This window comes from Fibrivirga algicola, assembly GCF_011742925.1.
Lineage (GTDB): Bacteria > Bacteroidota > Bacteroidia > Cytophagales > Spirosomataceae > Fibrella > Fibrella algicola.
This window is the reverse complement of record NZ_WAEL01000011.1, coordinates 1-57,671: the sequence shown is the minus strand read 5'-3', so window position 1 is coordinate 57,671 and position 57,671 is coordinate 1. Positions and strand designations below refer to the sequence as shown.

Annotated in this window: 43 protein-coding genes and 1 other RNA gene (1 of these 44 running past the window's edge); 13 read left to right on the top strand and 31 right to left on the bottom strand. The window is 53.3% G+C overall.

The genetic code is table 11. The annotated features are described in order from the left end of the window. From F7231_RS24045 to F7231_RS24020, 6 genes are all read right to left on the bottom strand, one after another. Positions 1-773 carry the 5' portion of an amidohydrolase family protein gene (locus F7231_RS24045; protein WP_085413225.1) on the bottom strand. The gene continues 352 nt to the left of window position 1, outside the view, so 773 of the gene's 1,125 nt are visible here — the first part of the coding sequence; its start codon is at positions 771-773; the stop codon falls past the left edge of the window. An 83-nt stretch (positions 774-856) separates the two neighbouring features. Next, the gene (locus F7231_RS24040; protein WP_166693848.1) at positions 857-1,924 is read right to left on the bottom strand and encodes an asparaginase; all 1,068 of its coding nucleotides are present in this window, start codon (positions 1,922-1,924) and stop codon (positions 857-859) included. A gap of 79 nt (positions 1,925-2,003) precedes the next feature. Beyond that, positions 2,004-2,837 carry a TatD family hydrolase gene (locus F7231_RS24035; protein WP_208295678.1) on the bottom strand — a complete coding sequence of 278 codons (834 nt, stop codon included), beginning with the start codon at positions 2,835-2,837 and terminating at the stop codon, positions 2,004-2,006. 161 nt (positions 2,838-2,998) lie between these two features. Continuing rightward, the gene (locus F7231_RS24030) at positions 2,999-4,024 is read right to left on the bottom strand and encodes a glycosyltransferase (RefSeq protein ID WP_166693847.1); all 1,026 of its coding nucleotides are present in this window, start codon (positions 4,022-4,024) and stop codon (positions 2,999-3,001) included. After that, the gene (locus F7231_RS24025; protein WP_085413229.1) at positions 4,017-4,664 is read right to left on the bottom strand and encodes a polysaccharide deacetylase family protein; all 648 of its coding nucleotides are present in this window, start codon (positions 4,662-4,664) and stop codon (positions 4,017-4,019) included. Before F7231_RS24025 ends, F7231_RS24030 begins: the two co-directional genes overlap by 8 nt. 97 nt (positions 4,665-4,761) lie before the next feature. After that, complete coding sequence (locus tag F7231_RS24020; RefSeq protein WP_166693846.1) at positions 4,762-5,889, bottom strand: glycosyltransferase; 1,128 nt, start codon at positions 5,887-5,889, stop codon at positions 4,762-4,764. 103 nt (positions 5,890-5,992) lie between these two features. Between F7231_RS24020 and F7231_RS24015 the strand changes: the two genes are divergently transcribed. Continuing rightward, positions 5,993-6,511 (top strand): pyridoxamine 5'-phosphate oxidase family protein, encoded by a 519-nt coding sequence (locus tag F7231_RS24015; RefSeq protein WP_166693845.1) that lies wholly within the window; start codon positions 5,993-5,995, stop codon positions 6,509-6,511. Positions 6,512-6,654: 143 nt separating this feature from the next. On the opposite strand, the gene F7231_RS24010 is transcribed toward F7231_RS24015, so the two are convergent. The 4 genes from F7231_RS24010 to F7231_RS23995 form a co-directional block, all read right to left on the bottom strand. After that, the gene (locus tag F7231_RS24010; protein ID WP_166693844.1) at positions 6,655-7,188 is read right to left on the bottom strand and encodes a DinB family protein; all 534 of its coding nucleotides are present in this window, start codon (positions 7,186-7,188) and stop codon (positions 6,655-6,657) included. Positions 7,189-7,204: 16 nt separating this feature from the next. Next, positions 7,205-8,743 (bottom strand): serine hydrolase, encoded by a 1,539-nt coding sequence (locus tag F7231_RS24005; protein WP_166693843.1) that lies wholly within the window; start codon positions 8,741-8,743, stop codon positions 7,205-7,207. Between the two features lie 168 nt (positions 8,744-8,911). Next, a complete protein-coding gene (locus tag F7231_RS24000; RefSeq protein WP_166693842.1) occupies positions 8,912-10,162 on the bottom strand; it encodes a lytic transglycosylase domain-containing protein in 1,251 nt (416 codons plus the stop codon). A 107-nt stretch (positions 10,163-10,269) separates the two neighbouring features. Continuing rightward, a complete protein-coding gene (locus F7231_RS23995) occupies positions 10,270-10,875 on the bottom strand; it encodes a DUF6134 family protein (RefSeq protein ID WP_166693841.1) in 606 nt (201 codons plus the stop codon). A 215-nt stretch (positions 10,876-11,090) separates the two neighbouring features. Here F7231_RS23995 and F7231_RS23990 point away from each other — a divergent pair, with 215 nt between their 5' ends. Both F7231_RS23990 and F7231_RS23985 read left to right on the top strand, forming a co-directional pair. Beyond that, positions 11,091-12,569, top strand: coding sequence for an APC family permease (locus F7231_RS23990; protein WP_166693840.1), 1,479 nt, complete (start codon positions 11,091-11,093; stop codon positions 12,567-12,569). A gap of 182 nt (positions 12,570-12,751) precedes the next feature. Continuing rightward, on the top strand, positions 12,752-14,092 hold the full coding sequence (locus F7231_RS23985) for a M23 family metallopeptidase (protein WP_166693839.1): 1,341 nt from the start codon (positions 12,752-12,754) through the stop codon (positions 14,090-14,092). A gap of 399 nt (positions 14,093-14,491) precedes the next feature. Here F7231_RS23985 and F7231_RS23980 read toward each other — a convergent pair whose 3' ends face one another. The 11 genes from F7231_RS23980 to uxuA form a co-directional block, all read right to left on the bottom strand. Beyond that, the gene (locus tag F7231_RS23980; protein WP_085413238.1) at positions 14,492-15,070 is read right to left on the bottom strand and encodes a DUF4136 domain-containing protein; all 579 of its coding nucleotides are present in this window, start codon (positions 15,068-15,070) and stop codon (positions 14,492-14,494) included. 517 nt (positions 15,071-15,587) lie between these two features. Further along, positions 15,588-16,472, bottom strand: coding sequence for an ATP synthase F1 subunit gamma (gene atpG, locus F7231_RS23975; RefSeq protein WP_166693838.1), 885 nt, complete (start codon positions 16,470-16,472; stop codon positions 15,588-15,590). Between the two features lie 119 nt (positions 16,473-16,591). Beyond that, entirely contained in the window at positions 16,592-18,166 is a 1,575-nt protein-coding gene (gene atpA, locus F7231_RS23970) for a F0F1 ATP synthase subunit alpha (RefSeq protein WP_166693837.1), read from the bottom strand. A 551-nt stretch (positions 18,167-18,717) separates the two neighbouring features. After that, positions 18,718-19,548, bottom strand: coding sequence for a ThuA domain-containing protein (locus F7231_RS23965; protein WP_166693836.1), 831 nt, complete (start codon positions 19,546-19,548; stop codon positions 18,718-18,720). Between the two features lie 273 nt (positions 19,549-19,821). Next, the gene (locus tag F7231_RS23960; RefSeq protein ID WP_166693835.1) at positions 19,822-20,622 is read right to left on the bottom strand and encodes an alpha/beta fold hydrolase; all 801 of its coding nucleotides are present in this window, start codon (positions 20,620-20,622) and stop codon (positions 19,822-19,824) included. 25 nt (positions 20,623-20,647) lie between these two features. Further along, entirely contained in the window at positions 20,648-21,769 is a 1,122-nt protein-coding gene (locus tag F7231_RS23955; RefSeq protein WP_085413243.1) for a Gfo/Idh/MocA family protein, read from the bottom strand. Positions 21,770-21,839: 70 nt separating this feature from the next. Beyond that, positions 21,840-23,213, bottom strand: coding sequence for a putative oxidoreductase C-terminal domain-containing protein (locus tag F7231_RS23950; protein WP_166693834.1), 1,374 nt, complete (start codon positions 23,211-23,213; stop codon positions 21,840-21,842). A gap of 115 nt (positions 23,214-23,328) precedes the next feature. Then, complete coding sequence (locus F7231_RS23945) at positions 23,329-24,738, bottom strand: Gfo/Idh/MocA family protein (protein ID WP_166693833.1); 1,410 nt, start codon at positions 24,736-24,738, stop codon at positions 23,329-23,331. 56 nt (positions 24,739-24,794) lie between these two features. Further along, on the bottom strand, positions 24,795-26,150 hold the full coding sequence (locus F7231_RS23940) for an MFS transporter (RefSeq protein WP_085413246.1): 1,356 nt from the start codon (positions 26,148-26,150) through the stop codon (positions 24,795-24,797). A 17-nt stretch (positions 26,151-26,167) separates the two neighbouring features. After that, positions 26,168-27,595 (bottom strand): glucuronate isomerase, encoded by a 1,428-nt coding sequence (gene uxaC, locus F7231_RS23935; RefSeq protein WP_166693832.1) that lies wholly within the window; start codon positions 27,593-27,595, stop codon positions 26,168-26,170. Between the two features lie 55 nt (positions 27,596-27,650). Next, a complete protein-coding gene (uxuA, locus tag F7231_RS23930) occupies positions 27,651-28,835 on the bottom strand; it encodes a mannonate dehydratase (RefSeq protein WP_166693831.1) in 1,185 nt (394 codons plus the stop codon). Between the two features lie 352 nt (positions 28,836-29,187). Here uxuA and F7231_RS23925 point away from each other — a divergent pair, with 352 nt between their 5' ends. Continuing rightward, complete coding sequence (locus F7231_RS23925; RefSeq protein WP_085413249.1) at positions 29,188-30,189, top strand: LacI family DNA-binding transcriptional regulator; 1,002 nt, start codon at positions 29,188-29,190, stop codon at positions 30,187-30,189. A gap of 13 nt (positions 30,190-30,202) precedes the next feature. Here F7231_RS23925 and F7231_RS23920 read toward each other — a convergent pair whose 3' ends face one another. The 5 genes from F7231_RS23920 to F7231_RS23900 all read right to left on the bottom strand — a co-directional run bounded on the left by F7231_RS23920 (position 30,203) and on the right by F7231_RS23900 (position 40,517). Beyond that, positions 30,203-31,201 carry a LacI family DNA-binding transcriptional regulator gene (locus F7231_RS23920; RefSeq protein ID WP_166693830.1) on the bottom strand — a complete coding sequence of 333 codons (999 nt, stop codon included), beginning with the start codon at positions 31,199-31,201 and terminating at the stop codon, positions 30,203-30,205. A 96-nt stretch (positions 31,202-31,297) separates the two neighbouring features. Further along, positions 31,298-33,010 carry a RagB/SusD family nutrient uptake outer membrane protein gene (locus tag F7231_RS23915; protein ID WP_166693829.1) on the bottom strand — a complete coding sequence of 571 codons (1,713 nt, stop codon included), beginning with the start codon at positions 33,008-33,010 and terminating at the stop codon, positions 31,298-31,300. Between the two features lie 57 nt (positions 33,011-33,067). Next, entirely contained in the window at positions 33,068-36,133 is a 3,066-nt protein-coding gene (locus F7231_RS23910) for a SusC/RagA family TonB-linked outer membrane protein (RefSeq protein WP_166693828.1), read from the bottom strand. Positions 36,134-36,662: 529 nt separating this feature from the next. Further along, the gene (locus tag F7231_RS23905) at positions 36,663-37,688 is read right to left on the bottom strand and encodes a hypothetical protein (RefSeq protein WP_166693827.1); all 1,026 of its coding nucleotides are present in this window, start codon (positions 37,686-37,688) and stop codon (positions 36,663-36,665) included. 312 nt (positions 37,689-38,000) lie between these two features. Then, entirely contained in the window at positions 38,001-40,517 is a 2,517-nt protein-coding gene (locus tag F7231_RS23900; protein WP_166693826.1) for a TonB-dependent receptor, read from the bottom strand. 208 nt (positions 40,518-40,725) lie between these two features. Here F7231_RS23900 and F7231_RS23895 point away from each other — a divergent pair, with 208 nt between their 5' ends. The 4 genes from F7231_RS23895 to F7231_RS23880 all read left to right on the top strand — a co-directional run bounded on the left by F7231_RS23895 (position 40,726) and on the right by F7231_RS23880 (position 46,743). Continuing rightward, positions 40,726-42,804, top strand: a complete 2,079-nt coding sequence (locus F7231_RS23895) for a CehA/McbA family metallohydrolase domain-containing protein (protein WP_166693825.1) — start codon at positions 40,726-40,728, stop codon at positions 42,802-42,804. 112 nt (positions 42,805-42,916) lie between these two features. Then, the gene (locus F7231_RS23890; protein WP_085413254.1) at positions 42,917-44,029 is read left to right on the top strand and encodes a Gfo/Idh/MocA family protein; all 1,113 of its coding nucleotides are present in this window, start codon (positions 42,917-42,919) and stop codon (positions 44,027-44,029) included. Positions 44,030-44,274: 245 nt separating this feature from the next. Continuing rightward, complete coding sequence (locus F7231_RS23885) at positions 44,275-44,892, top strand: HAD family hydrolase (RefSeq protein ID WP_085413255.1); 618 nt, start codon at positions 44,275-44,277, stop codon at positions 44,890-44,892. A gap of 282 nt (positions 44,893-45,174) precedes the next feature. Further along, positions 45,175-46,743: a malate:quinone oxidoreductase gene (locus tag F7231_RS23880; RefSeq protein ID WP_310589393.1), complete on the top strand. Its 1,569-nt coding sequence runs from the start codon at positions 45,175-45,177 to the stop codon at positions 46,741-46,743. 117 nt (positions 46,744-46,860) lie between these two features. Here the strand turns inward: F7231_RS23880 and ileS are convergent, their stop codons facing one another. Next, positions 46,861-50,316, bottom strand: coding sequence for an isoleucine--tRNA ligase (gene ileS, locus F7231_RS23875; RefSeq protein ID WP_166693823.1), 3,456 nt, complete (start codon positions 50,314-50,316; stop codon positions 46,861-46,863). Between the two features lie 172 nt (positions 50,317-50,488). Between ileS and F7231_RS23870 the strand changes: the two genes are divergently transcribed. Together F7231_RS23870 and F7231_RS23865 are read left to right on the top strand one after the other, a co-directional pair. Then, positions 50,489-51,184: a DUF4136 domain-containing protein gene (locus tag F7231_RS23870; RefSeq protein ID WP_166693822.1), complete on the top strand. Its 696-nt coding sequence runs from the start codon at positions 50,489-50,491 to the stop codon at positions 51,182-51,184. Positions 51,185-51,193: 9 nt separating this feature from the next. Further along, complete coding sequence (locus F7231_RS23865; RefSeq protein ID WP_166693821.1) at positions 51,194-51,892, top strand: hypothetical protein; 699 nt, start codon at positions 51,194-51,196, stop codon at positions 51,890-51,892. Between the two features lie 77 nt (positions 51,893-51,969). On the opposite strand, the gene F7231_RS23860 is transcribed toward F7231_RS23865, so the two are convergent. Together F7231_RS23860 and rpsU are read right to left on the bottom strand one after the other, a co-directional pair. After that, positions 51,970-52,893: a tyrosine-type recombinase/integrase gene (locus F7231_RS23860; RefSeq protein ID WP_166693820.1), complete on the bottom strand. Its 924-nt coding sequence runs from the start codon at positions 52,891-52,893 to the stop codon at positions 51,970-51,972. Positions 52,894-52,993: 100 nt separating this feature from the next. After that, positions 52,994-53,191 (bottom strand): 30S ribosomal protein S21, encoded by a 198-nt coding sequence (gene rpsU, locus F7231_RS23855; protein WP_085413261.1) that lies wholly within the window; start codon positions 53,189-53,191, stop codon positions 52,994-52,996. Between the two features lie 58 nt (positions 53,192-53,249). Here rpsU and F7231_RS23850 point away from each other — a divergent pair, with 58 nt between their 5' ends. After that, positions 53,250-54,200, top strand: a complete 951-nt coding sequence (locus tag F7231_RS23850; protein WP_166693819.1) for a Ppx/GppA phosphatase family protein — start codon at positions 53,250-53,252, stop codon at positions 54,198-54,200. A gap of 20 nt (positions 54,201-54,220) precedes the next feature. Here the strand turns inward: F7231_RS23850 and F7231_RS23845 are convergent, their stop codons facing one another. Then, on the bottom strand, positions 54,221-54,862 hold the full coding sequence (locus tag F7231_RS23845; RefSeq protein ID WP_085413263.1) for a hypothetical protein: 642 nt from the start codon (positions 54,860-54,862) through the stop codon (positions 54,221-54,223). A 372-nt stretch (positions 54,863-55,234) separates the two neighbouring features. Continuing rightward, entirely contained in the window at positions 55,235-55,990 is a 756-nt protein-coding gene (locus tag F7231_RS23840; protein ID WP_166693818.1) for an SDR family NAD(P)-dependent oxidoreductase, read from the bottom strand. Positions 55,991-56,329: 339 nt separating this feature from the next. On the opposite strand from F7231_RS23840, the gene F7231_RS23835 reads away from it, so the two are divergent. Continuing rightward, positions 56,330-57,205 (top strand): hypothetical protein, encoded by an 876-nt coding sequence (locus F7231_RS23835; RefSeq protein WP_166693817.1) that lies wholly within the window; start codon positions 56,330-56,332, stop codon positions 57,203-57,205. Between the two features lie 95 nt (positions 57,206-57,300). Beyond that, positions 57,301-57,671: a transfer-messenger RNA gene (gene ssrA / locus F7231_RS23830) on the top strand; the annotation flags it as partial.

The following is a 57,671-nucleotide window of genomic DNA, read 5'->3' as shown; positions in this document are numbered from 1 at the left end:
TACCAGCCCATGTGCGCGTTGATGAACGTCGTTTTCGGGTTTTTGCGGAATACATTATGCTGCTCGGCCAGCAGTTTTTCCCACGAAACGGGTTTGTTATCCGCCCGTTTGCGACCCGGGTGCAGTTTCAGTTCCAGCCAGCGTTCGTTGTACCGGTCCATTGGGTCCCAGAACGGCTTGGGATCGGCCGTATGGATGATAACCGGAATGCCTAACTGGCCGCATTTCGCCCAAATTGGGTCGAGGCGCGGATCATCAACGGCAACGCGCTGTCCTTTATCGTCTCTGGTGTCCATGCCCAGACTTTTGTAGATCTTCAGGCCACAGGCACCGGCTTTTACGTCAGCTTCGAGGCGTTTAACCGCTTCGTCGGTCCAACCGGGTTTGCCAATACCATCAAACAGAATGTTGGTAAACAGCACCAGGCGGGGCGTCTTCGTTTCTTTGATGTTGGCGAGCGAACTGGCGAAAAACTTGTCGCTTTCGGCCGCTTTTCCCCAGCCACGGCCACTCAGGTTAACCATAATGCCCATGTTCAGGCTGTCCATCTGTGCCAGCAAGGGCTGCAGATTGGCGTTGTCCATGTTCCATTGGTGGTTGTGCACGTCGATAAACGGAAATTTGGCCCGCGTTACCTTGTGTTCCGGCACCTTCAGGGTCGAAACGGGATCGTATTCTTCAAAGCCGAGTGGAAGTTCGGGCGCGGTTTGCTGAGCAAACAGAGGCGTGGCAAAGGGGGTAAGGCAAAGGGCGAACAGGTAAATGAGCCGCATAGTTGTGAATAGCATGAACGAAGACTTCACCAGGCCTGTCCCAGTGAGGATTGGGTCGTATAAATATACAGCCGACCAGCCGTTTAACTACTCATTTCGCCCCGCATCGACTGCGCCAGTTGCCGGGCAATGGCCGTCGTGTCCAATTCCTGCCCCAGCAGCACCATGAGTTTGGTAATGGCGGCTTCGGTAGTCATGTCGGCTCCGCTAACCACGCCAATCTGCTGTAGCCGGGTACTGGTCTGGTATTGCCCCTGCGTGACGCGTCCGCCCTCGCATTGTGACACGTTGATGATCACGATGCCTGAGGCGATCGCCGTTCGTAGGGCGTCGGCCAGCCAGGTGTCGGTAGGTACGTTGCCCGCGCCGAACGTTTCGAGCACCACGCCCCGTAAGCCCGGAATAGCCAGCACCGCGTTGACTACGGCGGGCGTGATGCCGGGAAACAGCTTCAGGATCGTCACGTTGTCGTCTACGGCCGTGCTGATGCTGAACGGCAAAGCCATATCCTGACGGGCAATAAACGGGCGGTTGTATTCGATGCGCACGCCGGCCATCGCCAGGTGCGGATAGTTCTCGGAGTGGAACGCGTTGAAATGAACGCTTTCCCGCTTTTTGGCCCGGTTTCCGCGCAGCAGCAGTGAGTTGAAATAGATGCACACTTCCGGTACGGCAGGTCGGCCATCCTGCCGGTCAGCGGCAATTTCGAGGGCCGTCAGCAGGTTTTCACGGGCATCCGTCCGCGCCACCCCAATGGGTAACTGCGCTCCAGTCAGGATCACCGGTTTGCCCAGGTTCGTCAGCATAAAGCTCAGCGCCGATGCCGTGTAGGCCATGGTGTCGGTGCCGTGTAAAATAACAAAGCTGTCGAATTGATCGTAGTGGACTTCGATGACCTGCGCCAGCCGCGCCCATACTGCCGGCTTCACGTCCGACGAGTCAATAATGTGCTCCAGGGTGATCAGCGAGACATCGAAGTCGAGGCGGCCGATTTCGGGCACTTTTTCAATAACCTGACTAAAATCGAACGGCAGCAATTGCCCCGTTTTGGCTGGATCGGCCGACCGGTCGTAGACCATGCCGAGCGTACCGCCCGTGTAAATGACAAGGATAGACCCGGCTGGGTTTGACGTTATGTTTAGATGAAGCATAATCGGGGAGGTGTCAGTAACGTGTCGTGAAATAAGCGGCGCTCTGCTCCAGGCGTAGTTGACAGGAGCCGAGCTACGTTTACTTCCTGACGTTTACGTCTTGACTCTTTACTCGTAACGCGTTTTGTGTGGTGATGCGGGCAACTTCGTCGACCGAGGTGTCTGTCAGTTCGGCAAGGCGGCCGGCAATGTACCTGAGGTAGGCGGGTTCGTTGCGCTTCCCCCGAAATGGAACAGGGGCGAGGTAAGGCGCATCAGTTTCGAGCACCAGATGATCGAGCCCGATATGCGGAATTACCTTGTCGAGCCCACCATTTTTATAAGTTGCCACGCCGCCAATGCCCAGCAAAAAGCCCATATCGATGGCCCGGCGGGCTTCATCCAGCGTACCGACGAAGCAATGGAAAATGCCCCTTAGATTGGGTAAAGCGAGTTTTTCCATCAGGTCGGCGGCTTCCATCATGGCGTTGCGGTCGTTGCCAGAGCGGGTGTGCAACGAAACGAACAGGTTGCGGGCCGAAGCCCAGCGCAACTGGGTGTCGAACGCCATAAATTGCTGGGGTACGTGGGTCATATCCCAGTAAAAATCGAGGCCAATCTCGCCGATGGCCATAAAATCATGCGCAGACAATTGTTGTTCAACCGTCGCCAATTCTGTGTCGACTGTCTCGTTGACGTAGGTGGGGTGCAGGCCCATCATTGGCCGGCAACGATCGGGGTACTGCGTGGCAAGGTCCATCATACCGGCAATGGTTTCTGTGGCGCAGTTGGGCATCCAGATCTCGGAAATGCCTTCTGAAAAAGCCCGATGCAGCATATCGTCGCGGGTACCAACGGGTTGCCCGTCGGTGATGCGGTCTGCTTCGTACTTTTCGTCGTAAATGTGTGCGTGGGTGTCAATGAAGGTCAACATGCCGCAAAGAAACGGCCAAAATGCCAGTTACGTAGCCGTTTGTTTTTTGGTTTGCATAACTCCCAACTACCTGGCGCAGCAGTAGCCCCCTTCAGGGAGGTGGTGGTTAGGCCGACACAAACGTAAGCGTTTAGCCACGCGCGGTGGAGCGCAGCAGTTGCTTAATAGGTACGTCCTTTCCAGCGGATAGGTATCGGAAGGAAGTAATAAACCATTGATACTGCACCAAATACAATCTGGTACGGTTCGTACAGCAGCGCGTCGAGCCAGCGGTGTCCTTGCCTGGTACGGTGTAGCACCCAGGCGAAGATCAGGTTCTGAAACAGCCATTTTGCCAGATAGATCAGACAGGCAGCGAGCGGTGAAAAAAGACAGACGATCAACAGGATTGGAACGAGCAGGTATTGACAAAGCACACCACCCAACAGGGGCAGGGGTAGCGAAAAAGCCCCGCGCATCCAGCGTTTTCGTTGTTGCAGGTACGTGGCTACCGTTGGTGCCGGGGCCGTTTCGGCCAGCACGTCGGTAGTCAGGCAATGAGCATAGCCATACCCTTTGGTTACAATGGCCTGAAACAGCGTGTAATCTTCAACCACCGAGAAAGGGAGGCCCGCAAAGCCGCCCACTGCCTCATACGCCTGTCGACGAACAGCCATGTTGTTGCCCGAACCCGTCAGTGGGAGTCCGAGGCGCGTTCCCAACTGAATTAGTCCGAACGCCAGTAACCAGTCACTCGCCTGTAAGCGGGCCCATATTCCTGAACCAGCCACCAGTGTGGTGCCGGTAACGACACCAGTGGCAGACCCAAACCCGGCCAGCATACCCGTGAGCCAGGTAGCCGGAACGCGTACGTCGGCATCGGTAATGAAGAGGAAATCGCCCTGGGCTACCTGCGCCAGTTGAGCCAGCACGTTTGCTTTGCCGTTGAGGGGCGTAGCTACGCCGGATGCTGGCGTGGCAGCAGTACTAGGGCCATCAATGATATCGATCAACCTGAACAGCGGTTTGTTGACGATAAACTCCTGCACAATGCGCGCCGTGTTGTCCGTAGAGCCGTCATTGCCGACGAGCACTTCGTAACGATTGGCCGGATACACAACATCGGCTAGAGCCGTCAGGCACTCCCTGATCGTGGCTTCTTCGTTGCGGGCGGCCACCAGCACCGATATGTAAGGCAACTCAGGCATATGCCGGTTGCGGTACGGCCCTGAATTGGTAACCTAGTGCCGTGAAATGAGCCAGGTAGCGGGGAAGGGCGTAGCGAAGGTTGGGCCACGCTTTCAGGCTGTCGTGGAAAACGACGATAGAGCCGGGCTCAGTGTAGTGAATGCTTTTTTGCAGTACCGTTTCGGGCGTCAGCGACTGGTCGAAGTCGCCGGTCAGCACATCCCACATCACCACCGAAAAGTCGGGTTCCAGACCGATCGCCTGGCTTTTTTTGATCCGACCGTAAGGCGGGCGGAACAAGTTAGTCGGAATGCTCATCTGGCGCTGGCATTTACGAATATTGGCCCAGTACACCTCATCGTGGGTTTTCCAGCCGTTTAGGTGATTAAATGTGTGATTGCCAATTGCGTGGCCCGCTTCAATCACCTTGTAAAACATGTCCCGGTGCTTGCTTACGTTGTCGCCAATGCAGAAAAACGTGGCCTGCGCCTCGTATTGGTCCAGTTGGTCGAGCACAAACTCGGTTACGCCGGGAATGGGACCGTCGTCGAAGGTCAGGTAGATGGTTGGTTCATCGGTCTGCTCGTCGCTCAGCCGCCACAGAAAATTGGGATAGACGGTTCGGAACAGGAAGTTCGATTTATGCAGGAAAAACGACAAGGGAATGGTCTGTTATCGGTTTTTAATGGTCACTTGGTTGCTGGAATCCACCAACACCGTGTGCCGCGCGTAGTGGCTGGCTCGGAACGGTTGGCAATCAGGTTAACTTTCTCCCTTTCCAGACAATGCCGGGCTTCTGGGCGGCCAGTCCAAAAAAGAGCACGTAGAATGGGTAGATGAGTTGCGTCAGCGGAATCCAGCGGATTGCGTTTCGTTTGCGCAAAAAGGTAAGTACAGTTTGCAAATAAAGGAATTCGGGTAACAATTTCAGTAACACAATTCCCAACGTCGCATGGCCCGGGAGTGTACCAGCCAGCCAAAAACCAACGGCCAAAACGGGTGTCATGTTGCTCAGAAACACGAATACGGCCAGCAGACTGGGAAAAATCGACGAGTAAGCCCGCCATTTTCCGGCCCACCGTTTGCGTTGGTGGTAGAACGTACCCAGCGAACTGTGCGCAGCAGTTTCTACAATGGCATCCTGATTTTTGAGAAAATAAACGCCCGAAGGATACAGTTCGGCGATCTTATGCATCAGTAGCTCATCGTCGCCCGACGCCACGTGATCGACCCCTGCAAAGCCGTTGACCGCCTCGAAGGCCGCCTTTTGGTAGCACAGGTTTGCTCCGTTACACATCGTTGGTTTTCCCATAGCCAGGGTAGCCGCTCCCGCTCCAATGAGGGAGGCAAATTCTACCGTTTGTAAGGAGCCAAAAACGGTGGTATTGGTTGTAAACGTAACCGGACCGCTAATGAGCCGCGCTCCGGTTTGAGCATAACAGGCGGCCAACGAACTAAGCCAGTGCGGCCCTACCCGACAATCGCCATCGGTGGTCACAATCAGTTCACTGGTGGTGCGGGCAATGCTCTGTGCAATGGCCCGTTTCTTGGGCGAGGCTACCGTAGGGTCATCGGCCAGCGTGAACACCGATAGTGGGTAGCCGGCCTGTTCGATATAGGCCTGGGCCAGTGCTGCCGTTGAGTCGGTAGAGGCATCGTCGGCAATAATAACCGAGAAGCTACGGTACGATTGCTTAGTAAGGTCGGCTAATAACCGGGGTAGGTTGGCCGCTTCGTTTCGGACCGGAATGATGACAGTTATGCCCGGCCCGGTCTGCAATGGCGGCTTGTGCCCGGTTGAATCAGGTAGGCTTCGCCAGGCGCGCAACAGCATACCTGTCAATAGAGCATAGGCGATAGCCAGCAACCAGAGAACCCAAATCATGCCGACAAGATAAGGCTGTATTGGTAGTTGACCCATTAGATAGATGAATGAAGCCTGATTTATATGTCTACTGTTTTGGTAGTGTAAACGAACAATCAACCAGATGACAACCCAAACCAGCCCCAATCTACAGGCCCGCGAACTGGATCTGCTCCGCGAAAAAATCAAGGATATTCGCATTACCATGATGACTACGCAAGAGGCCGACGGTGATTTTCACACCCGCCCCATGTCGACCCATGAGATGGACCCCGACGGAACGATGTGGTTCTTTTCGTACGACGATACGAACAAAGTGCGCGAGATACAGCAAAACGATCGCGTAGCACTTGGCTTCGCTGATCCTGGTCCTGAAACGTACGTTTCGCTATCGGGTCGGGCTTCGGTAGTAAAAGACAAAGCCCAGATTGACCGCCTGTGGGACGATTTTCTGAAGACGTGGTTCCCAAACGGGAAGGATGACCCGCGCATTTGCCTCATCAAGGTTACAGCACATGCCGGTGAATACTGGGACCGGCCCGGTGGTAAAATGATGACGCTTTTTGAAATGGCTAAAGGAGCAATTACCGGTCAGCCAGATTCGTCGGGTCGCAACGAAAAACTCGGCGACGAGCCAAGGTAGGCCGCTACCCAACAGGTAATGAGCGCACTTTTTGCCAGGAATCATCACGTACCACGGACTGTATGCCATTCGATGAGCATTCGCTTATGGGCTAGGCGTTCCCGACTAAAGTTCGTAGTGCGTGATGACTTTTGATTCAGCCTTTAGGTGGTAGTTAAACTAGGCAGGTAGCGCTCGCGGAAAAGGCGTATATGATGTGCTTCATGGCCGGGAATGATATGCGCCAGTGCCCGAACACTAAGGGCATGGCCGCTGGCTACGCCAGTACGCTCGTAGGTAGCGGCGGTGAATGAATCCAGCAGGCTCAGAGTAGCGGCTCGTACGGTGTCATACTCGTGCAGCAAGTCGGCCAGCGTGCGGGCGTCAGCATATGAGTTGGGTACGTAATCGTCCTGCTCGAAACCGGGCAGGGGTGTCTGATCGCCGCGGCTGATGCGTAAGGCCCGGTACGCAAAAATCCGCTCGGTATCGATCATGTGCAGCAGAGATTCCTTGATACTCCATTTCCCGATGGCATACCGAAACAGGGCCTGCTCATCGGTGAGCCCTGCCAGCAATAACTTTACTTCGGCAGACTGTGCGCGAAGCTGCTCAATCGGGTCCTGCCCGTCCGGAACAAGTTGCACGTAGGTATTGGCATAGGGCGAATATTCGGTGGCGGTTGGGCGACTAATCATGGTCTGGTTGTTGGCATTACCTGATTTTGGTAAACGGATAGGCGTCGTACTCAACGAAGTCACTGGCTTTCAGGTTGAGGCCGGTTGCTTTGCCATTAGCAACGGCGAAGGTAAGTGGAAACACGCCGAACGATCGATTTGAGTAGGCCAACCGAAACGTGTTGCCGTCCATATAATCGAGCTGAGCCGTCAGGTCAGGATGGTGCTGGAAGGTCATCTGCATCCCTGTCTCACTGGGCATGATCGTGATGGTACCGTAAAGCTCGTTCTGGTACGTACCTGCGTAGGCGGCTAGTGGGAGCGCGGGTTTGTTGCGCTTCAACACACGGGCCTGCATCTCGGCAAGCTCTTTTTGCTGCGTTGCGGTTTCTGCTCGTGCCTGTTTCAGGTAAAATTGGCTGCGGTTGGTATAGGGTACGCCCAGATAAGCGTCGAGCAGTTGATAGCGCAGGGCTTCAAAGAAGTTCTGATTATCGTTGTTGGTCAAAATTGTAATCGCCAGCTTTTCTTCGGGGACAAAGCAGGTATTGGTTACGAAACCAAACGCACCGCCGGTATGCCAGTACAGCTGCCGACCGGCATAGTCGGCCATAAATACACCCAGTCCGTACGCTTGAAAGTGAATCGGTAGTGTACTTGACTTGCGGCTGCTGATCAGGGTATTTGCCCCGCGCGTTTGCCGCACCACTGCCCACGGTAAAATCTGTTTGCCCCCCAACCGGCCGCTGTCGAGCTGCATCATTAGCCAGCGGCTCAGGTCTTTTACGCACGAAATCATACTTCCGGCCGGCGCCAGATTATCAACCCGGTCGTAGGGAATACGAAGGGGTTTCGACTGATCTGCCGTAGCAAAATTGGTTGTATGTGGACGGGCAATATTGGGGCGGTTGGCAGCGTCGGCCGTAAGCATATACGTATTGGTCATGCCCAACGGCCGTACAATAGCCTGTTCTACATACTGTTCCCAGCTTTGCCCGGTTACTTTCGGAATAAGCTCACCGGCCGTCAGAAAACCTGAATTACAGTAACCGAAGTCCTGCCTGAACTGCCCCGGTGGCTTCAGCAGCCGCATCCGGCGGATAATCTCGGCCCTGGGTACGTTGGTGTCCCAAAACGAAAAGTCGCCCTGAAATGTCTTTGTTCCCAACCGATGCGACAGCAGATCGCGCACCGTAACCAGCTGGGTCGACGAGGGGTCGTACAAGGCAAAGTCGGGCATGTATTTCGTCACTTTATCATCGAGCGAGAGTTTCTTTTGCGCATCGAGATTGGCGATGGCGGTACCCGTAAACAGCTTGGAGTTCGAGGCAATCAGAAATAACGTGTTCTCGTCGACGGGTTCGGGACGACCAAACTCACGCACACCGTAGCCTTTCGAGACAATTACTTTCCCGTCCTTGACGATCGAGATGGCCAGTCCCGGAATTTGCCAGTCGGCCATACCGCGGCGGATGTAGCTGTCGAGGCTATCGGTTACGAAAGAAGGTTGTGCCGGTTGAGCGAAGGCTACGCCCAATGGAAGTAGCAGGAGGGAGGCAAGCCAACGTTTGGTCATTGATTGGGCCGATTTTGGTTGGGTAAATGTAGTCGCTTCGGCGAATATCTACGCCTATATCCGCCCGAAAACACGCTTGACCAGGCAACTGATTAGGTATATGATGTTGCAACCAACGTACCCAGTCAGTGGTATGGTCAGGCGTTTCTCTTTACGTATCAGCACTGATCAGAGCTTCTCCCATGCCAGTTGCCAACCAGAGGCTAGGGCGTCGCGCACGGGCATCGGAACTCCGGGTACATGGCCTTTTTCAACAGCTACCAGCCTCAGAGGGCGTGTTTCGCGGGTTTGCGACGACATCACCCGGTCGGCCCGCAGGTAAACCCGCCTTGCCCCCTGATCAATCACTTCCACGTGAGCATACACCATGTCGCCCACGGCCAGCGTTACGTCGTCGACGGTTTGCGGGCTGGTGACTTCAAACACGAAAAGCTGTCCTTCGCTGAGGGTATTGTTCGTCAGGCTGCGGGTCTGTACCACTGGCCAAAAGCGTGATACTGCCTGTGACACGGGCGTTGCTTTGGTTTCGGTCAACGTTACTGGACGTACCTCGGTAATGCGCACGGTTTCTGACGTGCCAGTACCGGCAATGACCACGGCGGCATCTGCCAGCGAACTGGCCGACATCGCTTCGGGTACATTCTCGCTGTCCGTTTCAGGATGAGGCGTTTCAATCACGGCCAGCAGTTCCTTCCGTTCTGCCGGTGATACAACGCCTGTTCGCCGGGTTAAGGCCAGAATAGACTTGCTGCTGAGCAAATCGCTGTAGTTTCCGGGACGGGTCAGTAGCTCTTTGTAGGCGATTGCCTGATAAACATACAGTTGTGTTTCTGCTTTGGCGAACGGCAGCATCAGCGGATGATCTACTGCCTTGCGCTTCTGTAGTTGAGCAATGTAGGTCGGTCCGGAGTTGTAAGCCGAGGCGGCCAGCATCCAGGAACCGGTTTGCCGGTACAATTCCCACAGATAGCGACAGGCTGCCTGCGTCGATTTTCGTACGTCGTAGCGTTCGTCATGACGTCGGCGTACAGACAGGCCAAGCTTCCGGGCTGTTTGTGGCATCAACTGCCACAGGCCAGCGGCTCCCTTACGGGATAGTGCCCGGTTCTTCAACTCGCTTTCAACCAGTGCGAGGTATTTTAGGTCTTTCGGAATAGCATTTTGTTCCAGAATTGGCTCAATGATGGGGAACAAAACGGCTGCTTTTCGTTGAATTTCCAGTAAATCATCGGTGTAGCGGGCCCGGCGGACGACTGTTTTTTGCCAGCGTTGCGCGACGAGAGGCAGGTAGCCGGGCAGGGTTTCGCCACAGAAACGAAGGTCGTCAGTTGCGGGTATGGTACCGGTTGGGGCTGGTTGCGCGTGTATTAGAAAATGAGCGGCTAAGCTGAGGCTAAGCGAGAGGAAGAGAATTTTCATGTATGGAACGCCCAGAGGCTGTTTGGGTTGCCAATCAACGTACCTGCATTAGGCGGGTACGGGTACTGCTGGTGGCTAACTCTCCTCTATCGCGCTCCTCGTTCGGCTCAATCCAGCAGCCGAATGTTAAAATTCTTCAGTGCATTCTTTTTGATCACCTGCACTAATCGACCTTTTTCGTAGACATACTCGTCTTCACGGTCGGCTAGTCTTGCCCGGTAGCCTGGGCGTGGGCTGGGCGTCAGGGTAAAGTAGTCGCCGAAGTATTCGGCATAGACCCGCTGACGGCCAGTTGGTTCGCTAAAGTACAGCATCGAGACGGTAAAGTCAATTTTCCGCGATTCCGTTGATTTATGATCATATTTGTATTGATTGGCAACAATGTCGTAGTGGTTCCCCATCCATTCGGTACGTGAGCTGTAATTGCCTTTATTGGTATGTGCTTCCACCGTAGCCAGCATCAGCTGTCCGTTTTTCAGGCGGCTAATCACTTTGTAATAGATTGTCAGTTTATAGACTAGAAAGTTGACCTTCACGTCGCTGATCTGGGTGTACACCACTTCGTTGTTGGTCAATTGCTGGCGCGTGGCAGTCATCGTGCCAATGCGGGCCCCGGCTATCTCGATGGCGTAGTGATGCGTTTCGGTCGGTTGCTGGGCATTGGAGCGAGTAGAAAAGCCAAATAGGCTTAGTAGAAGTAGAAGATGACGCATAAACTAGTAAGGGGCCTGTCGGGCAATTTGTTTACACCATACAGTACGCAATACGATCGGGACTGGTTTGGGGCTGACCTGCCTGGCGATTCGGTGAGGCCGATTCGTCCGGTCCCAGTTTATTCCCTGTCTATGCTGTTTTGTAATCTGTTTTGTTTGGTCGTTCTTGCCACAGAGAAACGAATACTACCCTTTTTCGACCGTTTGGCCTATTTATGACACCATCAACAACGACAGATTCTACCGCGTCATCTGCTCACTTCAATCGATCTCTCGGCCTGCTCGACTCTACCCTGATTGTGTCGGGGTCTATGATCGGGTCAGGTATTTTTATTGTGACGGCTTCCATGGCCCGCAACCTGGGGTCGCCCGGCTGGCTGATGATGCTCTGGATCATGACGGGTATCCTGACCGTTGCTGCTGCCCTGAGCTACGGTGAACTGGCTGGCATGATGCCCAAGGCCGGCGGGCAGTACGTGTACATTCAGCGCGCTTACAATCCGCTACTGGGTTTCGTGTATGGCTGGACAGTCTTCACCGTCATTCAAACTGGTACCATCGCCGCAGTCGCCGTGGCCTTTACCAAATTTACTGCGGTGTTTGTGCCCGCTCTCAACCCCGAAATCACCTGGTTTGCCATCGGTCCGGTGACGTTTTCGCTGGGGAAATTTTTTGCCATAGGCAGCATTGTGCTGCTGACCTGGCTAAACAGCCGGGGGGTACAAAGTGGTAAGTTGATCCAGAATGTCTTCACCTCGGCTAAACTCGTCGCCCTGTTTGGATTGATCTTACTGGGCATCGGATTTGGTATGGCAAACGGCTCGCTGTCGGCCAATTTTCAGGACGCCTGGACGGCTACTAAAACGGTCGTTGATCCTGTCACCAACGCCGTTAGCATCACGCCACTGGTTGGTACAGCTCTGTTGCTGGCCTTTGGCGTATCCATGATTGGTTCTCTGTTCTCAGCTGATGCCTGGAACAACGTCACCTTCATTGCGGGCGAAATCAAGAATCCGAGCCGTAACATTCCGCTGAGCCTCTTCTTTGGCACCTTGCTGGTAACCACGATATATGCGCTGGCTAACATTGCGTACTTGGCGGTTTTGCCGCTTAAAGGTATACCTGATGCCGCTACTGTGGTGGGCCGGGGTATGCAGTTTGCTGAATTTGACCGTATTGGTACCGCTGCCGCTTCAATGGTGTTTGGCGATGTAGCCGTGGGTATCATGGCTGTACTGATCATGGTCTCAACGTTTGGCTGCAATAACGGCCTGATACTGTCGGGAGCTCGCTTATATTACGCCATGGCGACCGATGGTCTGTTCCTGAAATCGGCCAGTAAGCTAAATAAGAATTCGGTGCCTGGGGCCGCGCTCTGGCTACAGTGTGGCTGGGCGTCGCTGCTCTGCCTGTCGGGCAAATACGGCGACCTGCTCGATTACTGCACCTTCGCTTCGCTGGTGTTCTACATTGTCACGATTGGTGGGTTGTTTTTACTCCGGGTCAAAGAACCCAACACCGATCGGCCTTATCGTGCGTTTGGCTACCCATTTGTACCCGCCCTGTATATGATTGCCGGCATCGGTATCTGCCTGATCCTGCTGATCGACCCGCAAACCCGGTTCAATACAGGCATGGGTTTGGTAATCGCTGGTATTGGGGTGCCGGTTTATTACTGGACCAAACGTTCATGAGTGGCCAGAAACACACGTTAATTTATCGTAGCCCAGCACAGCGATTCAACAGATTGAGTCTGCTGAGGCAGGATGCTTAAGTGCGATCCTGTCACCATTCAGGTGAAACATAGCCGTTCGCTGGTCGTTAAGAGAACATAGTCAGTTGCCACGTGAAAAGTGGAGGGCTATGTTCTCACATTATGAAAGTATTAGTCATTCTGATTGGGTTAGTGGCCTATACGGCCGCCTGTACAAGTAGTGGGCCCGGGAGTAGCGTTTTTCGCGCCAACACACCACACGAACAATATGAGCGGTCGCTGAAAACGGCTCAACTCGATAAAACCGCGCTGGGTCTCGACTGGGCTACCGCTGCGCAGCAGGCGCTTGGTGATTCGCTCCGTATTTCGGTACCTTACCGCGAAAGTGGCTATTTTGCCGCTGCCAAACCTGTAGCCATCGGCTATCGTATCAACGGAAGCCGGGGCGATAAATTCACTATTCGCGTAGCGGTGCAGGGGCGGCAGGCTGGACGTGTGTTCATCGACGTGTTCGCGTTAGGAAATGGCGAGCCTGATCTGGTAGCCTTTGCCAAAGCCAACGCTGATAGTAGTGCCGATGCCGAGCTGGTCTGGGAGCCACGACGTACCCAGACGCACCTGATCCGGATTCAACCGGAATTACTTCGGTCAGGCAACTACACCTTTACTGTCACCCGCGATCCGGTGCTAAGCTTTCCGGTAAAGGGGCGCACTAGCCGCCAGATAAGCAGCTATTTTGGCGTAGATCGTGACGGCGGCCGCCGTCGGCACGAAGGCATCGATATTTTCGCTCCTAGGGGTACACCAGCCCTCGCATCGGTCAATGGTACTATCTCGCGAGTAGGCGTAAACGAGTTGGGCGGAAACGTGGTGTTTCTGACCGACAATGAGCGGCAGCAGCGCCTCTATTACGCCCACCTTGATAGCTTCAACGTGACCGATGGCCAGCGTGTCAGCGTGGGCGATACGGTCGGGTTCGTTGGCAATACCGGAAACGCCCGAACAACCGGCCCTCATCTCCATTTTGGGATCTATTCCTTCGATTCGGGGGCTGTCGATCCGTTACCGTATGTTCGGCTTGGGCCTGGTCCAGCCCGTCAGGAATTACCGGCGGCTTCGTTGCTTGGCGACTCCGTGCGTATCACAATAGCCCGCACGCAATTACGGCTGGCTCCGGGCAGTGATTCGCCTGTTTTGCGGGAGCTAACCCGTCAGCAGTTTCTGACTGTGCAGGGTGGGACCGCTAAATGGCTTCGGGTTGCCTTACCGAATGGAAGCACAGGGTATGTGCTGCGGGAGAGCTTTGAGCCGATAGGCAAGCCAATCAGAACCGAGCTGGTTGGCGTACCAACGCCTCTTTTAGACGAGGCCCATCCCAGGGCAGCGGTAATTACAACCCTAACAGCAGGCGTAACAGTACGTGTGTTGGCGCAACTACCTAACTTTCTGCTTGTACAGGGTACCGCTGGACAAATTGGTTGGTTACTTAAACCGGGAAGCTGAAGAAGCCGCTAGTGACTCCATCCATCAGTGATGGCGACTTTGCGTCGGTTAGCAAGCTGCCTATGTTTCACCGACAGCGAACTATCCGGACAACAGGCGCGTAGCTGCTTCCGAAGCAGCTCGACATCATGATCGCGGCCACTTAAGTGAAGGCGTAAATCGTTTAATTCGTCCGTATGACGTTCTATACGCTGAGTATCGACCCACAACAGTGCCGCTGTGCCGAGAAGAAACAACCCGAACCCGATGAAGAGTGCGTAAACTATTCGTTTTGATGAAGTTGACATTACCGATGTCGCCGGTAGTACTGGTTTACTGTGCATAATAAACCAAAAGGCCCCGATTCTTAGACGAGAATCAGGGCCTTAGGTTACTATTTTTTTCGTTAAATCTCACAAATTACCGCGCTGCACCGTAATCCTGCCCTGCGCTCTGTGGGAAGTTTTTCATGATACTTACCACTGTTTCACGGAAGGCGAGGTCGCGGTTGCGTTCATTTTTCTTCGTGTTCAGCTGGCCGGTTGCCCATCCTTGCCAAACAATATTGTTTGTCCGACTATCATAGACATTCACAACGACCCGGTTCTCTTCGTACTGACGCGAATAAACCTGGTTGTTCATGCCGCCCCAGCCCCAGCCGCCCCAACCGTAAGGGCTACCCATACCAGTCGACTGCACTTGCTGGCGATCTTTCGAGTCGGTAAAGAACCGAACGACCAGATCAGCGCCGAGGTCTTCGGTTGGTTTGTAGCCTAAGCCCTGTAGCGATTGGTCGAGCGCCTCAGCAATACGGCGTTGATTCAGGTTACTGCCCACAATAGGGTCAGCGTTACGTTGCCGGTCAGCTTCGATGCGGTACGTGCTGAACTGGCGTACATTCACTTTAGGGTCGTAGTCGTATTTAACGGCAATCGACGGTGCACAGGAAGCGAGTAGACCCGCTACAAATAAACCCGCTACTAAGCCTTTGATATGCATGGTTATGTGTTGTTAGAAAATCAATCGTCTGCCCGACGCAGGGTAAGGTCCCACAGGAAAAACAATCGTCGTAGACTACCAATAAACGGTACGCAAACGGCTGCTATTGTGTGGCATAGTAATAACGAGATCTTATTAGCAAAGGTTCATCTTTTATGGGTTCTTAAGAGGTGAGATGTACTAGCTAATGTACTGTATATCAGGAATATAAAGAAGTATGGGCGTGGGTATATAGCAGTGTGCCTGTCTGCCTTTCTAATCAAACTCTAATCTGAAATTGGCGCTGCCTTGTACAACGTCAACCTCTATAAATGATCCCAATTCAGGACCACTAGTTGCAGTGTGAGCTAGCTATTTTTTTGCTATACAATAGACAGAAGCTCAGTGATAGCTCATGCCTCATATCAGTACAGTAGTCTCTGATGTCTACTTACATCTTGTTTCTACTCTTTAAAACAACAAAAACCCGCAGCCATTGCTGGCTACGGGTTCGATAGCATAGTGGTGTCGTCTTGTATTACTCGCCTGATAGTGCTTCTGCGCCACCGACAATTTCAAGAATCTCTTTGGTGATTGCCGCCTGACGAGTCCGGTTGTAGATCAAGCGGAGTTCTTTCAGCAATTCGCCGGCATTCTCAGTAGCCTTGTCCATCGCCGTCATCCGGGCACCGTGTTCCGAAGCGTTCGATTCCAGCACTGCTTTATACAGTTGAATCTTGAGCGTCTTTGGAATCAACTCCGTGATGATTTCGTCTTCGCTGGGTTCAAAGCTGTAGTTTACGCTCGTTGTTACACCGGCTGGCGCAGGTGTCGCCACGATTGGCAGCATCTGTTCGGCACGGATGATCTGCGTAGCTACGTTTCTGAATTCGTTATAAATCACGTCAACCACATCGAATTCGCCATTAACGAACTGTTCCATGGCTTCTTCGGCCGCTTCGCGAACTGTAGAGAAGCTGAGCGAACTGAAGGCATTAACGTGGTTTGTGTTGACTTTAAAGCCCCGACGCTGCATGGCTTCGGCTCCTTTCTTGCCAATGGCCATTACCTGTACTGTTCCACGACGGGCCTGCTCAGCGTATTTCTCACTGATGCGGACCATAGCCGCTTTCACCACGTTGGTGTTGAAAGCACCGCACAGACCACGATCAGACGTAACCAGAATCAGCAGTACGTTTTGTACGGGCCGGGCCTGCTTGTACGGGCTGTCGGCGGCGGCTTCGGCACCCGCTGAAACGGTTCCGAGCATTTCGCTCAATTTCTGGGCAAATGGACGCATCTGCGTGATCGCATCCTGAGCCCGCCGCAACTTGGCCGCCGCCACCATTTTCATGGCTTTGGTGATCTGCTGCGTTGAGTTCACCGACGTAATCCGGCTGCGTACTTCCTTTAAACTGGCCATTTTTGTAGTTTAAAGTTCGCAGTCCACTGGTTGAAGTTTGATGGTACGCTGCAAAGACAACCGGTAGTTGATTCGGCAAGGCAGCATCAAACGACAAACAGTAAACCTCAAACTTCTTTTTAATATTTCGCGGTCAAATCAGCAACTACTTTACGAATGGCTGACGTAGCCGTATCGCTCAGGTTACCTTTCCGAAGATCGGTCAGGGCATCGGCATACTGCGTCTGAAGCAGCATGTTGAATTCTGACTCGAACTCTTTCACTTTGTCAACTGGTACTTTGTCCAGCAAACCATTAGTCGACGCGTAGATAATGGCGACCTGCTGCTCAACCGGTACAGGTGAGTATTGAGGCTGCTTCAGCATCTCCTGGTTCCGGCGACCGCGGTCGATGGTCAGCTTTGTAGAGGCGTCAAGGTCAGAGCCGAATTTGGCGAAGGCTTCCAGTTCGCGGAACTGGGCCTGATCCAGTTTCAACGTACCTGCTACTTTCTTCATCGACTTGATCTGGGCGTTACCACCCACGCGTGATACCGAGATACCTACGTTAATGGCAGGACGGATACCGGCGTTGAACAGGTTAGACTCCAGGAAGATCTGACCGTCTGTGATCGAGATCACGTTTGTCGGTATGTACGCTGATACGTCACCGGCCTGCGTTTCAATGATTGGCAGGGCTGTCAGTGATCCACCACCTTTTACCTTGCCTTTCAGGCTTGGTGGCAGGTCGTTCATTTCACTGGCAATGTCGTCGTTCTGGTTGATTTTAGCGGCCCGCTCGAGCAGACGGCTGTGCAGGTAGAATACGTCACCTGGGTAGGCTTCGCGTCCTGGTGGGCGACGCAGCAGCAGTGATACCTCACGGTATGATACGGCTTGCTTCGACAGGTCATCATAAACTACCAGTGCAGGGCGACCCGTGTCACGGAAGTACTCACCAATGGCGGCACCCGTAAATGGCGCAAAGAATTGCATGGGTGATGGGTCAGAAGCAGCAGCGGCAACGATTACCGTGTAATCCATAGCACCCGCTTTGCGCAATGTAGCTTCGATCTGCTTGATCGTTGATGCTTTCTGTCCGCAGGCAACGTAGATACAATAAACAGGCTCGCCTTTTTCGAAGAACTCGCGCTGGTTGATGATCGTATCGATCGCCACGGCAGTTTTACCTGTCTGACGGTCACCAATGATCAATTCACGCTGACCACGACCGATGGGGATCATGGCGTCGATAGCTTTGATACCCGTCTGGAGAGGCTCAGTTACCGGCTGACGGTAGATAACGCCAGGGGCTTTACGCTCCAGGGGCATCTCAAAGGTCTCGCCCTGAATGGGTCCGTTACCGTCGATGGGTTGACCAAGTGTGTTTACAACACGGCCGAGGATGCCTTCACCTACGTTGACGTAAGCAATCTGGCTGGTGCGCTTAACAGTATCACCCTCCTTTACCTCTGAGTAGTCGCCGAGCAATACTGCGCCGACGTTGTCTTCTTCAAGGTTAAGAGCGAGTGCCTGCAAGCCATTGTTGAAGGCGAGCAGTTCACCGGCCTGTACTTTAGACAAACCGTAGATACGCGCCACACCGTCGCCGATTTGTAGCACCGTACCCACTTCTTCGAGTTCAGCTTCGGTCTGCGCTCCAGCAAGCTGGGCACGAAGGATAGCTGATACCTCATCGGGTCTTACGGACACCATATAGTCTGAGAAATCGTTAGTTAGAGATTAATTTTCGGGCGCAAAGGTACGGTTAAAATTCGATAAAACACCGATTAAGGCCCGACAAAGCTGTGATTTCTTAGACTATTCTAAGAATGACGGGACAGTAAAACGCTTGTGTACTCTTCTGGTTGCACACTTTTAATATCCCATAAGATGGCCAACTTAATGTAGTTAGTTCGATAGCAGTAAAAAGGACTAGCTTGGGAAACCAATGTAGAACGATCTATGGCAAATGACTTGATTTGCAGAATGTGACAGGTACTTGCTTGTCAACAAATAGTGGTATGATAACAACGCATAGGATGTGGCTAGTCAACGGAGTACCAAAACGCCTGTTTTTCTCGTCAACGGTAATGGGAACGAGTGCCCTATCAATAGAACACGTAAACACATCACCATCTTGTAGAATGCAGAGTTGTAACCGAACTAGCGGTTTGCCATAAGCTGTGGTTCAGCAATCCGGAATTGAGTGCTAAGCGATACGGAGGATTTACCGAGGAAAATACGTGAAGTGTGGATAATTCCCGTCAGCGAATTGCTTCGGTTGCCGTTTGAGCGTATGCTTTGCTGATATCAATCGTTTTTACTTGGCTAACAACGTACCTGAGTCCCTGAAAGAGGTGGTTGACAAATGTTGGATCGGCGTAGTCTTTTTTGTCATGACCGAGCGCCGTGCACCAGGTATACCCTCCGTCGAAGTCGTAGTACCAGGCCGCCGGATATAACTCATTGAATGGACCCGCTGATGTTTTGACTTTCTCGGCCTCCTCCGTGCTTAACGATGTAAGGTCGTGTGCCAGCACCACAGTTGGACCGGGCGACAATTCTTTCATAAAGTAGCATTCGTCTGATTTAGACCAGACCGTAGGTACGTTCGTCATTGACGAATGTTTCGTTGCCAGCACGCGCAGTTTATAAGGCTGAAACTTGGGATGCCACAAAAATGTCCCGCCCATCATACGCTTGAACCACGGCCAGTTGCGCTCAGTGCCCAACACCGAATGAATGCCAACAAACCCGCCACCTGCCTCGATGTATCGTCGGAAAGCCAGTCGCTGGTTGTCTGTGTCAAATACGTCGTTGTTGGTACTGGCAAAGATCAGAGCCGTGTATTGGCCCAGTTTAGCCTCGCTAAACGCATCGGGTTTCGACGTTGTATCTACCTTGAAGCCATGTTTCAGCCCGAGTTTCTGGATGCACGCCACCGCAAAGGGGATGTTGTCGTGGACGTACCCCTTCCCGTTTCTGGTATACACTAGCACCTTTACCCGCTTCCAGTTGACACGATCTGACTGGGCGTTGACTGCAGAACAGGTCGTTACGAAAAAAAGCAGTGCGGACAGGCTGAATCTGTACATGGTGGCGAAATGATCTTGATGATTTATGGCGTAAGGATTTAGTTAACAGTTGATTAATGCGAATTATAGGCTTTGAATTTGTAACCCATGGGTAATACGTTACTTGCGATAATTGGTCCAAAAACGGCTTAGCCCCGGCAGGGGTGATATGTATTTTTGCTCGCATTTTTACATGTCGCTCCTGCCGGGACCTGGTATGCGCTAAGGCATCTTTCTTCTATTCACATATCACCCCTACGGGTTACAAAATGGATGTTTACTACACGATTCAGGTTATTTGAACCGAAAGAACTCACTGACTTTATTGTTGAATTCGGCCGCACGATCGATCAGGGTGGCGTGGCCGCAGTTGGGCACGATCCAAAGCCAGGAGTTGGGTACGTTCTGTGCAATGGCTACGGTATGTTCCGTTGCGATCACATCGCGGTCGCCGGCTATAATCAGGGAGGGCGACTTAATAGCCTGCAATGCTTGAAGCGGAATGTTGGGGTGCAGCACGTCGAGCACGAATACTTTCCAGTCGTTTTTCTCTTTCGGGCCGGTGCGCGGTTTGTCTTTATTCTCCAAATAACCTTTGTGCATCTGATTCCAGAGCGAAGGCACCAGCGCCGTAGAATCGGGCCATAGATTGGCACCGGTAGACACCAGTTTCTTTACTTTTTCGGGATGCCGCATGGCCAACAGCAACGCATTGATGCCGCCATCGCTCCATCCGATCACGTAGGCCGAGTCAATCTTGAGGGACGTTAGCAGGGCGGCAAAATCATCGGCCATCAGCTCGAAAGAAAGCGAATCGCCAGGGTCTACCGATTTACCATGAGCCCGGCTATCAACCGCAATGACCCGGTAGTTTCGGGCAAAATAGGGGATGGTCTTGCTGAATGAGCTGATGCTACCCCCGTTGCCGTGAATCAACAGTAGCGGTTTTCCTTTGCCATATGTTTCATAATACAGCCGAATACCATTGACCGACTGGTACCTGCCAGCGGCGACATTGTTTCCATATGGAATAGATTGCCCGCGCATCGACAGGCTACTCACAAGCAGCACAAAGAAGATCCAGCTCGATTTCATAGTGCAGGGTCAACAAGAGAAGGTATTAGGCGATAGTGAGCTTTTGGGCATTCTTCTGTGCTTTCAGCGCAAGTTCTGTTGCTAGGAAACAATGCGCCTGAGGCATGGCGGTCTCTGTCCGGTTCAGAATGTCGTCAACCAGTTGCGTACCGTAGGGGAGTTCCTGCTTGCTGCAATCAACGTAGCGCGTCTCCTTTTTATCAACCAGAAACAGGTGGCTGCCGCCTGTTCGTCCGGCGATGTCCACGTTCTTCCGGATCTCAATGTAGCCTTCGGTGCCCAGGATCGTCAGTCGGCCGTCGCCCCAGGTGTTCAGGCCGTCGGGAGTAAACCAGTCGACCCGGATGTATCCCGCGCCTTTGTCGCCGCGAAGCGTGAGGTCGCCAAAGTCCTCAAAATTCGGGTATTGCGGGTAGTGCACATTACCCGTCTGCGAAGACAGAACTTCGCCTTTGGTTGACCCGGTAAAGAACAGAAATTGATCGACCTGGTGCGAGGCAATGTCACAGATAATACCGCCAAACCGTTTTTTGTCGAAAAACCACTCTGGCCGCGATGTCAGGCTAATCCGATGGGGGCCGAGGCCAATTGTCTGAATAACCTGCCCGATTGCACCGGCTTTTACCAGTTCACCCGCCTTCACGGTCGCTCTATTTTCAAACCGTTCACTGAACATGATCGAGTAAATGCGCTTCGTCTCCTGTTGCACCTTACGCACCTGCGCCAATTGCTCAAGGGTAGTGAGCCCAGGCTTATCGGCCATGTAATCTTTGCCTGCCTTCATTACGCGGATACCAAGCGGCCCCCGTTCATCTGGAATACCGGCGCTAACAACGAGTTGAATGCTTTTGTCGCCCAGGATTTCGGCTTCAGATTTAGCGGCTTTTGCCTGCGGAAAGCGTTTGGTGAAGGCAGCCAGCAGTTCTGGCTCTTTTGCGTACACAGCCACCAGTTCACCCCCGCCCCGAATAACCGCCTCCACCTGACCGTTGATATGGCCGTGGTTGAGACCAATAGCCGCGAATTTGATGCGCGAGGCAGCGGCGTTTGGCCTAGCCTGGAGATCAGGAGCCAGCGCCGACAGGGCGGCTAAACCGGTAGTTTGCTTTAAAAAAGTACGACGATTGGCAGATGATAAGGCGCTCATAAAAATAATAGTCAAGGAGTAGGATAAATCAGGTTTTGCTCAGCCAGACAATGGGCCGATGGCGTAAAAATTAACGGGTCTGGGCTTTCTTGGCAAGCGCCAGTGCCTGAGTTGTTGTATAGTATTTGGTAATCATATTGGGCACTTCCCAGGCGGGTAGTTTGCCAGCTTTCAGGTACGTCAGATAATTCTGCATCACCCGGCCGAAGTGAGCTTCATGGCCTTCGTTGTATTTTTCGGGCACCACTACCACAAAACCTGCTCTGTTGGGTTTGATATCAACTCCCGGGAACTCGCGCTGAATGGCTGGTAGAACATTTTTCAGCGACGTGCTCAGTGAAGAATTCGCCGCCGTGGGCTCGATGTACAGGGTTGGTTTATACTGCTGCTCAGCGCCCTGCCGAATGATCAGGTTGGCCTTAGTGCCGCGCATGATTGAGTAATGGGTATCGCCACCACCTGCCGGAGCCGCATAGGCCCAGACTACTGATACTTTGGCATGAACACCCTTCAACTGGTAATTGATTTCACCGTTGCTGTATACTTTCAGCACACTGTCCTGAACTACGTCTTTCTTCAGGTAGTCGGGAAAGGCGGGTAGTTTGGTAATGGCTTTAAACTGGCTCAGTCGCATATCCGTTGTCCAGCGGCGAGCCGATGTCAGACGCACATCTTTTGTGTAATCGAGGGTTTGTCCGGGAAAGCATTCCCATTGCACCAGATCAACCAGGTGGGTCGTCACGTCAACTATGCCTTCGCCTTGCTGGGCTACGTCCATAAACCAGGCTGGCCGGGTGAGGATGCTGCCCGATACGTTTTTATAGAAGTGGTGCACACTTTCTTTTGTCACGGCCGGGTTCTCAGGTGTCCCTTTTTCGAGCGTTCCAAACAGAGCGGCCTGGCGCGAGAACGCCCGTTGCAGCATGGTCGTGATCTCGTACCGTTCGGTCATGATGTCGTACAGCAGTACGTTCTTCCTGGCGGCCGTTGCAAACGATTCCTGCAGCTTACCAAACTCCGATCCGTTAATGACCATTGGTTTGTCGGCCAGTACGTTGAATCCTGCGCCAACCGCCTGGTGAATGTAGTCGGTTTTCAGCCGGTTATTTCCCGCCATAACGACCACGTTGCCCGCTCGCTCGGCCATCATTTTTGCCATGAAATCAGCACCACGGTAAACCTCTTCCTGCCAGTTTGTTGGGTTGTCGGCGCGGGTATTGTAGGTACGTATCCGGTCGAGGTGCATCTGCACGTCGGGGCCGTCTGGCGCATACACATGCACCTTGGGGTCAACGCCATCATACATCGACTTCTGTACCAGTGCCGCGTGGAAATGGCCGGGGTCAAGTGTAATTAGTTTAATTGGGCCGATAGCGGTTGGCCCACGAAAAGCAACTAACAAAGCAGCACCGATTGCAAGCGAAACGGGAAAAGCAATTTTCATAGTTCTGTGACACCGAAGCTCCAGCTTCGGCAGTGTATAATTAGCCCTGACTACCGAAGCTGGAGCGTCGGTGCTACTACGTACGGTACGGAGGTACGTTGCCTGTTCATGCGTTTTAGGCTTTCTTCGCCGTCTTCTTTGCGTTAGACGCGACAATGGCGTACTCTTTCCGTTGTGGTCGCGAGAGAAGCTTGTTCGCCTCCGGATCATTGATGAACTGCTCCTTGTCCGGATTCCAGTACAGCTTCCGATTCAGTTTCATGGCAGCATGATGCAACAGGCAGGCTGAGCACGAGCGGTGGCCGATTTCGACCGGAGCAATAGGCTCCTTACGGCTCACGATGCTTTCCAGCCAGTTGCCGTGGTGCTCTTTACTGACGGGCAGATTTATTTCATTCGGTCCAATGACGGACGTGATGATCTTCGGATCGCTGGCGTCGAGGGCTTTAGCCGCATTTTGCTTGGCAATCGGGTCGCTGGCCGTGACCGAGGCGTCGCCCCGCGAAACAAAGATCCAGCCTTTGGTGCCTTCGAATTTGATGCCGTTCGGAATCTCATTGCTGACCACCATCTTCACCCCGTTTTTGTAGAGGGCCTCGGTTTGGAAAATGCCGTGCACATTCCATAAACCGCTTTTTGGGAAATCGGCTTTCCCCCAAATCTCCACAGGGCCAGTATGCTCCGTGTCCATAGCCCAATGAGCGCAATCGATATGGTGTGCGCCCCAGCCGGTAATCATACCCGCCCCAAACTGCTCGCAACGTAACCAGCCTGGTCGGTCGTAGCCAACCTGTGGGTGCACCCGCTTTTCGGTATAGTACACCTCGGGCGTGGTACCGAGCCACATGTCGTAATTCAGGTTTTTCGGAACGGGCATCTGTGGTTCTTCGTCGCCACCAGGGTCGCCGGGCAGGCCAACATACACCGTTTTCAGGTCGCCAATCCGACCGTTGCGCACCAGTTCGGCAGCGTACCTAAACTGCTTCGACGACCGCTGCTGACTACCCACCTGCACGATCCGTCCCGACCGTTTGACAGCGTCGGCCATCATACGTCCTTCGGCAATGGTAAGCGAGGCGGGCTTCTGCATATAAACATCCTTTCCTGCGCCAACAGCGTGAACCACAATCGGTGCGTGCCAGTGGTCGGGGGTACTGACGAGTACGGCGTCGATATCTTTATTCTGCAATAGCTCGCGGTAGTCAGTGTACACCCGAACGCCATCGTAGTCTTTTCCGGTCTTCTTGCTATAGAAGTCGTTCACCAACTTTTTGGCATCATTGGCCCGGTTGAGATCCAGGTCACAAACGGCCATGATGTTAGCATTGTCGTACTGCCAGACACCCGGCATATCATGCCCGCGCGAAATGCGCCCCGTACCAATTGCACCGATATTGATTCGGTTGCTGGGAGCGTTTTTGCCAAATACCGACGACGGTACGATAGTGGGGAAGCCAACCGCAACGGCCGTTGCTTTGGTCGATAGGTCAAGAAACGACCGACGGGAAAGAGATTTAGGTGTCATGATCGGTTTAGGAAACTAGTGACTGATTCGGTTGACAGGCTGTCCGGTTGGGGCAGTTAGGCGGCCGTTTGTCCGGAGAGGTTGATCGTTTTGAACTTAGGCACAAGCAGGTGCATCACCCCCCAGGCTGTCAGGTACGCAAACCCACAGATGATGAACATAATGTAGTAGCCGGTTTCAATATGGCCCAGGGCTTTGTAGTGATCGAAAAGACGACCAGCCAAACGGGCAATCAAAATACCGCCAACTGCGCCAGCCATACCACCAATGCCGGTGACTGAAGCCACTGCCCGGCGGGGAAACATATCAGATACCGTCGTGAAAATGTTGGCGCTCCAGGCTTGGTGAGCTGAAGCGGCAAAGCCAATGATGAACACCGCGAGCCAGATATTCATGCTGCCGAGCCACTGCGCAAAAACTACCGGCAACGCGCAAAGGGCGTAGATGAGCATGGCTGTTTTTCTGGCCCGGAAAATAGACATGCCTTTGCGGGTGAGGTTCAGGGGTAACCAGCCGCCAAACACACTGCCGACGCTGGCAATCGTGTATACGGAAGCCACCGGTACCGCCAGGTCGGTTCCCTGAAGGCCGTACTGGGCTTTCAAAAAGGCGGGTAACCAGAACAGGTAGAACCACCAGATCGGGTCGGTCAGGAGCTTGCCACAGAAAAAAGCCCAGGTCTGGCGGTAGGTTAGCAACTTGAACCAGGACACCTTCAGGGCACCGGAAGCGGTTGTTTCTTCGGTCCGTTCGTCTACATCGCTGTTGATGTAGGCCAGTTCACCCGCAGATACTTTCTTATGATCGGCCGGTTTTTTGTACATCGTCAGCCAGAGTACCAGCCAGATGAACCCCGTTAAACCGGTAAGGATGAATGCCCACTCCCAGCCGTAATTGGCGGTAATAAATGGAACCGTGAGGGGAGCGATAATCGCGCCTATGTTGGTACCCGAATTGAAAATGCCTGTTGCCAGTGCCCGTTCTTTTTTAGGAAACCACTCCGCTACGGTCTTGATCGCTGCCGGGAAATTACCGGCTTCGCTCAGGCCAAGGCCCGCGCGAGCCACGCCGAAGCCGAACGTTGTTTTGGCAAAGGCAGTAGCGATACCTACTACACTCCAGGCCGTGATCGACAGGGCGTAGCCAATCCGTGTGCCCACCTTGTCAATAATGCTGCCGATTCCCAGCATCCCCAGGGCGTAAGCGGCCTGAAAAACAACCACCAGGTTGGAGTAGTCTGTTTCTGTCCAGTTGAAGTCTTTTTCAAGCGTGGGCTTCAGCAGGCTAATGACCACCCGGTCGAGGTAATTGATGGTGGTGGCAAAGAAAAGCAATGCAGCAATTACCCATCGGTAATTGGTTTGGCCCTGGTTTGTTTCCAGCACAGGGGGGGTAGGTGAGGTGTTTAGCATGAGCGCGTAAGTAATGACTACTGAATGGTCCAGCCGAAATAATCTACTGTATTATGATAGGATATGTTGGCGGCCATCTGGCCCAGCCAGGGGAGGTCGTTTGGCAGGAGGCCACGCTGAATGTCTTGCCCGATGAGGTTGCAGAGAATTCGACGGAAGTAATCGTGGCGCGAGAACGACAGGAAGCTCCGAGAATCGGTTACCATGCCAATGAATCGGCTGATCAGTCCCATGTTCGACAGCGTGTTCAGCTGTTTTTCCATGCCGTCTTTCTGGTCGAGGAACCACCAGCCCGATCCCCACTGAATTTTGCCGGGCGTTGTCCCATCCTGGAAGTTGCCGATCATGGTGGCGAACGTTTCGTTGTCGGCTGGATTCAGGTTATACAGTACGGTCTTCGTTAGTTGACCATCACGGTCAAGCATGTTCAGAAATTGGGCCAGCCGCTGCGTCTGGCTCCAGTCGCCCATCGAGTCGCCACCAACGTTTACGCCCAGGCTGTTGAAGAGGCGGGTACTCACATTACGCAGTGCACCCAGGTGAAACTGCTGCACCCAGCCGCGTTTGGCGTACTCACGACATAGTTCGAGCAACACGTACCCCTGCAACAGATCGATCGTGTCGGAATCGGGCGCCGTCTGACCCGTGAGTAGTTGTTTGCAGGCAGTTTCCAGCGCGGAGGTACGTTCAGAAACGAGAGGCATACGCTCCAGTCCGTGATCTGACGCCAGGCAGCCTAAAGCATGAAAAGCGTCGATGCGGCTGGTCAGGGCGGCCAGCAGTGAGTCGAGGTCGGTAACGGCAATGCCCGACACGTCCGTTAGCCTGGCTACCTGCTGGCGCCATGCTTCGGTGTTGGCGGGCAGCAGCGTATCGGGCCGGAAAGTGGGAAACATCTTCAGCGCCTGACCTTCGGCTGCATACTGACTGTGGTACCGCAGGTCATCAGTCGGGTCGTCGGTCGTGCAAACTACCTGCACGTTATGGACATCCATAAGCGTGCGGGCTGTCAGTCGGGTGTGTAGCTGCTCGTTGCAGGCGTCATACACGTACCTGGCATTCTGACCGGTCAATAGGTCGTCGATCCCGAAGGGGTGCTTCAATTCCATCTGCGTCCAGTGCTGCAATGGGTTGCGCATGGTGTAGGGCACTGTTTTGGCCCAGGCCAGAAATTTGTCCCAGTCGTCGCGATTACCGGTGATCAACTCTTCGGGTACGCCGTTCGCCCGCATGGCCCGCCATTTGTAATGGTCGCCTTTCAGCCAGATCTCGGTCAGGTTAGCGTACCGCTTATTGTCCGCGATTTCATTGGGGGGCAAGTGATTATGGTAATCAACAATTGGTAGGTCGCGTACGTAATCGAAATAAAGCGCACGGGCGGGTTCACTTTCCAGCACAAAATTGTCCGATATGAACGGGTCGATGGTCGTAGGGGTAAGCGTCATGCTATTACTGGAGAAATAAGGTCAGTTAGTTGAAATGTCGAAGGTGGTCAATGGATTAGTGCCACCCTTCGGCGCGGGTGATACCCAATTCGAGTCCTCTTAACTCCGCCAATCCGCGGAGGCGGCCAATACACGAGTAGCCGGGGTTGGTGGTTTTATGCAGGTCGTCGAGCATCTGATGACCGTGGTCGGGTCGGAACGGGATCGGCTCCGCAACGCGCTGCTGAATGGCCAGTACTTCGCGCATCACGGCGTACATATCCACGTCGCCGTCGAGGTGGTCGGCTTCGTAGAAATTACCGTGCTCGTCTTTACGCACATTGCGCAGGTGTACGAAGTGAATTTTCTCGCCAATACGGCGTACCAGCGCAGGCAGATCATTGGCCGGATTAGCGCCCAGCGAACCCGTGCAGAAACAAACGCCGTTGCTCTTGTTGGGGACTTTGGTCAGCATGTAGTCGTAATCTTCGGCCCGCGACATGATGCGGGGTAACCCCAAAATCGGGAATGGCGGGTCGTCGGGGTGAATCGCCAGTTTAATGCCCAGTTCGTCGGCTAGCGGGGCCACGTCGGCCAGGAAATCGGTTAGGTTCGCCCGCAGTGCATCAGCGTCAATGTCGGCGTAGGTTGCCAGTCGGGCGCGCATTCCATCAATGGTCTGCTTGGCTTCACCTGGAATACCAAACATGATAATGTCGGCCAACTGTTCGCATTCCTGCGCGGTATACAGGCCGAATCGCCGTTCGGCCTCTGCCACTACGCCGGGCGCGTAATCATCGGCTGCGTTAGGACGTTTCAACAGGTGGATATCAAACACCGCCAGATCGAACCAATTGAAATATAGGGCTTTAGACCCGTCGGTCATAGGGTAGTTCAGGTTGGTCCGGGTCCAGTCATTGACCGGCATAAAATTATAGGTAACTACCTTGAGCCCACACTCGGACAGGTTACGCAGGCTTTGTTTGTAGTCATCGATATGCTGCTTATAGGTACCTGTGCGGGTTTTGATGCTTTCTGATACGGTCAGGCTCTCTACAACGGCCCAGTGCAGCGGGGTTTCGCCCTGGGGTGTGGCTGCTATTTCGGCCTGCCGGGCCCGGATAGCCTCTACCGGCCATACAGCCCCGTGGGGAATCTGGTGAAGGGCTGTAACAATGCCACTAGCGCCCGTTTGGCGTACATCTGCTAACGATACCGGGTCGTTGGGGCCAAACCAACGCCATGATTGACGTAAATTCATTCAGGTTGTATTTATAATGACTAGTTTGAGCAAAGAATTGACTCGTTATACAATGGGAAATAGGGGGGAATCATACTCAATCTGTTGAGGTGAATTGCCTAATTTCGTTATTCATTCCAGCTAATTCACGGTTCACTACTACTCGCTGGCCCTGGAGGTTGGTGTGTTTATGCTCCCTTTCTACAGGATCAGAGGCTGGTAAGCAACGAACTGTTTACCGACTACGTACCTGCTTTTGCAGTCAGGACGTATAGCTAGTTGTGTTGTTCACGGGTTAAATTGCGGCCCGCTCACCGCCATCAGTTGGTTGCTGCTGCGGGTAGACTTTCTTTTTAGAACCAAACGGCCGTGTATGAGACGAGGCGTTACCCTCAAAGACCTGGCAAAAGAACTGGGCCTGTCTGTGTCGGCTATTTCCAAAGCCCTTCGTGATGACCCTGGTATTGGGCCTGCTACTACCGCACGGATCAAGCAACTGGCTGAGGACTGGAACTATGTCCCAAATCAGGCGGCCATCCGGTTGAAACAAAGCCGTAATTTCAGGATCGGCGTCATTATTCCTGATTTGTTCGATCAGTTTTATGGGTTGGCACTCCAGGGAATTGAAGATACCGCTGCCAGTCACCAGTATGCCGTTGTATTTACCCAAACCCATGAAGATCCCGATCGAGAACGTGCCCTGATCGACACCATGGTTCGTAACCGGGTTGATGGGCTGCTTATCTCCATCACCACCAAAACCGACCGTATCGATTTTGTCGACCGGTTGGAAGCTATCGGTATTCCTGTTGTATTCTTTGTCCGTTCGCCTCATGTCGCCGTTACTCACAGTGTTGTTGCCGATTCATTTGACGGGTGCCGACAGGCTGTAACGTACCTGGTTGGCAAGGGTCACCGGCGCATTGCCCACCTGCGGGGACCAGCTTCGTCGACCATGAGTCAGGTACGTTATGAAGGATACCGGCAGGCTCTTCTCGATCATCAACTTCCGTTCGACCCCTGTCTGACTCAGTGGGCCGATACTACGTCTGGTCAACTCAACAAGGCCATGCATGAACTAATGCAACTGGCCGATCCGCCAACTGCCGTGCTGGCGTACAAAAATTACGTTACGCTGGAGGCAATTTCATTCCTTCAACGTGAATACCCGGACCGTCAGCAGCAACTGGACTTTGTTGGCTTCGGTAATTTGCCCTTGTTACAGCATATTGGTTATCGCCCGTTAGCCGCCATTGATGCCGATCCGTTTGTGCTGGGAACAGAGGCCTTCCGATTGTTGTACCAGCGCATGACTCAGTCTGAGCCTATTCCTGATCAACAGCTTAAAATTCCCTGTCAGCTAACGGTCTATTAGCGCAACGTACCCATCAATGCACGATCAACGTACCCGGAATCTCGATATGGGTCGAAGTGACCGGCGTATCGCTCATCAGCTGCATTAGTAACCGCATGGACTCTGCGCCCATCAAGCCGGGGTTTTCTTCAACGGAGGCAACCGGTTTGTGCGCCAGGTGTTTCAGCAACGGGAGGTTACTGAAACCCACAAACTCCACGGTATTGAGGCGTTCCGGGTAAATGCGTTTCAGGTAGGCAATAGCATCCAAGGCCATATACGTCTTAAACGTCAGAATGCCCGTTGGATGCTCCGGAAGAGCCATCAGCGCTTCAATGGCCTGCTCAGTGTCAGTGGGAGTGAGCCCTGCCGGCTGATAAACCAATCCGTCGTTAGCTCGGTGCTGTTCGATCAATGCGCGTTCAAAACCGATGCGCCTCTGCTGGCTGGCGGCAACACACGGCGGCCCGTTCAGATACGCCAGCCGTTGATGGCCGCGCTCCATTAAAAAAGTCGTCGCGTTACAGGCTGCATCGTCGTTCAAGAGGGTAACCTGAGCACATGCTGGGTCGTTGGGGCTGCGCGACATGAACACCACCGGAATGCCGGCTTTTTCCAGTCGTCGGTAGGGGGTGAGATCTGTCGTGGTAGGCGTGATCGTTGAAATCAGCCCATCGACACCGTCGAGGCGCATCTGGTCGAGAATGGCATTGGCCCGGCGTTCATCATCGAGCGTTTGGCTCATCAGCACGGTGTATTGCCTGGCGCTGGCTACCTCATCGACCCCATTGATGGCCTGCACAAAGAACTGATCCAGCACATTCGGAACAATCAAGCCGATGGTCAGGCTGCGTTGCTGCTGAAAATTACGGGCTACCTCGTTTGGAACATAGTGGCGGTCGCGGGCCAGGCGTTCAACCCGTTCACGGGTGTAATGGCCAATGGTCGAGTCATTGTTCAGGGCCTTTGATACCGTGGAGACCGAAACGCCCAACTCCTTCGATAACTCTTTCAGGGTGACAAGCTTTTTCATAGTCAGGCGGCAAGGTGGATTAAAAAATGGTCAGGCATTGGCACGAATTGACAACGCCTGACCATTCCAATATAGCGGTAATGAACTAGCTAGGCTTTAATACCCTGGATTTTGCTTAAAACCCGGGGTACCATCGGCGGCTTTCTCTGTGCGGTCAATTTGAGTCTGCGGAATTGGGCGCAGGTTATGAATCTCCTTCACGTTGGCGGCGGCCTGTGGGTTGTATTTCTGCACCCGCTCAACCAGCTTACCCCAGCGCTTCAGATCCAGCCAGCGAATTTGCTCACCCATCAGTTCACGGCCCCGCTCTTCGTAAACCATGTCCATGTTCATCTGGGCAGGTGTAATCGTCATCGCCGCTTCTTTACCCGGCCATGCCGCCCGGCGACGAACCATGTTAATAGCGGCGGCTGCCTCGGTGGTTTTACCCTGCAGCAGTTGCGCCTCGGCCAGAATCAGGTACGTTTCGGCCAGTCGGAACACCAGGAAGTCACGGCTGCCAGGCTCGTAGGTACGGTCGGGACGCAGGGGATCAAAGAACTTTTGCAGTGTTGGGAAGAGCGCCTCATCGTAGCGGCTCGGCACCAGCACCTGGTATTTCTTTTTGGCGCGTTCGGCAAGCGGCATTTCGTAGCCCGGAATGAAGATCGTTGTATCACCGGCCTTAAATGTCAGCGTCGGTTTCGACGGATCGAACGACGAGTTGAACGTACCCGGGTTGTTGCAGAGCCAGGTGTCCTTAAACGTCTTCTTGTAGCGCGAATCGTTATCGCGGTTCTGGAAAACGGTTTCCATAGCATACGTTGTAGGACGCAACCGCTTGAAGGGGCGACCGTTAGCGATGTCGCGCACCATACCAGGCTGTACGTCATACTGCATCCCAAAGAACAGGTGCAGGTTGTTACCGCCCGTGTTGCCGCCCGAGCTGGCCACTGGTGCAGAGCCGGCGTTGGTTAGTGGGTCAGACGTATACTGTACGGCAAAAATCACTTCGTCGTTGATCTCACCCGCGCCCTGGGCAAACACACTTGCAAAATCAGGCAGAAGTTTGAAACCGTAATTGTTGATTACATTCTGCGCCAGCGTAGCTGCTTTTGCGTAATCGTCGGCTGCTTTCGAGGACGATGTAGCCCGGGTCAGGTACACGCGAGCCAGCAGGTGCTCGGCGGCAGCTTTGGTTGCACGGCCATAGTCGGCGGCCCGGATTTTGGGGTCCAGATCAGGAATGGCTGCATCCAGGTCAGCAATGATAGCTTTGTAGATGTCAGCCTCCGACGCCCGGGACGTCTTTTTGGTTGGCGCCAGCGTTTCCGTCAGGCGAAGGTCTACACCGCCCCACTGCTGTAGCAAGAGGTAGTAGTAGTGCGCCCGTAAGAACTTGGCCTCGGCCACGCGCTGCTTTTTCAGGGCATCGGTGATACCGGTAGCTGCTGGTGCCCGTTCGATTACCGCATTGCAGGTATTGATACCCCGGTAGAGTTCGTCCCAGACATTGGCCAGAAAGTCGACAAAGCTATTGAGTTGGGTGTCGTAGAAGTGAAACCCCTTGTAGCCGCCGTCGGCACCGGTTGCATACAGGTCGGTGCCATATTCGCTCATCGTGAGGCCCTGCTGTGTGCCGTAATAGGCCCGCAGGGGTACGTATGACGCTCTTACGGCATCTTCAAACCCTTTGGGTGTGGTGATGTAATCATTGCCAATGGCCGAGATTACTTTCTCTTCCAGTACATCCTTACAACCCTGACTGCTAAGCAGCAGGCTTGCAACGCCCAGTACGCGGAAGGTTTTTATGACGATGTTCGATTTCATTGATCGGTACATGATGAAAGATGACAAATTCGCTTGGCTGATTGTCAAGGTCTTTGGTTAAAATTTCACGTTTAAGCCAAACGTGGTGATGCGGGTAGCGGGCGTGATGCCATTGTCAACGGTTCCGTTCGTCGTCTCAGGGTCAACACCATTGTACTTCGACCGGTAGGTTGAGAAGATGAATGGCTGCTGGATGCTGGTGAACAACCGCAACGACTGGATGCGCAGCTTCGAGGTGATGCTCGATGGGAATGTGTACCCGAAGTTGATGTTCCGAACTTTCACGAATGAACCGTCGAAGTAAATGATCGCCGTGTTGTAGACCGGGAATTCCTGGCTCGAGTTCGGGCGGGGGAATTCGTTGGTTGGGTTCAGGGGCGTCCAGTAATCAACCTTGATCTGCTGGTAGCGACCAGCCAGGGCATTGTTGTTCTGGTGGAAACCGCTCAGGATTGTTTGACCGATCCGGGCGTAGATAAAGAACGACAGGTCAAATCCTTTGTAGTTGAATCGGTTGGTGATACCGCCACTCCAGGTCGGAATGTCCGAGCCAATGAACGTACGGTCTTCTGACGTGATCTTACCATCGCCGTTGGTATCCTGCACCTTAATCTGGCCAACGGCACTCTGGTACGACTTAGCCGCATCGGCCTCGTTTGTCTGCCAGATACCCGCTTTCCGGTAATCGAAGTAGGCAGTCAGTGGCTTACCAATGAACCACTTGTTACCCAGATCATCTATTGCACCGTTATAGAGCGAGATAATCGCTTCTGAGTTCTTCGTGAACGCGAAGTCCGTGCTCCACTTGAAACCACTTGGCGAATTTACGTTGACCGTCGATACGCTCAGCTCGATACCCCGGTTCCGGGTCTCGCCTACGTTGCGGGTTACCGAGTTGAAGCCAATCGAGGTAGGCAACTGATCAGACAGCAGCAGGTCGGTGGTGTTGGTTTGGTACAGTTCGAGCGAACCAGACACCCGGCCACGCCACAGGCTGAAATCCAAACCGATGTTCGATGAGGTCGAGGTTTCCCACTTCAGGTCGGGGTTGCCAATCGTGCTTGGGCGGTAACCGTAGGCTGGGTTGTTACCCCAGGCGTAGGCTGTGCGGCTCATGAGGCCCTGCGTCTGGTAGGGAGCCACACCCTGGTTACCTACCGCCGCGCGGCTCAAACGAAGCTTTAACTGATCGAGCCAGGTGGTGCCTTTCAGGAAAGGCTCGTTGCTGATATTCCAGGCCAGAGCAATACCAGGGAAGGTACCGTACTTGGTGTTTTCCCCAAACCGGCTCGAACCATCGCGGCGGGCGGTCAGCGTAACTAAGTATTTGTCGTTATAATCGTAGTTGACACGGGCCATGTACGAGTTGATCGTCCACTGAATCAGGTTACTGCCTACACCCAGTACCGAACTGGCCGTGCCCACGTTGAAGAACTGCTGCGACTCGGCCGGAACGCCCTGAACTGAGATGTTGCTTTGCTCAAAATTGTCGCGCTGAATTGACTGAAGCGCCGTTACGTTCAGGTTGTGCTTGCCATTGAACGTTTTGGTGTACGTCAGAATGTTCTCCAGCGTCCAGTTAAAGCCAAACTGGCTGGCTGTCTGTGCTGTAGGATCTCCGCCTTTGCGGTCGTTGGTCAGGGAACCCACAAACCGGCCATCGCGGCGTACCGTGAAGTCAGGACCGAAGTTGACCCGGTATTTCAACCCATCGAGAATATTGGCCTCTGCGTAGATGCTGTTGAAGATCCGATATTTTTTCTGTTGATCGACCCACGCGCCCGGAATGATCTCGAAAAGCGGGTTGGTCAGCAGGGCGTCATTCGTCGGTGCAAAAATCAGGTTACCGTTATCGTCGTACGGGCGACCCAGCGGGTTCTGCTGCAGGGTAAACTGGTACGGGTTGCGGTTGGCACCATTCCGCTCGCTGTACATGAAGTACGACGACAGACCCACCTTGAAGGTTTTATTGATCGTGTGATCAATGTTGGCGCGAAGTGAGTAACGCGTGTAATCCAACCCTTCGGTGATGCCCTTATCCTGGAAATAACCGGCGGAGATATAGAACTGTGTTTTGTCATTGCCACCCTGCACGCCCAATGAATGGTTCTGCTGGAAGCCCTGACGGAGAAGCAGCGATTGGTAGTCGGTGCTGCGGCCGGCAGCAATGCCCGCCGCTACGGCAGGGTCACCACCCAGTACGGCTACTTTCGAGTCAGCGAAGGCATCGGCCACGCCCGTTGGTACCGGGTTACCGTTTGCGTCTTTGTAGTTACCGGTTGTTCGGTAGGCTTCCCGCACAAATTCAGCAAATTCAGGACCACTAAACAGCTTGATCTTGTCGAGGGGATCGGTCAGACCAACGTAGTTGTCGTAGCTGAGTGTCGTTTTGTTATTACCCTGTCCGCGCTTCGTGCTGATGAGTACCACACCGTTGGCACCCCGTGCCCCATAAATGGCAGTAGCTGTAGCATCTTTCAGGATTTCCATCGAGGCCACATCGTTGGGGTTCAAATCTTCGTACCCTGCCGAAAGCGGAATACCGTCCACGACATAAAGCGGATCATTACCGGCATTGAATGACCGGCGACCACGTACCCGGATCGTCGGTACAGTCCCCGGTTTACTACCTGACTGCGCCACATCGACCCCGGCCACACGACCCTGAAGGGCCTGGCCCAGGTTAGTAATAGGCATTTCGGTGATTTGCTTGGCCGATACTGACGAAATAGCACCCGTTAACTGGCTCTTTTTCTGGGTACCGTAACCAACCACCACCACTTCGTTCAGCGAACGCTCGTCGTTCGCCAGGGTTACGTTGATCGTTGAGCGGTTGCCAACAACCATCTCCTTCGAGGTGAAGCCAACGGATGAGAAGACAAGAACAGCCTGATCATTCGGTACACTGATGCGGTACATACCTTCAGCATCGGTAGTGGTACCACGTGTGCTTCCTTTAACGGTTACCGTTACACCAGGCAGCGAAATCTGCTCGTCATTGACACGACCAGTTACAACGCGCTCCTGTGCAAAAGCGGGGGCAACGCACAAGCAACATAACCAGAGGCAGGCCCAGGCCAGTAGCCGCCGGGAAACCGGCGTTTGAGAATAGTAAGAGATCATAGATTGGAAGGGTAATACTTTAGCATAGGGGTTTGACTAACATGAACTTGTAGGGTACTTTATTGACTATTTCATGCTAAAATTTACCTTTTCCTCTAATCTACTTATGGTCGGTTAGGGTTTTCCCTATAATTTTTTGACTTTATTAGTGAGCTGGCTACTACACCGTTTTCGTAATTTTTGCAGCTACTACTTACAGCATAGAACGGATACAACGGTTACTTATGTTTACCGATGATTTGACTGTGGATATACTAAGTAAAAATACGGTAATTAGTGCGCGTTGAGTGGCACCGCCTGTAATTGAGCAGGTAGGGGCATTAGAGCACCAACAAGTCCCGTTTTAGTCGAGGCTAGGATTGGCCAAATGCCTGCGATTATGAGGAGATGTAAGTTAAAAACGGGATGGAGCAGCAAGCGCATCAACCCAGGAACTCCGTCGGGGCTAAACTACCTATGCTGGCAGTTGTCCGACGGGGTAGTGCTGGGTGCTGTTCTCCATTATTCAGGTACGTTGCTTATTGACGTCTTACCAGCCCAGAAAATTCATCCGATCAAGGACGCCCTTGGGAATCCGTTTGATAGAGCCTTGATTTATCGGTACTCCACCTCGCGCGACCCCAAATTTGATCACCGCTCTACGGGAAACATCATACTGATTTACCTTTAATTGCAGGTAGGCCCTCAACTGAGTGGCACCATCGAGAAGACCTCGCTTAAACTCAGTCACCTGTTCGTCAAAGAGTGTTTTGATTTGTTCAAGATCAACCGAAATGATGCTGTTGTCCGTCAACCGAACCGAAACACTATTCGTACCGGACCGCTTCAACCCGTTCGAAAGCTCAAGACCTACGGAGGCGGTGGCCTTTACCGCAAATTCATGCCGGCTAAACAGGTCAGTGAGAATCGTTAACGCCTGAAAACCGCCGCCCTGTACCAGGTTGGATTCCATATTACCGCCATTCGTGCCGCTGGGGTCCCAGGTATCCATACCAATGACGCTGTTGTTGACAAACATGATGTTGCCTTTATTTACCCAGTCTCCGTTGCTATTGAATCGGTCATTGTTGCCGTTGAATATATCGACCGCTACCACCTTGCCCAATTCATACCAGATGTGGGGCTGCATCAGTTTAATAATGACTGCTTTGATTCGCTTTGCTTCGGGCGTTGCCGACGTAGTTGGCCAGATCTCTGTATCTGAGAGGCCAGCCACGTTTGGCATTTTAACCCAATTGTACTGTCCCCCCAGGTGGTAAGCCTCATCTGAGTTGGCGGCAAAAGTGGCATTGCCTGCCCGCAAAAACTCGGTGATCTCGGTCGGGGTCATCAGCTTCACGTTAACCTGATGGTTGTTAACGTTCTTCATCAGCTTGCTTGTCCAGGTCATCGAAACCAGGGCGTCATTGTTATTGACGTTGAGCATGTTCTCGCCTTTTATGACCAGACTAGGTTGTGCCTGTCCGTTCAGCGTCACAAAGTAGATCGGCTTGACGCGCAAGCCCGTAATTGTGGTGATTGAATTAGCGGTGATAAGGGGAACTGAGCCTGCCATCGGATTGACTATTTAATGAAGAACATCTCGTTGCCAGCGGATCATACCAGATACTAGCCTTGATGATATGCAGACTAACTCACTGGTGTGTAACAGCTTGGCTGTCATCAATTGAATGTACTCACTTACAGAAAACAGACAAAATCAGTACTCATATATCAACTGTTCGGTAATTTAAAGTTTACTAAAATTTAGATAGCGTGTATTTATGATTGACAAGTAACTACCGAGGCAGACGCCAATTAGGAATAGGAAGTACCTGATGTAGCTAAAACCGTACTGGTAACGTACTTACGAAAGCCACAGATGCGGCTACTTTTTGTCGTCGTTTGCAATTTTTTTCCTCTCGCGATTAGGGGCGGCGCTCATCTTGCCAAACCGCCAGTTTACCGTTAACCGGATATTTCGGATAACGGTGTAGTTCGTACCCGCCGAGGTGAATGTTGCCGTACGTAGCTGGTTCTCAACGATGTTGTAGAGGCGGAAGGGATTCTCGAAGGTGGCTGTAATGGTGATGTTTTGCGGCTTGATTTCTTTACGGCCCGATAAGCTATAGTAATAGTAGCCCGATGACTGTCCCTGTAACTGAATACGACGGGAAGTGTATGAGCCATTGGCCTGAATACTGGTATTTCCGGGCAGTTGGATAGAGGTGTTCAAGTTGAACTGGTAGCTCCAGTTTCGATTACTCGTTTGCAGCGCCGGACTGTTCAGGATGTTGTAGTTGAGCGCAACAGAACCACTGACATTCCAGCCTTTGGCGGGCTTAGCCGATCCGAACAGATTGGTACCATAGGTGGCGTTGCTGGCAATGTTCCGGTATGTGCTGTTCGAGATACCTGTCGAATCAACCGTAGTCACCCGTTCAATGGCGTTGTTCGTTTGCCGGCTGAACACCATGAAATTGATCGTGGTGCCGCCTTTCAGAAAGTTGCTGTATGACGCTTCAACCGAGTGCGCCAGTTCAGGCTCCAGATAGGGGTTGCCCGACTGAATATTCTTTGGATCGGCCGAATTGACGTAGGGGTTCAGGAAGTTGATGGAGGGCCGCTGTATGCGTTGGCTGTAGTTTAAACGTACCCGCGCGTCTTTGCCAAATCGTTTCGACACGCTTACGTTTGGCAGAAAGTTGTTGTACTGGTCACTAAACTGCGTCTTCGTCGACTTAAAATCAGCGTCGATCATGGTTCGTTCGTAACGACCACCCAGGTTGAACCCCCACCGGTTGGCTGTTCGCATGCGGAATGACGCATAGGTCGACCAGACGCCCTGCTGGTAAGAAAAGACATTGGCCCGGCGCGCGTCTTCCCGAAAATTCAGTGATCCGTCCGGGGCATTTTCGAGTCGGAAATCGCTGCCCACATCGCGGCGGATGTATTTGCTGCCTACTTCGAGCAGTCGTTGTTTCTTGAGTGAAAACGGGTGCGCATAGTCGGTTTGAATCGTCAACTCGTTTTGCTGGTTCTCGTTCCGGTTTTGTTCCCGGTAATTGATCACCCCATTCTCTGGAAGTGCAAACTGATTCAGCGAGTAGCCGCTCTGCCCGTCGTTCTGGTTATACTGCGCCAGAAACGTGTATTCCTGATCTGAACTGCGCTTGAATCGCTTCGTATAATTGAAGTTCATATCCATGTTGCTGTTCGTGTTCTTACTCTCCGTGTAGCGGCGAAAAGCTTTTACCGTGTCGACACTCTGGCGGGTATCACGGGTAGAGAACGTCGTCCGGTTATCACCTCCAAAGTTGGCATCTACACCAACCCGGTTGAGCGAATCGAGATCATAATCAAGGCTGAACGAGCTGAACAGCGACCGACCGTCGTTGCGATAGGCGCTGCTCTGGGCAATGACACTAAACAACTGCCCGTTGCGGAGGTTCTGTCGCACGTTCTCTGAACTACCATACGAGTTCGTCCAGTTTTCGCCGCCAAACGCCGTGATGCTGAGCTTGTCGCGCTTCATGGTAAAGTTGCCCCCAAGGTTATTGCGCCGGTTGCCCAGTGTTCCGGTTAAGCCGCCCGTCAGGCCCTGTAGCTTGCTTTTGGTGATGATGTTGATCACACCGGCGGTGCCTTCCGAATCATACTTGGCCGAAGGAGCCGTAATCACTTCAACTGATTTGATAAGTTCCCCAGGAATCATTTGCAGGGCCTCACTCACGCTGCGGGCCATGATACTTGACGGCTTTCCGTTGATAAGCACTTTGATGCTGCTACTGCCTTTCAGCTGCACCGTGCCGTCGGGGTCGATGGTCAGCAGAGGCACTTTTTTAAGCACGTCCATAGCCGTGCCGCCCGAGTTGGTCAGGTCTTTCTCGGCATTGTACACCAGGCGGTCATCTTTGTCCTCAATAAGTGCCTTTTCGCTGGTCACCACTACCTCATTCAGCGTCCGGCTATCGGTGCGCATCGAGATGGACCCCAGTAAAATGACCGGGCTGCCAGCGCCAACGCTGACATGCTCAATCACTTTGTTTTCGTAGCCCATAAAGCTGGCCACGACCCGATACGTACCTGGTGCAATGTTACTGATAGTGAACTGCCCCTGCTCGTCGGAGGTAGTCCCGCCAATGGGCTTGTTGGTCAGCGGATTGTAAAGGGCTATTGTCGCAAATTCCACTGGTTTGTTCAGCCCGCCATCAGTTAGGCTGCCACTGATACGCCCACCACCGGTCAGGCTGGGCCGAATTACCGGGGCGGGTGCAGGCGCAACAGAGTCAATGCGTACGGGCCGGATCGAATCGGCTGCTGGCGCCGTCTTTAGCGTGTCAGGGGTCTGGGCCATCGCGTAGGCCGAAGTGAGTGCAAGCAGGAAGGGTAAAAAGTGTTTCATCCGTTGGTTGGAAAGCGCATAAAAGTACCACTGGCAAACACCAAAAGTTTCCTATACCTATCCCTACTCAGAAGCCGGCCAATTCCTATCTGGTGACCAGCGCAACGTACCTGCCCGGATGGGTACGTTACAGTAGCCGACGTAAACCTGGGGCTTTTGTAAAAAATACGCCAGCTTCCTGGCCTTGTGGCTGTACGCCGAACTCACGATGAAACTATGCTTTTTCCTGTGCTGGATTACCGCCCTGACCGCCTCGGCGCAGGTGCCCGTAGATCTGTCTAAGTACGTTAAAAACAGTCCGACAACGATTGGCCGCCAGGGCAACGAACTGGTTGTGAGCTGGCCCGCGGCGGGTAACGAAACCGGACGGTTGATCATTAATCTGGCTGCTGACAAACCACTGTTCAGCCATATCCAACTCGGAAAAGGCGGGCGGTTCACGGAACTGGCTACCAATCTGAATCCGGCGTTTGTGCTGACGGTCGGCAAACGGGACCTGATCTCGCAGAATGGTTGGAACATCTTCTTCGACAAAACCAACAAACTACCCTCCAAAGCCTACGCCGTAGCCCTGACCAAACGGCAGGCCAGTGTGACCACCGTTGGTACCCGAACCGTGTTGCGGGTAGGCGATGCGCAGGCAGCCTCCTTCAGCGGGGCCGTTGAAATTACCGTGTATCAGGGCAGCCCGTTGGTGAATATCGCCGCTGTGATGGCTACGCAGGTCGACTCAACGGCTATTGTATATGATGCGGGGCTGGTGGGAAAGCAACCGGGCTGGACCACGCTTTCGTGGGCAGACACCGACAATAAGCTCCAGCAGATACCCGCCGACCTGACGCAGCCAAACAAGGCGCAGGCCGTGAAGTACCGGACCCTCATAGGCAGCCATGCCAACGGGAGTCTGGCTGTTTTTCCGGCGCCTCACCAATATTTTTACCCACTCGACGAAGCTTTTAACCTGGATTTTACCTGGTTCGGTACGAATTACCGGAGCCTGGTACCTGAGTTTGGCATCGGTATCCGGCAGGATCTGATGGGTGACAAACGTTGGGTGCCCTGGGTCAATGCGCCCCCCGGAACGCAGCAACGGCTCAATTTCTTCTGTCTGCTGAGCACCAGTCAGCCTGCCGTTGCGCTCAACGAGGTAAAGCGATTCACCCATAATGATAAATACCCGGTGGTGGCTGGCCATAAAACCATGTCGAGCCATTTTCACAATGAGTTCGTGATGAAGGTGATTCGGGCGGGGAAGCCGGTGCCCGATACGCCGAACTTCCTGAGTGTATTCAAAAACGCCGGTGTCGACATTGTGCACCTGGCGGAGTTTCACTACACGGCGCATCCCAAAGGACCCGACAGCCTGCGGCTGGCGGAGTTGAACGACCTGCATGCCATGTGTGAACGCTGGTCTGACCCGAGTTTTCTGCTCTTGCCCGGCGAAGAACCCAACGAGTTTCTGGGTGGCCACTGGCTGAGTTTCTTCCCAAAGCCGGTAAACTGGATCATGGCCCGTAAGCCCGGTGCCCCCTTCGTCACCAACGACCCAACTTACGGAACGGTGTACCGGATAGGCGACAAGGCCGATATGCTGAAGCTACTCGAAGCCGAACGTGGACTGGCCTGGACGGCTCATGCCCGCACAAAAGGTTCGACTGGCTTCCCCGACAAGTACAAAGACGAGGCGTTTTACAAGTCGGACCGATTTTTCGGCGCGGCCTGGAAGAATATCCCTGCCGATCTGTCGGAACCCCGACTGAGCCGTCGTGTGCTGGATCTGATGGACGATATGGCCAACTGGGGCTACAAAAAGCACGTCATTGCCGAGGCCGATATCTTCACGATGGAACCGGAAAATGAAACCTACGCGCACCTGAACGTCAATTACCTACAGCTTGATAAGCTCCCCGATTACAAGCAAGGCTGGCAACCTGTACTGGACGCCATGCAGCGGGGGAAATTCTTTGTCACTACCGGCGAAATCATGCTGCCTGCTTTCAGCATTAACGGGAAAGGCGCGGGCGAAACCCTGAACGTACCTGCTGACGGGAAAGCCACCGTGTTGCTGAATGTAGACTGGACGTTCCCGCTCACGTTTGCCGAGATCATCTCCGGCGATGGCAAGCAAGTATATCGGGAGCGCATTGACCTGACCAGCACCCTGCCGTTTGGGAAGCAGCAGTTCCGGTTTACCACCAACCTGAAAAACAAAACCTGGGTACGTCTCGAAGTGTGGGATGCGGCCGTAAATGGGGCCTTTACGCAGCAGATTTGGTTGCAGCCGTAGGAGAGAAGATTAGTCTACGACCAATCTGTTAAGCCGCATTCTGACACGCAATCCGATCTGCCGAAAAGAGGCCAACAAGCAAGTATCAATCCATAAACCGACTGCACCAGTCATGAGTGATCAACAGCTTACCGTCGTTATTGTGGGCATGGGATTCGGCAAAGAATTCATTCCCATCTACCAGAGCCACCCTAATATAAAGGCCGTGGGCATTTGTACCCGCAACCGAAAGACGCTGGACGAACTGGCTGCCAGATTTAATCTGGATCCTGATTTGTGCTTTGAGCGATTTGAGGACGTACCCAGCCGCGCCGATGTTGACGCCATTCACGTGGTGACGCCCGTTCCCGACCACGCCCGTATGGTGCTGGCCTCGCTCAACGCCAACAAGCACACAGCCTGCACCATTCCGATGGCCATGACCGTCGAGGATTGCAAAGCCATTGTCGAAGCTAAGCGGAAAGCTGGTAAGGTGTATATGATGATGGAAACAGCGCTGTACACCCGCGAATTCCTATACGGGCTACAGTTGGCGGAATCAGGCAAACTAGGGCGTATTCAGTTTGTCCGGGGCTCACACATTCAGGATATGAGCATGGAAGGATGGGCAGACTATTGGAGGGGGTATCCGCCAATGCTCAACGGTACTCACGCCATTTCGCCGCTGCTGCGCATCAACAATACCACGGCCGAAACGGTCGTTTGCCACGGCTCGGGTCGGCTGAGCGACGACCTTGCCAGCCGCTATGGGTCACCATTTGCCGTTGAAACGGCCACGTTTACGCTCAAAGATTCAGACGTTGTGGCCGAGGCTACCCGCTCTCTGTTCGATGTGGTGCGGCAATACCGCGAGAGCTACGATGTGTATGGGACCAACATGTCATTTGAGTGGGAACAGCTTCAGGATGAAACGCATGTGATCTTCGACGGTGGCGAAAACGCGAAGCGCATCAGCGTACCTGATACCGACGAACTGCTGATTGAACCGATCAAGCACTTTACCCGGCGCGAAAAGATCGACGATCCCAATCACGTTTCGTTTTTGCAGGGTGCTGGTCACGGAGGCTCGCATCCGCATCTGGTGCAGGAGTTTGTAGCCGCCATCGTGGAGGGACGCGACTCTGCCGTTGATGCCGAACTGGCGGCCAATTACACCCTAGCCGGTATCTGCGCCCATGAGTCGGCCATGAAAGGTGGCGAACGCATTACTATTCCCCGCTTTTAACCGGTTTGATTCCGCTAACGGTTCGCAAACAGAACCGGCGAATGTCGTAAGTAGCCCCTTTTTGGCTGTACATCACAGTTCTAGGTAAGCGGTAAGGCATTGATCGACAAGTCGTTGTTGCCGGGTACGTTGCTTGCTAGTGCTGGGCAGTAAAAAAGCCGGGTACGTTCTTCATGCTTCATTCAGTAACTTGTCGGCCTGAGCCTGTCGAGGGGCAGGTATACGCAAAGGTCAATTCAGCTTGTATGATCAATACCATAATTTTTGATTTGGGTGCGGTGCTCATCGATTGGAATCCCCACTACCTGTACCAGACAATTTTCGAAGACGAAGCCGAACGGCACACGTTTCTCAACACAGTGTGCACTCCGGCCTGGAACGAAGAACAGGACGGTGGCCGGTCATTACAGGAAGCTACCGACTTATTGCTCACGCAGTTTCCAGAGCATGAAACGGCCATTCGGGCGTTTTATGGCCGCTGGACCGAAATGCTGGGTGGACCAATTCAGGGCACGGTCGATATTTTTTCGGAATTGAAAGCGACAGGCCAGCTTAAGTTTTACGCCCTGACCAACTGGTCGTCTGAGACGTTCCCAATTGCGCAGGCTCAATATGAGTTTCTAAACTGGTTTGACGGCATCGTGGTGTCGGGTGAAGAGAAAGACCGTAAGCCGTTTGCTTCGTTCTACAACACCTTACTGACGCGGTACGGCGTTGAACCTGCCGAGGCCCTGTTCATCGATGATAATCTGAGAAATGTAAAAGCCGCCGAGGCACTGGGTATACATAGTGTGCACTTCACCTCGCCCGATGCCCTTCGGACAGAGTTGATTCAACACGGTCTGTTGCCTGCCGCAGTCTGATTGTTCCGGCGGCGTGTCATGCGGTCTTTTTATCAGGTAGCCTATGCAGGGCTACCTTTTTTTGTCTAGTACAGGCAGGTGATTCAGGAGCTGGCAGTGCCAGTATACAGCGCCAGCATACTAGGTACGTTGCCATACTTTACTCTGTGTATAAATGAGAAATCTGAGCGGCGTTTTTCGGTGTACATGGTCCGTTAACTCACAATTGTACAACCACATCCCGGTAGGATTCTACAGACTCGGTAATCCATCATTTTACTGCATTTTGGGGAACAACAGCTCATTGTTTTTGGTCTTTATTCAGGGGCGATTAGCTTCTCAACTATAAGCATGGCAAAACGAAAAGACGCGCACGTTCAATCGTCAGACGTTATTTTAATAGGAGCGGGCATCATGAGTGCAACGCTCGGGGTAATGCTCAAAGAGTTAAATCCAGACATTACCATCCAAATTTTTGAGCGGCTCGATCAGGCCGCTGCTGAGAGTTCCGACGCCTGGAACAACGCTGGGACCGGCCATTCAGCTTTCTGCGAACTCAATTATACGCCTGAGCGCGAAGATGGCACGATCGAAACATCAAAAGCCGTAAAGATTGCCGAGTCGTTCGAGCAGTCGAAGCAGTTTTGGGCGCACCTGGTCGAGGCCGGATTCCTGAAAGACGCCCCGAACTTCATCCGTCCCATTCCGCACATGAGTTTTGTCTGGGGAGAAGATAACGTGTCGTATCTGCGCCGTCGTTACGAGGCCTTGACCCAATCGCACCTGTTTCAGGGCATGCAGTATACGGAAGATAAAGGCACAATTGCCGACTGGACGCCGTTGGTAATGGATGGGCGTGACCCTGGCCAGCCTGTAGCCGCTACCCGGATGGATATGGGGACTGACGTGAATTTTGGTACCCTGACTCGGGCCATGTTCCGCCGCCTAGAAGAGATGCCGGGCGTGTCGATTCACTTTGCCCACGATGTACACGAAATCTGGCGGTCAAAAACGCTGGGTGGCTGGAAGATCGAGGTCGAGAACGTAACGACCGGGGCGAGCCGCGATGTGCATGCCAAATTCGTCTTCATTGGCGCTGGCGGTGGTTCGCTGCGGTTGCTCGAAAAGTCAGCTATTCCCGAAAGCCGGGGCTATGGCGGTTTCCCTGTCAGCGGTCAGTGGCTGCGTTGCCTTAACCGCGACATCATCGAACGCCATCAAGCCAAAGTGTATGGTAAAGCATCGGTTGGCGCACCTCCTATGTCAGTTCCACACCTCGACACGCGGATGATCGACGGTAAGCGCGAGTTGTTGTTTGGACCATACGCCGGTTTCTCGACGAAATTCTTGAAGAACGGCTCGTACTCCGACCTGCCCAAGTCGATCCAGATGAGCAATCTGGCGCCGATGATGATGGCTGGTCTGCACAACATTTCGCTGACCAAGTACCTGATTCAGCAGGTTATGCAATCGCCGGAAGACAAGCTGGCCGCGCTGCGCGAATACTTCCCCGAAGCCCAATTGAAAGACTGGGAACTGGAAATTGCCGGTCAGCGGGTACAGGTGATCAAGAAGGACGATGAAGAAGGAGGCGTGCTCGAGTTTGGTACCGAGGTAGTGAGTGCCGCCGACGGTAGCATTGCAGCGTTGCTTGGTGCCTCTCCGGGTGCATCGACCGCCGTCTCGATCATGATCGACCTGCTGAACAAGTGCTTCCCGACAGAAATGCAATCGGCCGATTGGCAGGAGAAATTCCGGATCATGATTCCAAGCTTCGGGCAGTCGCTGGCCAAAGATGCCGCCCTGACGCAGCAGATGCGCGAACACACAAGCCGTGTTCTCGGCTTAACACAATACGAGTTCACGGCGTAACTACAGGTAAGGCACAGTTTGCTGCGTTACTCCTAAGCATACCACTAATAAAAAGCCTCTGCTGATGTTCAGCAGAGGCTTTTTATTAGTAATGATTATTACGGACTGAGGTCCTTGCTACACGCGTTCAACTTTAACCTTCAGTACGAATTCATCCATCTCGATTTCGACCGACGAGCCGTTGAGGCCCGTTACCAGATCGAGCGAGACAGCCTGTACTTCCTGCTGGATGTAGCCTTTGTTAGCTTCTACGGCGGCAGTCAGAAGGTCATTGTTCCGTTCGAGTTCGATGCGAATCTTATCGGTAACGTCGAACTGCTGATCTTTCCGCAGGTTCTGAATCCGGTTCACCACATCGCGGGCAATGCCTTCGCGGCGTAGCTCGTCAGTCACATTTACGTCGAGGGCTACCGTCAGTGGGCCGTCGGTGGCAACAACCCAGCCCGGAATGTCTTCGGTCAGCACCTCCACGTCAGACAGCGTGATGGCAAAGCCCGCCAGGTCGATCTGCTGGGTACGTTCCAGTTCGGCCAGTTGGTCGCTGCTCATACTGGTGATGGCTGCCGCCACGTCTTTCATCTGCTTGCCGAATTTAGGACCAAGTGCTTTGAAGTTTGGCTTCACTTTCTTGGTCAAAATTCCGCTGGCATCGTCGACGAACTCAACTGCCTTCACGTTTACTTCCGACTGAATGATCGGCGCAACGTGCTCGATCTGCCGCCGCGTGTCGGGCGTAAGCACCGGAATCAGCAGGCGCGACAGGGGCTGACGAACTTTCAGCTTGTGTCCTTTCCGCAGGCCATGCACCATCGAGCTGATCTGTTGCGCCAGTGCCATCGACGTTTCCAGGTCAGTATCGATCCATGACTCATCGGCGGTTGCCCAATCGGTGAAGTGGATCGACTCGTGTTTGAATGGCGTATTTCGGGCAATCGATTCGTCGCGAACGCTGTCGGTCAGGCTCCGATAGAGCCAGTCGGCGTAGAACGGCGCAATGGGAGACATCAGCTGAGCTACGGCTGCCAGGCAGTGTTGCAGGGTTTGGTAAGCGGCGCGTTTATCTGCGCTTATCTCACCGTTGGCCGAAACCCCGGTCCAGAAGCGGCGGCGACACAGCCGAACGTACCAGTTCGAGAGTTGATCATTCACAAAATCCTGCACCAGGCGGCCAGCCTTCGTGGGGTTGTACCCGTCGAACTGCTCCGTTACTTCCTTGATCAGCGTATTCAGCTTCGACAGGATCCAGCGATCCAGTTCGGGCAGTTGCTCACGTGGAATCCGGTCGAACTGTTCGATCGTGTACCCGTCGAGGTTGGCGTACAGAGCGAAGAAATTATATGTGTTTGTCAGCGTACCGAAGAAGCGGCGCTGCACTTCGGCAATACCGTCGAGGTTGAACTTCAGGTTGTCCCAGGGCTCGGCGTTGGTGATCATGTACCAGCGTGTGGCGTCGGCTCCATACGTACCCAGCGTCTCGAACGGGTCGATGCCGTTGCCAAGCCGCTTCGACATCTTGTTGCCGTTCTTGTCCAGCACCAGGCCCGTCGATACTACGTTTTTAAACGCAACCGAATCGAACAGCATCCCCGCAATGGCGTGGAGCGTAAAGAACCAGCCGCGCGTTTGGTCAACGCCTTCCGAAATGAAATCAGCCGGGAATGACCGCTCGAATACGTCCTGGTTCTCGAACGGATAGTGCCATTGGGCATACGGCATGGCCCCCGAATCGAACCAGACGTCGATCAGGTCGGGCTCGCGCTGCATTACCTGACCGTCTTCCGAAACCAGGAAAATCTCATCGGAGTAGGGGCGGTGCAGATCGAACGTACCGGCGGCGTGGGCGGCCAGGAACGACTCGTTCTTAGCGCGCTGCTCATCGGTCAAGACATCGGTTGCCAGTGCTTCCCACACGTACCCACGAAGTTCTTCCACCGACCCAATGCACACTTCGGCCTGCTGCACGCCGGCAGTAGCTTCGCTGCGCCAGATCGGCAGGGGCGTACCCCAGAACCGGCTTCGGCTCAGGTTCCAGTCGACCAGATTCTCGAGCCAGTTACCAAAACGGCCGGTACCCGTGCTTTCGGGCTGCCAGTTGATGGTCTTGTTCAATTCAACCAGCCGGTCTTTCACGGCTGTTGTTTTGATGAACCAGCTATCGAGCGGATAGTAGAGAATGGGTTTATCCGTGCGCCAGCAGTGCGGGTACGGGTGCTCGTATTTCTCGACCCGGAACGCCTTATTCTCTTCTTTCAACTGAATGGCGATCAGCACATCCGTTGGCTTGAAATCAGGATCGGCGCGTTCTTCGTCGCTGTAGTATTCTTCCTTCACGTACCGACCGGCATAGTCGGTGATTTCGGCGACAAACCGGCCCTGACGATCCACAACGGGTACGTCTTTGCCTGTCTCGTCTTTCACCATGATCGCCGGGATGCCGTTCTGCTGCGATACACGGAAGTCATCGGCTCCAAACGTTGGCGAGGTGTGTACTACACCCGTGCCATCTTCGGTGGTCACAAAGTCGCCCAGGATCACGCGGAATGGTTTACCCTCGCTGGGGGCTGGCTGCACATACGGCATCAGCTGCTCGTATTCAATTCCTTCGAGGTGCTGCCCTTTAAACTCCGACACCAGCGACCACGGAATGACTTTGTCGGCTGGCAGATAGGCGTCGAATGCCGCCAGACTTTTGTCTGACTCTATTTTCGCCTTCTCGCTAAACCAGCGGCTCACCAGGTTTTTCGCCAGCACCACATGCACCAGCCGATGCGTGTAGGGGTTGATCGTTTTCACCAGCACGTAGTCGATGTTGCCACCCACGGTCAGGGCCGAGTTGGCGGGTAAGGTCCAAGGCGTGGTTGTCCAGGCCAGGATGTACACGTCGGCATCGTTGGAGTCGAAAAACAGGAAGCCCGATTTGCCGTTGGGCTTCACCTTAAACTGGGCCACGATGGTTGTATCCCGCACATCGCGATACGTACCCGGCATATTCAGCTCATGCGAGCTCAGACCCGTTCCCGCTTTTGGTGAAAAGGGCTGAATCGTATAGCCTTTATAGAGTAACCCCTTGTCGTACAATTTCTTCAGGAGCGACCAGACCGACTCAATGTAGTCGTTTTCGTAGGTCACATAGGGGTTGTCGAGGTCAACCCAGTACCCCATTTTCTCAGTCAGGTCGTTCCACAGGTCGGTAAAACGCATTACCGTTTCACGGCATTTCTGGTTGTAGTCCTCAACGCTGATCGTTTTGCCGATATCGTCTTTGGTGATGCCGAGTTCCTTCTCTACCTGCAGCTCGATGGGCAGGCCGTGGGTGTCCCAGCCGCCCTTGCGGTCGACCTGAAAGCCCTGAAGGGTTTTGTAGCGGCAAAAAATATCTTTAATCGTCCGGGCCATCACGTGGTGAATGCCGGGCATTCCGTTGGCCGAGGGCGGACCTTCGTAAAACGTAAATGTCGGCTGTCCGTCACGGAGTTTTACCGACTGTTCAAACGCATGGGTACGCTTCCAGTGGTCCAGCACATCGCTGGCCAGTTGGGCGTAGTCAAGATTCTTATATTCGTTATAGATCACGGCGTAACGCAGGTCGTTTCAGGGTGCAAAGATACGGCTTCTTCTAAACCTATAAGGTCTGAAAAACAGGATAGGTTTCCAGGCATTAGATTTCAATTAGTGCGATTGGGCCGGGAAAACTAATGCTCTACTCTATACGTTTTATAGATAGTAAACAATCAACGTTTTATCTATGAAAAGGAAAGGAGTATGGCGGCAACCCGTTCGGGGTCTGGCCGCTGCTGCTATTGCGCTAAGCCTGGGTTTGGGGCTGTCGGCCTGTAGCACATCCGCAACTGATGACCTGAGCCCACAGGACTCGAACGTCATCATTACCAATTACGACCGGCAGGCCGATTTTAGCCAATATGCTACGTTTAGCTTGCCCGATTCTGTGCTGGTTGAATCGAACGACCGGTATACCCAGTCGTCGTTACCAACCGAACAGCGGTTTGTTTCCCGTCTGGCCACTGAGTTAACCAATCGGGGTTTCCGCCGGGTAGCCGCCGGTCAGCCAGCCGACCTGGGTGTTGCCGTTACGCGGGTAAACAACCGGTATACGGGCGTGTCCGTCAATCCATATGCTGGTTACTATAGCAACTATTGGGGTGGTTTTGGTGGCGGCTTCGGCGGTTTTTATGATCCGCTCTACTCACCGGGCTATTACCAGTATTATCAGGTAGCCGACCAATTCTGGCGTATCCAGATTGTCGATTTGAAAAATCGGCCAATCACCACGCCTACGACTGATCCGAACGCCCCGCAAAACCAGCTGCGCGTGTTGTACATGGCCGAAGCGCGGGGGAACGGTATTTTCGACGACAACGCCGTTGATCAACTGATCGCCGACACTTTTGCGCAGTCGACCTACCTGCGCCCAACTCGTTAAGACATCCTTATGAAACTCACTCACTTGCTAACGGCTTCCCTGCTGTTAGCCTCTTCTATGGCGTGGGCGCAGATCCAGCCAATGCCCGGTAACCCCGATTATGGGAAGGGCAATGAACGCAATGCCTACAATCTGATCCAGGAATCGACTTATAACCGGTACGTTACCTTCAACGGATCGGTACGGTACGGAATCGGTATGCCGATAGGTACGTCGCGGAATTACATCGACAAGTTGTCGCCAGCCAACGTAATTGCGACGATGGAATGGCAGTTTCCGCAGCAGTTCTCACTGGGCTTGCAAACGGGCTACCAATACAGCCAGCAACGGTTACCCCGTGCGGTTTACGAGCTGGGCGATGAAACGATCTCGGCTGTACAAACCCGTACGCTGACCATCACCCCGGTGATGGCAACGGCCGCTTATTATTTTGCCGATCCGGCCGCCGCTATCCGGCCCTATGTGCAACTGGCGGGTGGCGGTGCCTTTGTGAACTACACCAATTTTTATGGTACGCTCTCTGACGGTAATAAGAAGTTTGCTGGAGCCGTTGCGCCCGCCATTGGTCTGAAAGTCTTTGGCAAACGCGAAGGCGGTCTGGGTGGTGAAGTGCAGGCCCAGTACCAGAATGTGTTCTACAACTACAATGAAATCAACAACGCCCAGAACCTGATGCTATCCGCTGGTCTGACGTTCCGGTTTTATTGAAAAATAAGGTTGAGGTTTGACGTTACGCTGCCTGACCACGAACTGGTTGGTTAGCAGAGCAACGTCAAACCTCAACCTTATTTCCCTCCTTTCGGATGGGCCTGATCGTGGGCTTTTTTAAGTTGGTCCAGACCAGTGTGTGTGTAGATCTGGGTGGCGGCTAAGCTGCTGTGGCCCAGGAGATCTTTGATAGCGTTTAAGTCGGCCCCCCGGTTGAGCAGATGCGTGGCAAACGTATGGCGCAACACGTGGGGGCTTTTTTTCTCCAGCGTAGTTACCAACGAGAGATACTTGTTTACGATGCGCTGAATAAGCACGGGGTAAGCGGCAATCCCCTTGTCGCTGACAATCAATGTGCTGGGGTCTGCTTTGCCGTCGAAGAAACTCGATTTCTGCTGTTGATACTGCTCAATCAACGCAAACAGGGGCGGCGTGAGTGGAACAATGCGGTGCTTGTTGCGCTTGCCTAAAACTGTGATGGTGTGGTCGTACAGATTTACGTCGGTGGGTTTCAGGCCGGTGAGTTCGCTGAGACGGATGCCGGTTCCATAGAGCAGTTCGAGCACCAGTTTATCGCGAAGGCCAATAAAATCGTCGGGGAACTCGATATCATCTAGCAGGGTCGCCATGGGCTTCTCTTCCACAAACGTTGGCAGCTTCTTGCTCATCTTCAAAGCCACAATTTTCTGCATCGGGTCGATGCCAATCTGCTGGCGGCGCAGTAGATAGCCGTAGAAGCTACGCAGCGTAGCGATCTTTCGGTTTACCGTCGATTTGTCGAGTTGGGTTTCAACCAGGTGTACGATCCAGGCGCGGATGAGCAAATGGTCGGCCTGCGCGGGGGCAACGCTGTTATGGTGTTCCTGCAAAAATTCGGTGAACTGGAGCAGGTCATTTTCATACGCCACAAGCGTGTGGTGGCTCAGCCGCTTCTCGTAGCGGATATGCTGTAAAAAATCAGAACCGGAATTCGCCGGCGGTAGAGGAGGAACGGGCTGCATATGAATAGAACGAAGATACGTATCGATTCACAAAACCTGGTACACCTATACTGCCGGAAAATTCCGGTTCAAACAACGGGCATCGATCAACAGCGACCGACTATTGCTGCGTGTGGTTGCCGTACATTTTTTCTTTGTAGGCAGCGCGAATGACGTCCTTGCGACGGCTGATCGAAGGCTTCTGGAAAGCAGTGCGTGAGCGTAGTGAACGCAACACCCCTGTTTTCTCGAATTTCTTCTTGAACCGCTTCAGGGCTTTGTCAATCGACTCGTTTTCTTTTACGTTAATGATAATCATGTAATACCGGTATTTTTGTGTTTTGCAAAACGGACTGCAAAGATAGCAAATCTGCTACATGAAACAAGCGGTGATAGACCTCGGAACCAACACGTTCCACCTGATGATTGTTCAAAAAAATGCCGATTCTGACCGGAATGGGGCCTACCAGACCCTCTTTCGAGAAAGCAGACCCGCCAAAATAGGGCGGTCGTCGGCGGCAGGTGGCGGAATAAATCAGCGCATTATCACCGACGAAGCCATGGAGCGCGCGCTGGGTGTTCTTACTTACTTCCGCACGGTGCTCGACCAGCACGAAATAAATCCGGCCGATGTGGCGGTCTACGGAACCAGCGCCATCCGCGTAGCGCAAAACCAACAGGCATTTGTCGACCGGATCCGGCAGGAGACCGGGCTGGCGATTCGGGTTATTTCGGGCGATGAAGAAGCCGGGCTGATCTACCAGGGGGTACGTTCGTCGGGCGCTATTCCGGCCGGTGCCACAGCCATGGTGATGGACATTGGCGGCGGCAGCGTTGAATTCATTATCGGGAACGACAGCCGGATCTTCTGGAAGCAAAGCTTTGAGATTGGCGGTCAGCGGCTCATGGAGCGGTTTATGGGCGAAGCAGACGTTATCAGCCCGGCCTCGGTAAACCGGATGGCCTCGTTTTTTCAGGAGCAGTTACTTCCGTTAACTAACGCCGTGCATCAATACCAGCCTACCGTACTGGTGGGCTCGTCGGGCTCGTTTGATACGCTGGTCGACATGTATTTTCATGAGCAGACAGGTACATGGCCACCTTCCGAACAGGCCGCTTTTACCTTGCCCATCGCCGATTTCTACCATTTCTACCAACTGCTGATCGAGCGAAACCACGACCAGCGGATGGCGCTCCCCGGCATGATCGAACTGCGGGTTGATATGATCGTCGTAGCCGTTTGCCTGATCGATTTCGTGCTCCGGTCATACGGCATCAGCGCGATGAGCGTATCGACTTATGCGTTGAAGGAGGGAGCCCTGGTTTGACAAAAGGAGGTGAACCCCTTTTAGTTGGGCGAGTAATGTTGCAGATACGATACCAGCCGGTCGAAATTCATGGCTTCGTAGGCGTTCTGTGACTGGCGGCTGAGTTGGTGCCGGTACAAATCGATCAGGCCCAGGAAATGCGGGTTGTGGGTCAGGCTGGCAACGGTTAGCCCTTTGTAGCAACGGAATGTTTGGTTATACACAAACGGACACGGTTGCGCCGGATTCTCGTTCAGAATCGTATCCAACGTACCCAGCGAGATCGACTTCTCGATCAGGTCAAAGCCTGTTTCAATGAAGAAATCGGTGATCTGTGTGCAGACCGAATCCAGTTCGCTGTCTGTACGGATGCTGTAGCGCGGCGGATTCACCTGCTTGTATTTACCAATCGAAATCAGCAGGGTATTAGCGTCGGGCCGGAAGTCGGTGAGTGTCGGCAGAAATTGCTGGGCGATCTGCTCTACCTGTTCGTTCCGACAGCCAAAATTGACGTCGAGCAGGGTAGTGGGGCCGTAGTAGGATGGCGACAGAATGATGTTCTGGAAACCGGTTGGAGTCGCTCGGCGAAACTGCTTTTTTTCGGGAAGCAATGCAAAGTCGTATTGCCCAAAAAATCGGGCTAATTGCCGGTACAGGCTCGTTTCAAAAGGCGTTAAAGTCATGGCCCTGGTAGAACCCGCTGGTTCCGATAGCAAGCGTTGTACGGAATATCTCCTGAACTTCTGTGTAATCTGACGACAAGTTAACTGATTTTGTTTATATCTGTTTAAACAGACTGATTCAATAGACTAATAATGCAAATCGTTCAAAAATCGCTGGTTTTCACCGATAATTGACGGCAACGATCCCCCAATTTTAGTCCGCCGATCAGCGCCAAATCAGGTGTGGGAGACATGTCTGAAGTCTGCTTTCAGTCTGGCACAGTTAAGCCGTTAACCAGCGCCCCGGCAGTGATCAGACAGCCCTGCCTGATCACTGCCGGGGCGCTGTTGTTTAAGTAGTGTACCTGTAACCCTGATCGTTGCCGACCATTCCTACTGGGCCAGATACCCCCCGTCGACCGGGTAATACGAACCCGTTACAAAGGACGCCTTGTCAGAGGATAGCCAGCACACCAGTTCGGCCACTTCGTCGGCTTTGCCTAACCGACCAATTGGGTGAAGGCCAACGAGCATCGATTTCACGTCGGCTGGTAGCGTGCCTAACAGGGGTGTGTCGATGTAGGCCGGGCCAACGGCATTGATGCGAATGTGTTTGGCCGCATTTTCAATGGCAGCGGCGCGGGTGAGACCCACGATCGCGTGCTTCGAAGCCACGTAGGCGGGTGATTGGGCCGTGCCTACCTGACCGAGAATAGAGGCCATATTGACGATAGACCCGGAGCCGCCCTGTTGTAACATGACTTCCAATTCGTACTTCAAGCAATAAAACACACTGTTGAGGTTGACGTTGATGACCTGTTGCCAACCGGCAATTGAGTAGTCGGCCGTTGGGTTTATTTCGCCCCCAATTCCCGCATTGTTGAACGCAATATCCAGGCGACCAAACGCACTGACAGTTGCCTGTACCAGTTGCTGGCACTGCACCGGATCACTTACGTCTGCCTTGGTAAATCGGGCGTTGATCCCGGCTTTTGTTAATTCCTCCACCACCTGCTGGCCTGCTACTTCATGTATATCAGACAGCATAACGCTGGCGCCCAACTGACCGTAGAGGGTTGCGGTTGCCTTACCGATGCCAGAGGCTGCGCCAGTTACCAGGGCGATCTTATTGGTCAAATACTTGTCCATATTTCGTTGACTAGGCAATTGGCCTGTTTGTGGCATGCTGCCTGTTGCGTGTGTACCAGGTTATGGTGGCAAAGCACGTCGATGGAAAACTGCTCATCAATGACGGCTCGCACCTGGCGAGCTGACGAAAATCAGACCCAGGCGGATCAAGGTCACGTGTGGCAGGGAGGTACCGGATGAAACCGTCGTTGCCGCATATGCTCGTGGTTGGCAACGGGCATGCTGATGCGAATCAGATAACTGACTGATTTACAGCAGTAGTTAAGTTTGATGGACAAGCTACGTTTGTTGTGGGTCAGCAGATTGTTGGCCGTTGATGGTCCCCCAAATCTCTCGTCGATGAAATTGCTCCTCAACCTGATGATGCTACTGAGCTTGTGCGGTGGCCTGCTGTCCTGTCTCGACCATCGCGGCATTGCCCCCGTTAACGAGCAACGTACCCGACTAAAACGCCGATTCATTGAATCGATCAGTTCAGACACCGGATTGCCCACTGTCTCCAGTGTCGAATTCAGCTACGACTCGCTAAACCGGCTGGTTGGCGTACTCGTATGCGACAACGAGAAGAATGGGCCTTCAACCCCGATTCTTCACAGCGTGTTGCGCTACGATGCGCAGGGAAAGCTGCTGGACGAAACGTATGTGGATGAGCCAGGTGGTCTGGACTATTCACGACACTATACCTACGAATACGACTCTACCAACCGGATTGCCCGCGTCTATGATCGCAACAATGTAGTGATGGTCTTTACCTACGACGCGCAAAATCGGGTAACTGGCCGAACAACGTACACGTATAATTATGGTACCTACCTGGGTACTGTGCTGGCGTTGCGCACATTTGAGTTGTACGACCTCGACGCGGCAAATAATATCAGTCTATATCGGCAGACATACGTTGGCGTGCGGGGACAAGGCTATTCTACCTTCCGCCGTCAAATAGAAGCCACGTTTGATCACTACCCGAATCCGACCTATCACCTGCCTACGATGGTCGTCTATCAACTGGCCACGGTCACCAGGTTGTTCAGTGCCAACAATCCGATGGTAGAAACGCAGTATGAGACCACGGAATTGACGGGTGAATTTCCTGCGGGGAGCGCCAAGCTAGTGACCACCCATGACCGGGAATACCAGAACGGGTTATTGGTAAAAGACACCGTTAGCCACGTGTTTTTTACGCTTGTGTACCGCTACGAATACGAACAGTACTAGGTGCAGGCCATCTTGAGCGTAGCGCCAGTTGGGTCATTACGCCGGGAATAAGGAAACTTTTGACGGCTGCTCCCGGTTATATAGGTACATTAACTGGGGGCGACTGGAATTGACAGCTTGCCGAAAGTGCGTGTAAGCATGCCGGGAGTTGACGGTATTTCCCGCCCAAACAAGCCGTCAAAACAATAACTGGCGAATATAACTACGCCATGGCTGCTTAATCCGGAGGGTTTAGCAAATGCCATCGTCTCCCCGACCTACGTGCTGCCGGTTGGATCAGGAGGCGTCGACTCGCAGCGCTGGCTTCGATAATCATTGTGACAAGAAGCGAGACAAAACAATGTACGGTTGTCAGTAGGCCTGTTGTGAGCCAGCTGCCCGCCCGACAATTCCAATCACAACTAAGCATGTAGAAAGCGCGACGCTTTCCTTGACTGGACCAGGGTTCAAATCCCTGCGTCTCCAC

Excerpts from the sequence above, each read along its gene's own strand:
- F7231_RS23960 (WP_166693835.1), bottom strand. The coding sequence starts at position 20,622 with ATGAAATCGAGCTGGATCTTCTTTGTGCTGCTTGTGAGTAGCCTGTCG.
- rpsU (WP_085413261.1), bottom strand. The coding sequence starts at position 53,191 with ATGATTATCATTAACGTAAAAGAAAACGAGTCGATTGACAAAGCCCTG.
- F7231_RS23835 (WP_166693817.1), top strand. The coding sequence starts at position 56,330 with ATGAAATTGCTCCTCAACCTGATGATGCTACTGAGCTTGTGCGGTGGC.
- F7231_RS23995 (WP_166693841.1), bottom strand. The coding sequence starts at position 10,875 with ATGCGTCATCTTCTACTTCTACTAAGCCTATTTGGCTTTTCTACTCGC.
- F7231_RS23905 (WP_166693827.1), bottom strand. The coding sequence starts at position 37,688 with ATGGCAGGCTCAGTTCCCCTTATCACCGCTAATTCAATCACCACAATT.
- F7231_RS23895 (WP_166693825.1), top strand. The coding sequence starts at position 40,726 with ATGAAACTATGCTTTTTCCTGTGCTGGATTACCGCCCTGACCGCCTCG.
- F7231_RS23890 (WP_085413254.1), top strand. The coding sequence starts at position 42,917 with ATGAGTGATCAACAGCTTACCGTCGTTATTGTGGGCATGGGATTCGGC.
- F7231_RS23940 (WP_085413246.1), bottom strand. The coding sequence starts at position 26,150 with ATGCTAAACACCTCACCTACCCCCCCTGTGCTGGAAACAAACCAGGGC.
- F7231_RS23915 (WP_166693829.1), bottom strand. The coding sequence starts at position 33,010 with ATGAAATCGAACATCGTCATAAAAACCTTCCGCGTACTGGGCGTTGCA.
- F7231_RS24035 (WP_208295678.1), bottom strand. The coding sequence starts at position 2,837 with ATGTTGACCTTCATTGACACCCACGCACACATTTACGACGAAAAGTAC.
- F7231_RS24030 (WP_166693847.1), bottom strand. The coding sequence starts at position 4,024 with ATGCCTGAGTTGCCTTACATATCGGTGCTGGTGGCCGCCCGCAACGAA.
- atpG (WP_166693838.1), bottom strand. The coding sequence starts at position 16,472 with ATGGCCAGTTTAAAGGAAGTACGCAGCCGGATTACGTCGGTGAACTCA.
- F7231_RS24005 (WP_166693843.1), bottom strand. The coding sequence starts at position 8,743 with ATGACCAAACGTTGGCTTGCCTCCCTCCTGCTACTTCCATTGGGCGTA.
- F7231_RS23845 (WP_085413263.1), bottom strand. The coding sequence starts at position 54,862 with ATGACTTTAACGCCTTTTGAAACGAGCCTGTACCGGCAATTAGCCCGA.
- F7231_RS23955 (WP_085413243.1), bottom strand. The coding sequence starts at position 21,769 with ATGAGCGCCTTATCATCTGCCAATCGTCGTACTTTTTTAAAGCAAACT.
- F7231_RS23910 (WP_166693828.1), bottom strand. The coding sequence starts at position 36,133 with ATGATCTCTTACTATTCTCAAACGCCGGTTTCCCGGCGGCTACTGGCC.
- F7231_RS23945 (WP_166693833.1), bottom strand. The coding sequence starts at position 24,738 with ATGACACCTAAATCTCTTTCCCGTCGGTCGTTTCTTGACCTATCGACC.
- F7231_RS23920 (WP_166693830.1), bottom strand. The coding sequence starts at position 31,201 with ATGAAAAAGCTTGTCACCCTGAAAGAGTTATCGAAGGAGTTGGGCGTT.
- uxuA (WP_166693831.1), bottom strand. The coding sequence starts at position 28,835 with ATGAATTTACGTCAATCATGGCGTTGGTTTGGCCCCAACGACCCGGTA.
- F7231_RS24020 (WP_166693846.1), bottom strand. The coding sequence starts at position 5,889 with ATGATTTGGGTTCTCTGGTTGCTGGCTATCGCCTATGCTCTATTGACA.
- F7231_RS24010 (WP_166693844.1), bottom strand. The coding sequence starts at position 7,188 with ATGATTAGTCGCCCAACCGCCACCGAATATTCGCCCTATGCCAATACC.
- F7231_RS23885 (WP_085413255.1), top strand. The coding sequence starts at position 44,275 with ATGATCAATACCATAATTTTTGATTTGGGTGCGGTGCTCATCGATTGG.
- uxaC (WP_166693832.1), bottom strand. The coding sequence starts at position 27,595 with ATGACGCTTACCCCTACGACCATCGACCCGTTCATATCGGACAATTTT.
- F7231_RS24015 (WP_166693845.1), top strand. The coding sequence starts at position 5,993 with ATGACAACCCAAACCAGCCCCAATCTACAGGCCCGCGAACTGGATCTG.
- F7231_RS23865 (WP_166693821.1), top strand. The coding sequence starts at position 51,194 with ATGAAACTCACTCACTTGCTAACGGCTTCCCTGCTGTTAGCCTCTTCT.
- F7231_RS23950 (WP_166693834.1), bottom strand. The coding sequence starts at position 23,213 with ATGAAAATTGCTTTTCCCGTTTCGCTTGCAATCGGTGCTGCTTTGTTA.
- F7231_RS23860 (WP_166693820.1), bottom strand. The coding sequence starts at position 52,893 with ATGCAGCCCGTTCCTCCTCTACCGCCGGCGAATTCCGGTTCTGATTTT.
- F7231_RS23965 (WP_166693836.1), bottom strand. The coding sequence starts at position 19,548 with ATGTACAGATTCAGCCTGTCCGCACTGCTTTTTTTCGTAACGACCTGT.
- F7231_RS23990 (WP_166693840.1), top strand. The coding sequence starts at position 11,091 with ATGACACCATCAACAACGACAGATTCTACCGCGTCATCTGCTCACTTC.
- F7231_RS23900 (WP_166693826.1), bottom strand. The coding sequence starts at position 40,517 with ATGAAACACTTTTTACCCTTCCTGCTTGCACTCACTTCGGCCTACGCG.
- F7231_RS23840 (WP_166693818.1), bottom strand. The coding sequence starts at position 55,990 with ATGGACAAGTATTTGACCAATAAGATCGCCCTGGTAACTGGCGCAGCC.
- F7231_RS23870 (WP_166693822.1), top strand. The coding sequence starts at position 50,489 with ATGAAAAGGAAAGGAGTATGGCGGCAACCCGTTCGGGGTCTGGCCGCT.
- atpA (WP_166693837.1), bottom strand. The coding sequence starts at position 18,166 with ATGGTGTCCGTAAGACCCGATGAGGTATCAGCTATCCTTCGTGCCCAG.
- F7231_RS23925 (WP_085413249.1), top strand. The coding sequence starts at position 29,188 with ATGAGACGAGGCGTTACCCTCAAAGACCTGGCAAAAGAACTGGGCCTG.
- F7231_RS24040 (WP_166693848.1), bottom strand. The coding sequence starts at position 1,924 with ATGCTTCATCTAAACATAACGTCAAACCCAGCCGGGTCTATCCTTGTC.
- F7231_RS23850 (WP_166693819.1), top strand. The coding sequence starts at position 53,250 with ATGAAACAAGCGGTGATAGACCTCGGAACCAACACGTTCCACCTGATG.
- F7231_RS23985 (WP_166693839.1), top strand. The coding sequence starts at position 12,752 with ATGAAAGTATTAGTCATTCTGATTGGGTTAGTGGCCTATACGGCCGCC.
- F7231_RS23980 (WP_085413238.1), bottom strand. The coding sequence starts at position 15,070 with ATGCATATCAAAGGCTTAGTAGCGGGTTTATTTGTAGCGGGTCTACTC.
- F7231_RS24000 (WP_166693842.1), bottom strand. The coding sequence starts at position 10,162 with ATGAAAATTCTCTTCCTCTCGCTTAGCCTCAGCTTAGCCGCTCATTTT.